At 75.4% G+C, this 57,671-nt stretch carries 42 protein-coding genes (2 of these 42 cut by a window edge); 20 read left to right on the top strand and 22 right to left on the bottom strand.

The annotated features are described in order from the left end of the window. Window positions 1-324, bottom strand: the start of a protein-coding gene (locus ABD901_RS39830; protein WP_345135500.1) for an ROK family transcriptional regulator. Its footprint begins 876 nt before the window's first position; only the first 324 of its 1,200 coding nucleotides appear in the window; its start codon is at window positions 322-324; the stop codon falls past the left edge of the window. Between the two features lie 94 nt (window positions 325-418). On the opposite strand from ABD901_RS39830, the gene ABD901_RS39825 reads away from it, so the two are divergent. The 5 genes from ABD901_RS39825 (at window position 419) to ABD901_RS39805 (ending at window position 10,107) form a co-directional block, all read left to right on the top strand. Next, entirely contained in the window at window positions 419-1,495 is a 1,077-nt protein-coding gene (locus tag ABD901_RS39825) for a sugar ABC transporter substrate-binding protein (protein WP_345135498.1), read from the top strand. After that, window positions 1,495-2,226 (top strand): ATP-binding cassette domain-containing protein, encoded by a 732-nt coding sequence (locus ABD901_RS39820; protein WP_345135495.1) that lies wholly within the window; start codon window positions 1,495-1,497, stop codon window positions 2,224-2,226. Before ABD901_RS39825 ends, ABD901_RS39820 begins: the two co-directional genes overlap by 1 nt. After that, window positions 2,223-3,410, top strand: a complete 1,188-nt coding sequence (locus ABD901_RS39815; RefSeq protein WP_345135493.1) for a sugar ABC transporter permease — start codon at window positions 2,223-2,225, stop codon at window positions 3,408-3,410. The genes ABD901_RS39820 and ABD901_RS39815 overlap by 4 nt, the downstream gene beginning before the upstream one ends. Beyond that, window positions 3,407-4,318 carry an ROK family protein gene (locus ABD901_RS39810; RefSeq protein WP_345135492.1) on the top strand — a complete coding sequence of 304 codons (912 nt, stop codon included), beginning with the start codon at window positions 3,407-3,409 and terminating at the stop codon, window positions 4,316-4,318. Before ABD901_RS39815 ends, ABD901_RS39810 begins: the two co-directional genes overlap by 4 nt. Window positions 4,319-4,416: 98 nt before the next feature. Continuing rightward, window positions 4,417-10,107 carry a hypothetical protein gene (locus tag ABD901_RS39805; protein ID WP_345135489.1) on the top strand — a complete coding sequence of 1,897 codons (5,691 nt, stop codon included), beginning with the start codon at window positions 4,417-4,419 and terminating at the stop codon, window positions 10,105-10,107. Here the strand turns inward: ABD901_RS39805 and ABD901_RS39800 are convergent. From ABD901_RS39800 to ABD901_RS39760, 9 genes are read right to left on the bottom strand one after another with little or no spacing between them, the layout of a single operon-like run. Then, on the bottom strand, window positions 10,061-11,746 hold the full coding sequence (locus tag ABD901_RS39800; RefSeq protein WP_345135487.1) for a vWA domain-containing protein: 1,686 nt from the start codon (window positions 11,744-11,746) through the stop codon (window positions 10,061-10,063). The two genes, ABD901_RS39805 and ABD901_RS39800, sit on opposite strands and share 47 nt — an antisense overlap. Then, window positions 11,743-12,729, bottom strand: coding sequence for a coiled-coil domain-containing protein (locus ABD901_RS39795; protein ID WP_345135483.1), 987 nt, complete (start codon window positions 12,727-12,729; stop codon window positions 11,743-11,745). The genes ABD901_RS39800 and ABD901_RS39795 overlap by 4 nt, the downstream gene beginning before the upstream one ends. Beyond that, window positions 12,726-14,162, bottom strand: a complete 1,437-nt coding sequence (locus ABD901_RS39790; RefSeq protein ID WP_345135481.1) for a hypothetical protein — start codon at window positions 14,160-14,162, stop codon at window positions 12,726-12,728. Before ABD901_RS39790 ends, ABD901_RS39795 begins: the two co-directional genes overlap by 4 nt. Continuing rightward, window positions 14,159-16,666 carry a hypothetical protein gene (locus ABD901_RS39785; RefSeq protein WP_345135478.1) on the bottom strand — a complete coding sequence of 836 codons (2,508 nt, stop codon included), beginning with the start codon at window positions 16,664-16,666 and terminating at the stop codon, window positions 14,159-14,161. The genes ABD901_RS39790 and ABD901_RS39785 overlap by 4 nt, the downstream gene beginning before the upstream one ends. Continuing rightward, window positions 16,663-17,739: a hypothetical protein gene (locus tag ABD901_RS39780; protein ID WP_345135476.1), complete on the bottom strand. Its 1,077-nt coding sequence runs from the start codon at window positions 17,737-17,739 to the stop codon at window positions 16,663-16,665. Before ABD901_RS39780 ends, ABD901_RS39785 begins: the two co-directional genes overlap by 4 nt. Beyond that, on the bottom strand, window positions 17,736-19,637 hold the full coding sequence (locus ABD901_RS39775; RefSeq protein WP_345135474.1) for a hypothetical protein: 1,902 nt from the start codon (window positions 19,635-19,637) through the stop codon (window positions 17,736-17,738). Before ABD901_RS39775 ends, ABD901_RS39780 begins: the two co-directional genes overlap by 4 nt. Beyond that, window positions 19,634-21,340 (bottom strand): AAA family ATPase, encoded by a 1,707-nt coding sequence (locus ABD901_RS39770; protein ID WP_345135471.1) that lies wholly within the window; start codon window positions 21,338-21,340, stop codon window positions 19,634-19,636. Before ABD901_RS39770 ends, ABD901_RS39775 begins: the two co-directional genes overlap by 4 nt. After that, window positions 21,337-22,662 (bottom strand): coiled-coil domain-containing protein, encoded by a 1,326-nt coding sequence (locus ABD901_RS39765; RefSeq protein ID WP_345135469.1) that lies wholly within the window; start codon window positions 22,660-22,662, stop codon window positions 21,337-21,339. The genes ABD901_RS39770 and ABD901_RS39765 overlap by 4 nt, the downstream gene beginning before the upstream one ends. Beyond that, a complete protein-coding gene (locus ABD901_RS39760; RefSeq protein ID WP_345135467.1) occupies window positions 22,659-23,255 on the bottom strand; it encodes a 4Fe-4S single cluster domain-containing protein in 597 nt (198 codons plus the stop codon). Before ABD901_RS39760 ends, ABD901_RS39765 begins: the two co-directional genes overlap by 4 nt. Window positions 23,256-23,594: 339 nt before the next feature. Here ABD901_RS39760 and ABD901_RS39755 point away from each other — a divergent pair, with 339 nt between their 5' ends. The 6 genes from ABD901_RS39755 to trpD all read left to right on the top strand — a co-directional run bounded on the left by ABD901_RS39755 (window position 23,595) and on the right by trpD (window position 27,887). Beyond that, window positions 23,595-23,891, top strand: a complete 297-nt coding sequence (locus ABD901_RS39755) for an ArsR/SmtB family transcription factor (protein WP_345135537.1) — start codon at window positions 23,595-23,597, stop codon at window positions 23,889-23,891. Then, on the top strand, window positions 23,888-24,274 hold the full coding sequence (locus tag ABD901_RS39750) for a VOC family protein (protein WP_345135465.1): 387 nt from the start codon (window positions 23,888-23,890) through the stop codon (window positions 24,272-24,274). Before ABD901_RS39755 ends, ABD901_RS39750 begins: the two co-directional genes overlap by 4 nt. 80 nt (window positions 24,275-24,354) lie before the next feature. Beyond that, the gene (locus ABD901_RS39745) at window positions 24,355-24,939 is read left to right on the top strand and encodes a hypothetical protein (protein WP_345135463.1); all 585 of its coding nucleotides are present in this window, start codon (window positions 24,355-24,357) and stop codon (window positions 24,937-24,939) included. Window positions 24,940-24,943: 4 nt separating this feature from the next. Continuing rightward, a complete protein-coding gene (locus tag ABD901_RS39740; RefSeq protein WP_345135461.1) occupies window positions 24,944-26,026 on the top strand; it encodes a sensor histidine kinase in 1,083 nt (360 codons plus the stop codon). Beyond that, window positions 26,023-26,706 carry a response regulator gene (locus tag ABD901_RS39735; RefSeq protein ID WP_345135458.1) on the top strand — a complete coding sequence of 228 codons (684 nt, stop codon included), beginning with the start codon at window positions 26,023-26,025 and terminating at the stop codon, window positions 26,704-26,706. Before ABD901_RS39740 ends, ABD901_RS39735 begins: the two co-directional genes overlap by 4 nt. Window positions 26,707-26,819: 113 nt before the next feature. Beyond that, entirely contained in the window at window positions 26,820-27,887 is a 1,068-nt protein-coding gene (gene trpD, locus ABD901_RS39730) for an anthranilate phosphoribosyltransferase (protein WP_345135456.1), read from the top strand. Here trpD and ABD901_RS39725 read toward each other — a convergent pair. Genes ABD901_RS39725 through ABD901_RS39715 form a run of 3 tightly spaced genes read right to left on the bottom strand, consistent with a single transcriptional unit; the run spans window position 27,884 to window position 32,001 of the window. Beyond that, the gene (locus ABD901_RS39725; protein WP_345135454.1) at window positions 27,884-29,764 is read right to left on the bottom strand and encodes a caspase family protein; all 1,881 of its coding nucleotides are present in this window, start codon (window positions 29,762-29,764) and stop codon (window positions 27,884-27,886) included. The two genes, trpD and ABD901_RS39725, sit on opposite strands and share 4 nt — an antisense overlap. A 5-nt stretch (window positions 29,765-29,769) precedes the next feature. Continuing rightward, window positions 29,770-31,386: a sugar ABC transporter permease gene (locus ABD901_RS39720; RefSeq protein ID WP_345135452.1), complete on the bottom strand. Its 1,617-nt coding sequence runs from the start codon at window positions 31,384-31,386 to the stop codon at window positions 29,770-29,772. Between the two features lie 24 nt (window positions 31,387-31,410). Next, window positions 31,411-32,001 (bottom strand): HIT family protein, encoded by a 591-nt coding sequence (locus ABD901_RS39715; RefSeq protein ID WP_345135450.1) that lies wholly within the window; start codon window positions 31,999-32,001, stop codon window positions 31,411-31,413. 84 nt (window positions 32,002-32,085) lie between these two features. Between ABD901_RS39715 and ABD901_RS39710 the strand changes: the two genes are divergently transcribed. Then, entirely contained in the window at window positions 32,086-33,417 is a 1,332-nt protein-coding gene (locus tag ABD901_RS39710) for an MFS transporter (RefSeq protein WP_345135447.1), read from the top strand. A gap of 57 nt (window positions 33,418-33,474) precedes the next feature. Here the strand turns inward: ABD901_RS39710 and ABD901_RS39705 are convergent, their stop codons facing one another. The 6 genes from ABD901_RS39705 to ABD901_RS39680 all read right to left on the bottom strand — a co-directional run bounded on the left by ABD901_RS39705 (window position 33,475) and on the right by ABD901_RS39680 (window position 42,979). Beyond that, entirely contained in the window at window positions 33,475-34,824 is a 1,350-nt protein-coding gene (locus ABD901_RS39705) for an FAD-binding oxidoreductase (RefSeq protein WP_345135445.1), read from the bottom strand. A 49-nt stretch (window positions 34,825-34,873) separates the two neighbouring features. Further along, window positions 34,874-38,257: an ATP-binding protein gene (locus ABD901_RS39700; protein ID WP_345135444.1), complete on the bottom strand. Its 3,384-nt coding sequence runs from the start codon at window positions 38,255-38,257 to the stop codon at window positions 34,874-34,876. Window positions 38,258-38,334: 77 nt separating this feature from the next. Continuing rightward, complete coding sequence (locus tag ABD901_RS39695; RefSeq protein ID WP_345135442.1) at window positions 38,335-40,815, bottom strand: hypothetical protein; 2,481 nt, start codon at window positions 40,813-40,815, stop codon at window positions 38,335-38,337. 49 nt (window positions 40,816-40,864) lie between these two features. Continuing rightward, a complete protein-coding gene (locus ABD901_RS39690) occupies window positions 40,865-41,302 on the bottom strand; it encodes a VOC family protein (protein WP_345135440.1) in 438 nt (145 codons plus the stop codon). A 24-nt stretch (window positions 41,303-41,326) separates the two neighbouring features. Then, a complete protein-coding gene (locus tag ABD901_RS39685) occupies window positions 41,327-42,541 on the bottom strand; it encodes an epoxide hydrolase family protein (protein WP_345135437.1) in 1,215 nt (404 codons plus the stop codon). Window positions 42,542-42,550: 9 nt separating this feature from the next. Beyond that, window positions 42,551-42,979, bottom strand: a complete 429-nt coding sequence (locus ABD901_RS39680; RefSeq protein WP_345135434.1) for a MarR family winged helix-turn-helix transcriptional regulator — start codon at window positions 42,977-42,979, stop codon at window positions 42,551-42,553. 159 nt (window positions 42,980-43,138) lie between these two features. On the opposite strand from ABD901_RS39680, the gene ABD901_RS39675 reads away from it, so the two are divergent. From ABD901_RS39675 to ABD901_RS39665, 3 genes are all read left to right on the top strand, one after another. Beyond that, window positions 43,139-44,089 (top strand): sugar phosphate isomerase/epimerase family protein, encoded by a 951-nt coding sequence (locus ABD901_RS39675; RefSeq protein ID WP_345135432.1) that lies wholly within the window; start codon window positions 43,139-43,141, stop codon window positions 44,087-44,089. Window positions 44,090-44,541: 452 nt separating this feature from the next. Beyond that, window positions 44,542-45,054 carry a hypothetical protein gene (locus ABD901_RS39670; protein WP_345135430.1) on the top strand — a complete coding sequence of 171 codons (513 nt, stop codon included), beginning with the start codon at window positions 44,542-44,544 and terminating at the stop codon, window positions 45,052-45,054. A gap of 59 nt (window positions 45,055-45,113) precedes the next feature. Beyond that, the gene (locus ABD901_RS39665; RefSeq protein WP_345135428.1) at window positions 45,114-49,403 is read left to right on the top strand and encodes an HAD-IC family P-type ATPase; all 4,290 of its coding nucleotides are present in this window, start codon (window positions 45,114-45,116) and stop codon (window positions 49,401-49,403) included. Between the two features lie 35 nt (window positions 49,404-49,438). Here the strand turns inward: ABD901_RS39665 and ABD901_RS39660 are convergent, their stop codons facing one another. Beyond that, a complete protein-coding gene (locus ABD901_RS39660; RefSeq protein WP_345135535.1) occupies window positions 49,439-50,242 on the bottom strand; it encodes an alpha/beta fold hydrolase in 804 nt (267 codons plus the stop codon). Between the two features lie 79 nt (window positions 50,243-50,321). On the opposite strand from ABD901_RS39660, the gene ABD901_RS39655 reads away from it, so the two are divergent. Then, window positions 50,322-51,107, top strand: coding sequence for an arylamine N-acetyltransferase family protein (locus tag ABD901_RS39655; RefSeq protein WP_345135425.1), 786 nt, complete (start codon window positions 50,322-50,324; stop codon window positions 51,105-51,107). Here ABD901_RS39655 and ABD901_RS39650 read toward each other — a convergent pair. Both ABD901_RS39650 and ABD901_RS39645 read right to left on the bottom strand, forming a co-directional pair. Beyond that, entirely contained in the window at window positions 51,064-51,765 is a 702-nt protein-coding gene (locus ABD901_RS39650) for a response regulator (protein ID WP_345135423.1), read from the bottom strand. The genes ABD901_RS39655 and ABD901_RS39650 overlap by 44 nt on opposite strands. Then, window positions 51,762-53,105, bottom strand: coding sequence for a sensor histidine kinase (locus ABD901_RS39645; RefSeq protein WP_345135420.1), 1,344 nt, complete (start codon window positions 53,103-53,105; stop codon window positions 51,762-51,764). The genes ABD901_RS39650 and ABD901_RS39645 overlap by 4 nt, the downstream gene beginning before the upstream one ends. A gap of 153 nt (window positions 53,106-53,258) precedes the next feature. On the opposite strand from ABD901_RS39645, the gene ABD901_RS39640 reads away from it, so the two are divergent. The 4 genes from ABD901_RS39640 to ABD901_RS39625 form a co-directional block, all read left to right on the top strand. Beyond that, window positions 53,259-53,948, top strand: a complete 690-nt coding sequence (locus tag ABD901_RS39640; RefSeq protein ID WP_345135417.1) for an ABC transporter ATP-binding protein — start codon at window positions 53,259-53,261, stop codon at window positions 53,946-53,948. Further along, window positions 53,945-56,332 (top strand): FtsX-like permease family protein, encoded by a 2,388-nt coding sequence (locus ABD901_RS39635; protein ID WP_345135415.1) that lies wholly within the window; start codon window positions 53,945-53,947, stop codon window positions 56,330-56,332. The genes ABD901_RS39640 and ABD901_RS39635 overlap by 4 nt, the downstream gene beginning before the upstream one ends. 79 nt (window positions 56,333-56,411) lie before the next feature. Next, window positions 56,412-57,341 carry an NAD-dependent epimerase/dehydratase family protein gene (locus tag ABD901_RS39630; protein WP_345135413.1) on the top strand — a complete coding sequence of 310 codons (930 nt, stop codon included), beginning with the start codon at window positions 56,412-56,414 and terminating at the stop codon, window positions 57,339-57,341. Window positions 57,342-57,345: 4 nt separating this feature from the next. Next, window positions 57,346-57,671, top strand: the 5' end (the start) of a protein-coding gene (locus tag ABD901_RS39625) for an RNA polymerase sigma-70 factor (RefSeq protein WP_345135411.1). 601 nt of this gene lie beyond the right edge of the window; only the first 326 of its 927 coding nucleotides appear in the window; it begins with the start codon at window positions 57,346-57,348; its stop codon lies off the right edge, out of view.

The following is a 57,671-nucleotide window of genomic DNA, read 5'->3' as shown; positions in this document are numbered from 1 at the left end:
GGCGATCCGCCCGACGAGGTCGGCCAGCGCCACACGCACGTAGGAGCGCCCGACGTCGACCGCGAACACCCAGCCGGCCTCGGGGCGCACCTCGTAGAGCACCGCCGAGCGACCCGCAGCGCCGGCGCGCAGGCCGACCTGGCGCAGCAGGCCGGCGCGCTCGAGGTTGGCCAGGGCGCCGGCCACGGTCGGCTTGGACAGGCCCGTGTGCTGGGCGAGCTCGGGGCGCGACACGGCGCCGCGGCGGAACGTCTCCGCGAACACGGCGCGCTCGTTCATCACCCGCAGCATGCTGGTCGTGCTCGCGATGGCGGTGGTCTGCACGAGATACAGCCTGCCACACGCCTTCAGAAAGGTCCTTTATCAATTTCGTAAAGGTCCTTGCCAAGGAGGCGAGCGAAGGCCGACGATCCCTGCCATGAGAGCTAGATGGTTCGTCGCAGTGCTGACCGCCGCGGCGGTCCTGGCCGGCGGGTGTGGCAACAACGCCGGCGACAAGCCGGCCGGGTCGGACGCGCCGACGATCGCGCTGTTCCTGCCGGAGTCCAAGACGACCCGCTACGAGGCGTTCGACCGGCCGCTGTTCGAGGCCAAGGTCAAGGCCCTCTGTGCGGCCTGCAAGGTGTTGTACGCCAACGCCGACCAGGACGCCGCCAAGCAACAGCAGCAGGTCGAGGCCGCGCTCGCACAGGGCGCGGACGTGCTGGTGCTCGACGCTGTCGACGCCGGCGCGGTCGCGTCGCTGGTCAACCAGGCCAAGCAGAAGAAGGTGCCGGTCGTCGCCTACGACCGGCTCATCTCCGGCATCACCTACGAGTACTACGTCTCCTTCGACAACGTCCGCGTCGGCGAGATGCAGGGCCAGGCGCTGCTCGACGCGCTGAACAAGACCGGCAAGGCCGGCTCCGGGCAGATCGTCATGATCAACGGCTCGCCGACCGATCCCAGCTCCGCCGACTACAAGAAGGGCGCGCACAAGATCCTCGACGGCAAGGTGCAGATCGGCCGCGAGTACGACACGCCCGACTGGAGCCCCGACAAGGCCCAGCAGGAGATGGAGCAGGCCATCACGGCGCTCGGCCGCGACAATGTCGTCGGGGTGCTGTCGGCCAACGACGGCATGGCCGGCGGCGCGATCGCGGCGATGAAGCGCGCCGGGTACACCACCCTGCCGCCCATCACCGGGCAGGACGCCGAGCTCGCCGCGGTGCAGCGGATCCTCACCGGCGAGCAGTACATGACGATCTACCTCGACATCCGTCAGGAGGCCGAGAAGTCCGCCGAGCTGGCGGTGGCGCTCGGGCGCGGCGAGAAGCCGGCGGCGCCGACCAAGGTGAACAACGGCACCGGCGACATCCCGACGTTCCTGCTGGACCCGACGGCCGTCACCGCCGACAAGATCAAGGACACCATCATCAAGGACGGCTTCTACAAGGCGTCGGAGGTCTGCACCGGCGCGGTCGCCGCGGCCTGCGCCAAGGTGGGTATCCAGTAGTGCTTGCCGCCACCGATGTCAGCAAGCGCTACGGCGCGGTCCAGGCTCTCGACTCCGTGAGCCTGGACCTGCCGGCCGGGCAGGTCGTCGCGCTCGTCGGCGACAACGGCGCCGGCAAGTCGACGCTCGTCAAGGTCCTGTCCGGGGTGGTGACCCCGGACGGGGGCTCGATCGGCCTCGACGGCGACCCCGTGCGCATCGCCAACCCGCACGACGCCCAGCGCCTCGGCGTGTCGACCGTCCACCAGGACCTCGCCCTGTGCGAGAACCTCGACGTCGTCGGCAACCTGTTCCTCGGCGCCGAGCGGCACCGCTTCAGCCTGCTGCGCCACATCCGCATGGAACGCGCGGCCCGCGACCTGCTGGCCTCGCTCGACGTGCGCATCCGCGACATCCGGGTGCCGGTCGCCATGCTCTCCGGCGGCCAGCGCCAGTCCGTGGCGATCGCCCGGGCGCTCATCGGCGAGCCGCGCGTGGTGATCCTCGACGAGCCCACCGCCGCGCTCGGCGTCGAGCAGACCGCACAGGTGCTCGCCCTCATCCGCCGGCTGCGCGAGCGCGGCCTGGCTGTCCTCGTCATCTCGCACAACCTCGCCGACGTCCGCGCGGTCAGCGACCGCATCGTGGTCCTGCGGCTCGGCCGCAACGCCGGCGACTTCGACACCGCCTCGACCACGCCCGAGGCCATCGTCTCCGCCATCACCGGCGGCACCGCGCGGGAGGCCGCATGAGCACCATCGTGAAGCGGCCGAGCGCGGACCGCCGCATGAAAACCATCCTGGAGCGACCGCGCGGCGACCTGGGCGCCTGGCCCGTCGCCGGCGGGCTGGCCGTCATCGCCATCGTGTTCGGCACGCTCAACGAGCACTTCCTGTCCGCCGAGAACCTCACCAACCTCGCTCTGCAGATGGCCGCCACCGGCACCATCTCGCTGGGCGTCATCATGGTGATCCTGCTGGGCGAGATCGACCTGTCGGCGGGCTCCGTCAGCGGCCTGTGCGCGGTCGTCATGACGATCCTGTCGGTGCGCCACGGCTGGAACCCGGTCGCCGCGATCGGCCTCGCGCTCGGCGTGGCCGCCCTGATCGGGCTGGTGCACGGGTGGATGTTCACGCGCCTTCGGATGCCGAGCTTCGTCGTCACCCTCGCCGGGCTGATCGGGTGGCAGGGGCTCATGTTGTACCTCCTGGGCCGCGGCGGCACCATCAACCTGCCCTTCGACGGGTTCATCGCCTCGCTCAGCGACACCTGGCTGCCCCCGTGGGCGGGGTGGCTGCTCGCCGCCCTCATCGTCGGCGGATGGACGGCCGGCTCGCTCGTGCAGCGCCGCCTGCGCCGCCGCGAGGACCTGCCCGTCGGCTCCCCGGTCTGGCTGGCGCTGCGCCTGGGCGGGCTCGCCGTCGCGCTCGCCGCGGCGGTGCTGGTGCTGTCGGCCGACCGCGGGGTACCGCTGCTGCTGGTCATCTTCGGCACGCTCGTCGTCGCCCTCGACCTGATGCTGCGCCACACCGTCTTCGGCCGGCACATGTACGCCGTCGGCGGCAACGCCGAGGCCGCCCGCCGCGCCGGCATCGGCATCGTGCGCATCCGGGTCATCGCGTTCATGGCCTCGGCGGCGCTCGCCGCGTTCGGCGGCATCCTCGCCGCCAGCCGCCTCGCCGCCGTCAACCAGAGCTCCGGCGGCAGCGACACGCTGCTCATGGCGATCGCCGCCGCGGTTATCGGCGGCACGTCGCTCTTCGGCGGCCGCGGCCGCGCCTACGCGGCGCTGCTGGGCATCCTCGTCATCCAGTCGATCACCAACGGCATGCTGCTGCTCAGCGTCGACTCCTCGGTGCGCTACATGGTGACCGCCGCGGTCCTCGCCGTCGCCGTGGCGATCGACTCGCTCGCCCGGCCGGGCCGGCCCCGGTGACGCGGCAGGTCCTGGCGATCGACTTCGGCGGTACCAAGGTCGCGCTCGGCACGGCGGCCGCCGGCGCGACCGGCGACCGGCCGCACGCCACGGTGCGCCTGGACACCCGCGGCGCCGAGGGCGCGGACCAGGTCGTCGAGCGCACCCTGGCCGCGGCCCGGGAGCTCGTCGCCGAGCCCGTCGCGGTCGGCGTGTCGACGTTCGGCGTCGTGCGCGACGGCGTGGTCCGCCTGGCCCCGAACGTGCCCGGCTGGGACGGGCTGCCGCTGCCGCGGCTGCTCGCCGGCGCGTTCGGCGACACGCCGCTGTCACTCGACAACGACGTCAACGCGGGCGCCGCCGCCGAGTTGCGCTGGGGTGCGCTGCGCGGTGCGGACACGGCGCTGTACGTCAACGTCGGCACCGGCCTGTCCGCCGCGCTCGTGGTGGGCGGGCAGGTGCTGCCCGGCGCGAACGGCGCCGCCGGCGAGATCGCCTACCTGCGCGACACCGCCGGCGCGCCCGCCTTCGCCGAGCACCGCGCACCGCTGGAGGAGGCGGTCTCCGGCAGCGCGCTGGCCCGCCGCGGCTCGGCCCTGCTCGGCCGGCCGGTCACCGCCGAGGAGCTCTTCGGCCTGTACCCCGACCCGGCCGTCGCCGTCCTGCTGGACGAGGCCCTGGAGGTCCTCGCGCGCACCGTGGCCAACCTCAGCGTCGTGCTCGACCCGCAGTGCGTCGTGCTCGGCGGCGGCCTCATGGGCGCCGCCGAGCACATCATGCCGCGGGTGGCGGAGGCGCTGCAGCGGGCTGTGCCGTTCCCGCCCCGCCTGGCCGCCGCCCGCTTCGTCGACGACGCGCCGTTGCTCGGCGCCCTCTCGGCGGCGCTGTCCCTGGCGGAGCCGGAACGCACCGTCCGGACGCCGCCCTAGAGCATCCTTCGGGTGGATCTAGCGCGTTGCGCGGCGGCGGTATCGTTCGGGCGCAGGCCGTCGCCGTCGCGAGGGGGACTGGTGCGCGTGTTGCTCGAGTGTTGCTCGCCCGCGCCGGCGGCACGGTGACCGCGCCCGCCGAGGCCGCCCTCGTCGGGCGGGCCGTCGCCGCGGTCGGCCGCCTCGGCCACCGCGACCCCGCGGTCATCGTCCTGCACGCTCAGGTCTCGCGCGCCCAGCCGGACCCGTCGGCCGGGCGGCCGCGCCACGACGAGCGCGAGCCCGGCTGGTGGCAGCGGCAGCTGGAGGCGTGGCGACGCCGCGATCCGGCCGCCGTGGAGGCCCTGCGCGAGTTCCTGGAGCGAGCGGAGGCCCGGGAACGGCAGGGCAACGCCCTCAGGGCTCGGGTCGAGCCATCGCCACCGCCGGCCCCGGTTCCCCGGCAAAGTGCACCGGCGCCCGCGACCGGGCCGATCATCAACCAGCGCGCGCACGGCGACCACATCAACATGACCGGGACCGGGGACGTCTTCTCCTACTACATCCGGGAGTTCAACGTCACCTCCTCCGGCGAGCTGTGGAACGGCTCGTCGCTCGCCCCCATCGGCGCCCTGCCCGAGGTGCGCGGCCGCGACGAGCTGCTGCGGGAGCTGCTCGTCGAGGTGCGCGCGCCGAGCGGGCACCCGTGGGTGCTGCACGGCCTCGGCGGCGCCGGCAAGAGCACGGTGGCGATGGAGCTGGCCCGGCAGGCGCAGGCCGAGGGCATCGACGTGTACTGGGTCGAGGCCCTCGACATCGACCGTGGCATGGCCGACGTCGCCCGCCGCCTCGGCGTCGACCCGACCGCACTGCTGCTGGGCCGGGCCACCGGCCTCAGCCTGCCCGAGGCGATCTGGGGCCGGCTCGCCGCGGCCGAGCGGCCGTGGCTGCTCGTGTTCGACAACGCCGACGACCCCAACGACCCCAAGGGCCTCGGCTCGCCCGCGTCGGGCACCGGCTGGTTCCGCGCCAGCGAGCGCGGCATGGTCCTCGCCACCACCCGGCGCGCCGACCCGGCGGCCTGGGGCCCGGCCAGCGTGCTGCGGCCGGTGCCGATCCTGCCGGCGCAGGACGGCGGGCGGATCCTGCTCGACCACGCGCCCGAGGGCGGCTCCGAGGAGCAGGCGCGCGCCCTCGCCGACCGCCTCGGCGGGCTACCCCTTGCCCTGCTGCTCGCCGGGCGGTACCTCAACGACCCGCGCCGGCGCTTCCGCGACTTCGACGCCTACCGCGAGGCCCTCGACACCCAGCTCAGCGACCTTATCGACCACGCCGCCGACCTCGGCCGGCCAGAGGACGAGCGTATCGCCCGGCGGCGGGTCACCGAGACGTGGTACCTGTCGACCCGGCTGCTGGAGCACTCCGGCTTCCCCGAGGCCCGCCGGGTCCTGGAGGTGCTCGCCGCCTTCGGCGCGCCGCACCCGATCCCGCAGGCGCTGGTCGACCTGACCCGCTTCGACCGGGTGCTCGATCCGCCAGGCCAGCCCCTGACGCAGGCCCGCATCGACCGGCTCATAGGCGAGCTGAGCCTGAGCGGCCTGGTGACCCCGATCGAGCGCGTCCCGGCCGAGCTGCCCGAGGACGGCCAGGCGGGCCAGGCGCCGCCGGCGATCGCGGTGCACATGCTGGTGGCGCAGGTGATCGCGGAGCAGACCCCGCCCGGGCGGGCCGAGCCGGCCTGGGGCGTGGCCGTCGACGCCGTCGACGACTACACCAACGGCGACCCCGAGGACCCGGCCGAGTGGCCGCAGTGGCGGCCCGTGCCGCCCATCCACGACGCGCTGCTCGCGCGGTGGAACGCCGGCGGGTACGCGGTCGACGAGCGGCTGAGCACCCTCATGGGCGTCGGCGCCGCCACGGCCCGGTTCCTCGGCGAGTCCGGCAACGGCCAGGCGGCGATCGCGCTGCTCGGCCGGGCCGACGAGCTGCTCGAGGAGCGCGGCGAGCAGACCGACGACCTGCAGGCCGGGCTGCGGATCGCGTGGGCGCTCATCGTGCTCGACGGCGGCGCCACCGCGGACGAGGTGCGCGCCTGCCGCGAGCTGCTCGACGGCGTGACCGAGGTGCTCGGCGACACGGACCTCACCCTGCAGCTGCGGGTCAAGGTCGCCCAGGCGTCCGCGCTCAACGGCATGGACGCCGAGGCCGAGGCCGACTGGCGGACGCTGGTGCGCCTGGCCGAGATGTCCCCGTCGGCCGAGGCCGAGGTCGGGCTCACCGCCCGGCTCGGGCTCGCCACGGCGCTGACCGTCGGCGACGACCCGCAGCGCGGCATCGACGCCCTTGAAGCACTGCTCACGGAGCAGATCGACCGCAAGGGCGCGGATTCCGGCGCCGTGCGGGCGGTGCGGTACACCCTCGGCCTGCTCCTGTGCGACACCGGCCAGGGCGAACGGGGCCTGGAGCTGCTGCACGCCGTCCTCGACGACGAGCGGCGGCTGCTCGGCCCCGACCACCCGGACGCGCTGACGACCGAGGTCGCCATCGAGACCGCCAGCGCCCGGCTGCACGGCGCCGACGCCGACCGGCTGCGCCCGCTGCTCAACCGCATCGAACGCACCCTCGGCAGCGAGCACCAGCACACCAACCTGGTCCGGCTGCAGCTCGTCGGCGCCCTCAACGAACGCGGCGACATGGCCGCCGCCGCGGCAGAGCTGCCGGCGCTGCAGCGCTCGCTCAGCGGCGTGCTGCCCGGCAACCCCCTCGGGGTGCTCGGCGCCATGGCGTCGCTGAGCTCGCCCGACGGGCCCTTCACCGAGCACGCCGAGCGCCTCGGCGCCGCGATCGACCGGGCCGGCTGGGAGGCCAACCCCGACCACCCGATGCGCGCCATGCTCGACATCGTGATGGCCGGGTTCGGCGCCGTCGAGGAGGCCGAGGCCGTCGAGCGGCGCCTGCGCGAGCTGCTGGAGAAGGAGCGTCGCCTCGTCGGGCCGCGCGCGCCGCTGGTGATGCAGGCGTGGTCGGCCCTCATCTCGCTGCTGTCCGCCCGCCGCGACCCGTCCGCCCGCGACGAGTGCCGGCGCTTCCTCGACACGTTCGGCGCCGACCACGGCCTCGAGCACCCGGTGCTGCGCGCGATCCGGTACCAGTACGCCCTCGTTCTGGCCCAGAACGGGCGCGCGGCGCAGGCGGTCGGGCACGCCCTGGCGGTGTTCGCGTGGGAGGCCGAGCACCTCGGCCCGGCCGCCAACGACACGCTCGTCACCCGCCGCGCGCTCGTGCAGCAGTTCGTCGACGCCCGCGACTACCCGGCGGCGCTGGGGCACAACCGCCAGCTCATCGCCGCGCTGCGCGACAGCGGCCGGGACGACCCCGCCGACGTGCTCAAACTGCGCGCGCACGCCACGGAGCTGCGCCGCTTCACCGGCGAGCGCGACGCCACCGGCACCGGCGCCGACCTGCGGGCCCTGGCCGGCGAGGCGGCCGCCGCGCTCGGCGCCGGGCACGAGGTCACGCTCGACATCCGCTCCCAGGCCGCGCACCTGCGCGAGATCGCCGGCGAGCCGGGCGCCGAGGCCGAGCTGCACGGGGTCCTGCTCGACCAGGTCGCAGCCCTCGGCCCGGAGTCGGCGGAGGCGGACACGACCCGGCTGCGGCTGGCCCGGATGCGGCTGCGCGCCGGCGACCACGACGGCGCCGCGCAGGTCGCCGGCGAGCTGTTCGCCGGCCTCGCCGCCCGGCACGGCGTCGACTCGGCCGAGGCCGCCGACAGCGGCACGATCCGCATGCTGGCCCTGCACGGCGCCGCGCGGCTCGGCGAGCTGACCCGGGCCTACCGCGACGGCGACGGCGAGCTGACCGCCGCCGGGATCCGGGCCCTGAGCACCCACGTGACCTGGCTGTACCGCCTCGACCGGCTCACCGCTGCCCGCGCCGCCGGCGAGGTCGCCGAGGCCGAGGCGGCCGCCGCCGTCGCCACGGCCGGTCCCGGCGGGCCGCCGGACCTGCCGGGCGTGCTGGGCGCGCTGCGCTGGCAGCTGGCGATTGTGCTGCAGCGCCTCGGCGACCTCGTGGGCGCCGAGCGCTTCTGCCGCGGCTTCCTGACCGCCGGGAACGGCGCCGCGCCGGCGTGGGCCCGCCACGCCCTCGGCGCGGTGCTCGTGGACCAGGGCCGCGGCGACGAGGCCCGCGCCGCGCTGGAGGCGCTCGAGCGCGACCTCATGGCCTCGGCCGACCCGGCCGACGCCGGCATGCTGCCCGCGACCCGCGACCTCATGGCCCACGCCGCACAGGCCGCCGGCAACTTCGCCGGTGCCCGCGCGGCGTACTCGGCCATGCTCGCGGCGAGCCTGGAGCGGCCCGGCGCGGGCGACGAGGACGCGACGCCCGGCGACTACGGCCCGGCCGGCCTGCGCTTCCGGCTGGGGCAGGTGCACCGCACCGCCTTCGACCTCGACCCGGCCCGCCGCGAGCTCGAGACGGTCCTCGCCGAGCAGCTGCGCCAGTTCGGGCCCCGCCACCCGGCGAGCCTCGGCACCCGGGCCGCCCTGGCCGAGCTGCTGCTGGCCGAGCTGCGCGACCCCGAGGCGGCCGCGGAGCTCGCCGGCATCCTCGCCGACTGGAGCATCAACGGCACCGTCTTCGGCTTCGGGCTGTGGCACGCGCTGGTCCTGCGGGCCGCCGCCGAGGCCCGGGCCGGCGACCTCGACGCCGCCCGGCGCACGCTCGACGAGGTGCGCGCGGCGGCGCTGCCGGAGATCGGCGACATGCACCCGCTGATGCTGCAGCTGGATCGGCAGCGGGCCTACGTGACCGCCATGGCCGGCTCGCCCCGCGATGCCGAGGCGTTGCTGCTGGAGGTCGTCGGGCGGGCCCGCGCGACGGGCGGCGGTTCGAGCGCAGGCGCCGTCGAGACCGCCATGCACCTGGCCGCGGTGCGCCTGGACGGCGGCGATGCCGCGCCGGCCCGGCGCGAGGCCGAGGAGGCCCGCGAGTGGCTGCGCATCCGGTTCGGCGCCGGGCACCCGCTCACGCTCTTCGCCGCGGTCACCGCCGCCGCGGCGGCCCGCCGGCTCGGCGACCTCGACGCCGCCGAGCGGGAGCTGCGCGACGTCCTCATGCACCTGTCGGGCGGCCGTCCGACCCGCACGGACCTCGGCGCGGCCGCCCGGCTGAACCTCGCCCTGGTGCGCCGCGCCCGCGGCGTCCCCGGCGCGCAGGCCGAGGTCGACGCCGCGCTGGCCGAGAAGCGGGCGCGCTGGGGCACCGATCACCCGGAGACGCGGCTCGCCGAGCGTCAGGCCGCCTTGAACCCGGACGAGTCACGTGTTGCCGAAGCGAATGAACCGAACGGAGCGAGCATGTTCGAAGGGGTCGACATCGCCGGGGTGGCCACCTCCGCCGCCACCTCCGCGATCACGGCGATGGCGCTGGACACCTGGGGCTGGGCCAAGCAGCAGCTGGCCCGGCTGCTCGGCGGCGGCGACCCCGAGGCGGAGCGCCGCACCGAGGACGCCCTCGAGCGGTCCCGCGCCCGGATCCTCGACGCCGCGCCGGGCCGGGAGCTCGACCTCGAAAGCGGCAAGCTCGCCGGCAACTTCGAGGCGCGCCTGGAGGACCGGCCGGCGCTCGTGGCGGCGCTGCGCGAGCTCGTCGCCGACCTCGACCGGCGCAACGCCGCCGGGACGGCGGTCACCGTCGTCAACCAGCACGTCGTGAACTCCGGTGACGGCGTCCTGAACAACACCGGCACCGGGAACATCACCTCGACCGTGACCAACTGGGCCGATCGGCCGCCGCGGGGGTAGCCGGGCCGGGAACGGCGGCGGCGCGCGGCGACTCGTCGACGGCGCCGTCGGGCCGGCCCTGCGGGAAGTGGCGCACGCCGACGCCGACCCGGATCAGGCGGTGCTCGGTCGGCGTGTTGGGCACGGCCCCCGTCGTGCCGCTGCGCTCCGGGTCCGGCAGGTCGCCGCCGGCCCGGCGGTTCACCGTGACGTGCAGCGCGCCCCCGGGCGCCGGGCGGACCACCAGGGTGCCCGGGACGCCGACGAGGTCCGCCAGCCGGCGGCGGCGCCGCCAGCCCCACAGCCGCGTGTACCGCCCGGCACCCTCCTCGCCGACGAGCTTCACGTACAGGACGCCGCGCATCGGGGGGTACCGCCGCAGCAGCAGCCAGGCGATGACCGCGAGCGCGACGAGGACGGGCAGCACCACCATCGCCCAGCGCAGCGGGTCGGCGGCCTGCGCGTAGCGGCCGTGCACCGCCGCCGGGGTGCTCCGGATCGCGCCGAGGGCGAAGTCGGCGTACCCCAGGCGCTGGCGCACCACCTCCGTCCACGGCGACGACACGGTGCCGGTGACGCGCAGCTCGCCGGGGACGTCCACGGTGCCGGCGGTGAAGCCGCGGGTGTGCCGCTGCGGCCAGGCCAGCCGGCCCGTGACGGTGACGGGCTGTCCGGGGCGCAGGTGCGTCTCGGCGGGCAGGCCGGTGACGGTGGCCGGCAGGCCGGAGACCTCGACGGCGAGGTTCGTGACGGCGACGTCGGTGACGTGCCGGGCGGTGCTGCGCAGCGTCACGGTGACCGGCACCTCGCCCGCGGCGGCGAGGTCGAGCGGCGCGTCGCCGGCGGTGGCGGTCGCCTCGACGACGGCGCCGGCGTCCTCGCGCAGCAGCGCGGTCGCCTTCGCCGCGCGGGTCGAGCTCTTGGCCTGGTCGAGCACCGCGGACAGGGCGTTCGTGCCGGGGGACTGCATCTCGACCCGCTCGGGCGGGAACACCGCGTGCAGCACCTTCTCCACGCCGACGGCGGGCTTGCCCTGGTCCGCCTGCGCGGTGCCGCAGCGGGTGTGGTTCTGCCGTCCGGCGTGCAGGTCAAGGCCGTAGCCGGTGACCGTCATCGACTTCTCCAGGGCCGAGACGCGATCGCGCAGGGCGGCCCAGCCGGGTTGGTCGAGGTCGCAGTACCGCTTGTCGTCGGGCGCGTCGAGGTCGCCGTCGGAGAGCAGCACGATGCCGCCGACCTTCAGGTCGTCGGCGTGCTCGAGCTGCTCGACGGCCTTCTCCAGGGCCACGCCGAAGTCGGTGTTGTCGCCGTCGGCGGCCGGCAGCGAGATGCTCTGCGGCGGCTTGCCGAGCGGCACGAGGACGCTGGCGCTCGTGTCGAAGGTGACGACGGCGATGCGGTCCTGCGGGGCGAGGGCGCGCACGAAGCGGGGCAGGGCCGAGCGCACCTGCGCGTAGGCGTCGCCGGACTCCATGGAGCTGGAGGTGTCCACGACGACGACATAGGCGGCGCCGACGGACGAGTCGACGCCCAGCGCACGGTACATCTCGTCGACGGTCGGCGCCGGGTCGGCGAACGCCGCCGTCCCGGGCAGCGCGGCCGCCGCCGCGGCGAGGCAGGCGGCGCCGAGGCCGCGCACCAGCTTGCGTAACGGGATCATGCCGCCCCCTCGCCGAGCCGCCGTACCTGGTGGTCGCCTTCGCGTTGCGCGTCGAGCGCGTCGAGCATGGTCTTCAGCGCCGCATCGACGCGGCCGAGCTTCTCCGCGACGTCGTCGAGCAGCTCCTCGGCGATGCGCCGCGCGTCCTCCAGGCCCGGTTCGGCCTCACCGGACGGCGCGGTGTCGAGCGCGCCGAGCAGGTCGCGGTCGGCCTTGGCGTAGGCGCGCAGCGCGGCCGCTCGGTCGGCGACGGCCTGGCGCAGCGCCGCGCGGCGCTCGTCGGCCTCGCGGATCGCGTGCTCGACCCGGTTGTGCTCCTCCTGCTCGCGCTCCACGGCGGCGATCGCGGCCTTCCACTCGCCCATGGCGAGGGCCGTGCCGTCGGCGACGGAGCGCGCCTGCGCCAGCAGCAACCGGGCCCGCTCGCCCAGCAGCCGGGCCGGTTCGGGCTCGAACTCGGCGATCGCGTGCGCGGCCGCGGCGAGGAGCGTCTCCTCGTCGACGACGCCCTGCCGGTAGCCGCCGACCCGCTGCTCCAGCGCCGCCCGCTGCGCCTTGAGCTGCGGCAGGTGCTCGGCGAGGCGCTCGAGGCGCTGGAACTCCGCCAGCCGGCCCCGCTCGCGTTCCTCCTCGGCCTGCAGCTCGAGCAGCGCCGAGTGCCGGGCCTGGAACTGCACGTAGGCGTCGCGCAGCCCGGCGATGCTGCCCTCGGCGTCGGCGATCTGCGCGGCGACCAGCATGGTGCGCTGGGTGAGCGCGGCGCCGCCGCCGGCCCGGTGCAGGACCGGCTCCAGCGCCGTCACGAACGGCCGCCCGTCGGCCTGGAGCCGGTCGCTGAGCAGCGCGACGAGGTGCAGGGCCTCGTCACGGGAGGCATTGGCGTTGTCCGCGAGGAGCCGGGCCGCGCCGGACAGGGCCGCCCCGAGCGCATTGAGCTGCGGCGGCACGTCCTCGGCGCCCGGCGGCGCGGTGCTCGTCGTCATGGGCTGCCCTCCTCGGCAACGGGGTCGGTGAGCAGGTAGGCCCGGACGGTGCCGGCGGCCTCGTCGCGCATCGTGACGACGCCGCGCCCGCTGGGGTCGACGTGGGCGCCGATCCGGTACGTGCCGGCCGGCGGCTGCCCGGCGGGGACGGTGGCGACCGCCCGCCCGGCGCCCTCGCCCAGGTCCCGCACGAGCAGGGGCAGCGGCCCGCCGTCGTCGCCGAACACGGTGACGATCGCGGTGCCGGCCGTGTCGCGCGCGGCCTCGGCCGTCCACGGCCGCCCGGCCGGCAGCAGCTCGACCACCTCGTCGGCGAGCAGCCCGCCGGCGACGCGGTGCGCGTGGACGGCGACGGCATGCGGATAGCGGGGGACCGGGTCGACGACGCCGGCCGCGGCGAGCGCCGCACCGGTCGCCGCGAGCGCCCACCGGCCGGCGCCGTCGACCCGCACCACCGGCTCGACGGCGGCGCGCACGGCGGCCACGAACTGCGGCACCCCGGCGAACCCGCCGAGCACGACGGCCCGGTCGCCGGGCGCGAGCGGCACGTGGTCCGGCTGGCGCGCGGCGAGCTCGGCCAGGGCGGCGCCGATGCGCCCGGCCGTCGGCTCGGCCCAGGCCAGCATGGCGCCGGCGGCCAGCGGCCCGTCGGCGAGCTCGGCGACCGGGGTGTCCGACCACAGCTCCGGGTCGGCGGCGGCGCGCGTCAGCACGTCCTGCAGCACGCGGTCGCTCGGCGCCGTCCGCTCGAACGCCGCGGCCGCGCCCTCGCCCGCCCCGGCCGTCCCGAGCAGGTCGGCCAGCATCCCCGGCCCCGCCGGCTCGACGAGGGCCTCGTCGACGACGAGGATCCGTCCGCCGTCGCGGGAGCACAGGGTGAAGGCGAAGCGGCCGGCGCCGAGGTCGCAGACGAGCACCCGGCGCGCGTCGGTGGCGTCCGGGTCGGTGTGCAGCAGCGCAGCGGTCACGGCGGCCGCCGGGTGCAGCGGCGCGTCGTAGGCCGGTGCGCCGCCGGGCAGCAGCCCGCGCGCCAGCGCACCGCCGTCCGGCGCGGACGGCGCGAGCAGGGCGGGGCGCCGGCCGGCCGGGCCGGCGGCGTGGGGGAGCAGGGCCAGGAAGTCCCGGGCGACGACGGCGGCGGTGCGCCCGTCCCACTCCGCCCGCCGCACGTCGGCCCGCCCGGCCGCCAGGTGCTCCACGAACCCGGCGCAGCGCAGCCGGCCAGGGCCGGGCGGGGCGGGAGCGGCCGCGATGCCGGGCGCGGCGCGGCGGGCCGCCTCGGGCGCGGGCAGCGCGGGCCGCCCGGCCGGGTCGTAGTCGACGGCGGTGGGGACCACGGCGGCCTGGACCTGCCCGTCCTCGCCGGCCCGGACGACCTTCGTGTAGGCGGCGCCGAGGTCGACGCCGACCCCGCTCACGCCGACCCCGCTCACGCCGATCCCTTCTCGTCGAGTATGCGCAGCTCGTGGTCATCGAGCTCGATCGCCGTCCGCAGCGCGACCACCTGGGCCTCGAGCTGCCGCAGTTCGAGCTCGTGCCCGCGACGGCGCTCGGCCACCTGCTCGGCCCGGTGCCGGCGGTATCGCTGGCCGGCCTTGTCCCACACCCCGTTGGTGATGTGCCGCAGCATCGTGCGCAGCTCGTCCCGCACGTCCACCTCGGCCCGGCCGGACCGGCTCAGGTGCGCCCGGTAGTAGCCGAGAAACGCGTCGATGTCGGCGTGGTCGAGCTTGGCCACCGGCGCGACGGCCTGCAGCACGTTGTAGGCCGGGACGCTTGCGACGGCCTCGACGCACCGCTGGGCCAGCGCGTCCAGGTCAGCAGGGCTTGCGTGCTTGCCCTTGACGAGCGTGAACGCGTCCTGTGTGAGGCGACGCAGCATCAGCCCGCGCGGATCGGCCCGGTACGCGGCGAGCAGCCGGTTCCACAGCTCTGGGCTGAGCTGGCTCATGCCGGGGTGATGCTTGACGGGATCGATCAGCAGCCGGGCGAGGCGGTCGAGCTCGGGGCCGGCCGCGTACCCCTCGAGCCGCCGCACGAACTCGTCGGGGAGCCGCTCCGGCCAGTTCCCCAGCAGCGCGCCGACCACCGCGGTCAGCAGTGCGTCGGGTCCGGGCCCGGCCGGATCGAGGCGCGCGCGGATGATCTCGAAACCCTCGAGGTACGGCGCCACGTCCTGATCGCCGGTCGGCTCCGCCGGAGCCGGCGCGTCGACCACGGCCAGGTCCAGCAGCACCCGGGCCGCGTCGGCCCGGCCGCGGTTCCAGGGCTTGGCGGCGGCTCCGAGCGGCCGGCGCAGCTCGTCGCGCAGCAGCGCCCACAGCGCGGCGCCCGGCTGGTGCTGGCCGATCGCCGCGGACACGACGTAACCGATGCCGTCGGACAGCGCCACCTCCGGCCCGGTGACCCGGGCGATCGCCCAGAGCAGCCCGGCGTTGTTCAGCTCGAGCGGGCCGGGATCGGTGCCGTGCACCCAGGCCTGCAGCCACGGCAGCTTCAGCTTGCCCTTGGCCAGCTGGGTGTGAATGCGTCCGAGCCGGCCCGGCCGCGGCCCGGTGTCGAGGCGGAGTTCCTCCAACAGGAAGGCGCGCAGCACCGGCTCGTGCTCCTCCAGCACGGACCGTAGCCGGCCCAGGTTCCGGGCGTCGGCGATCTTGTGTAGCCAGGCGAGCACGCCACCGAACTGCCCCGGCAGGTTGGCGGACGCGAGCACCTCGCCGGCGACGCGCTCGCCGGTCGCGCCGCTGAGCCGGTCGGCGACCTGCCACAGGAGGTAGGCGGGCATCGTGTTGCCGGAGCGCACCAGCGCGACGACCTGCTGCGCGTAGCGGCCGCCGAAGTCATCGGCGGCGTCCGGGCGGTGGACGAGGAGCTTGCCCCACCACAACCCGGCCACCTCCGGGCGTTCGGCAGGGTCGGACAGCCCGGCGTCGACGGTGTCGCGGAGGTCGGCCGGCCAGCGCGGCAGGGGGTAGCGTTCCACCGCCGCGGTGGTCCGGTCGAGGTCGTCGGCGGCGTCGACGGCGGCCTCGAGGCCGCGTAGCTCCTCGAGCGCGCCGACCAGCACGCCGGCCTCGTCGACCAGTGCCCAGTCCGGCGGCGTGGTCAGCGCGGCGAGGTCGGCGGCGACGGCGTCGGTGCCGCGGCGGAGCATGAGGGCGGCGAGCAGGTCGCTGTAGTCGCGGCCGGTCGACTCGCCGCGGTCGATCTTGATGTTGAGCGGGATCTGGGTCGGCTGCGGGCCGGCGCCCTCGCCGAACACCAGGCGCAGCGCGTGCTGGCTGCTGGTGCTCCAGGTGCCGGCGGACAGGTAGGCCCGCGCCCACGCCGGCAGCAGCGCGGCAACCGTGTCGAGCATCGCGAGGCGGACCTTCAGGCTCGCCGCGTCCGGAACGGACACGATCGCCACCGGGCCGTCGACGACGGCGCCGGCGACCTGCAGGAACCACTCGAAGAGCTTCGGCTGGCGCTTCTCGGTGCGCGAGAGCGGCTCCGGGGTGGCCTGCAGCGACAGGGAGGCGCGCTCGCCGGGCGACGGCGCGGCGGTGGGCGCGTCGAGGGCCTCCCGCATCGCGGTGAACGGGCGGTCGGTGGCGAGCCAGGTCTTCAGCGGGATGTCGGTGTAGCGCACCGCGGCGGTGCCGCGGCCGTAGCCGTCGGTGGCGCCGATGTCCTCGACGATGGCGACGGCAAAGCGGGCCCGGTCGTCGTCGGGCGCGCCGGCGCCGGAGTCGACGGGGACGAAATGCAGCCACGGCCGGGCGCCCGGGCCGCCGCCGACCGACCACGAGCCGCCCAGCGGCAGCGCCCGGATCGCCGCCTCGATGCCGGCCGGGGCGGTGCCGCCCGGCTCGCTGTGCTCGAGGATGCCGTGCTCGTCCACGGAGCCGGGGCGCTTGCCCCACCTCGCCCAGCGGGCCGCCGTCGTGGCGCTCATCGGGCCACCGCGGCGCCGTGGACGCGACCGTGCGCGGCGATCTGCGTGATGAGGGTCTGCAGCGGCTCGAAGACGTTGATCGGCTGTGCCGACTCCTGCACCCAGAACAGCTTCTCGCGGGGCACGCGGTTGGGGAACGTGCGCATGCCCAGCGGGTCGGCCTCGCCGGTGCTGTCCGGTCCGTAGCTGAACCCGAGCGCGGAGGTGGCGAAGTAGCTCGTGCGGGCCGGGTCGAAGGCGCCCTGGATGTCGTTCCAGATCTCGGGCGCGTTGCCGTACCGCTGATCCGTGCACAACCGCCGGAAGAACTCCTTCGCCAGCTCGTTGGGCACCCACGGCGAGCCGTTGGCGTCGCTGTCGATGAGGCCGAGCCGGTTCGCCGCCGCGAACACCCGCCGATCGTCGAGCTTGGTGACGCAGACGGCCAGGAAGTGCGGCAGCCGCACGCCGGCGTGCCCGGCCTCGGCCACCCGGGCCTGCAGCAGCTGCAGTGTGCTGGTGAACGACCCGGCCGCCCGCGGGCGCCCGTTGCCGCCGGCGCCGCCGGCCGGGTCGGGGTCGGGCAGCTCGCCGGTCGGGTCGAACAGGTAGATCAGCCCGTCGGCGGCGGCGAGGTACTGCAGCGTCGCCTCGGGGCTTGCGTCGTTGGACTCCCGGTAGTCGCCGCCGGGCGCGTCGCGCAGCCGCAGCGTCACCTGGACGTCGTCGCCGCTGCTCAACGGCCCGCGGACCGTCCACGACAGGTTGCTGGCGGTCTCGGTGGCCAGCGGGAGCGGTGTCTCGCCGCGCAGCCCGGCGGCGGCGTTGTTGCTGTAGGAGCGCGAGTCCTTGTCCAGCCCGTGCATCGACCACCTGCCGACGTGCTCGGTGAACCCGATGGCGCGGCGCAGGGCGCCGATGAAGACGCTCTTGCCGCTGCCGACGCCGCCCCACAGCGCGATGCTGATCGGATCGCGCCCGTCGGCCGCGTCCGGCTCCGCCCAGCGGGAGTCGTCGGCGGCCTCGGCGGGGGCCGCCGCGGTCGCCGAGGCGATGTCGTCGAAGAGGCCTGCTTCGTGGTCCGGTTCGCTCATCGGTCGCCTCCGGGTTGTTCGGTGCCCTCGTGCGAGCCGACGAGGGCGAGCGGCAGCGGACGGCCGGGCGCGGCGTCGGCGAGGCCGGCGGCGGCGAGCAGCTCGGCGGCCGAGGAGGCGTCCGGGTCGGTGAGATGGTCGCCGTCGCCGAGCAGCGACCAGGCGTGCTCGGCCCACCGCCGCAGCGCCGCCGGTGCGTCGGCGAGGTCCTCGCGCCACTGCCGCCGCTCGACGGCTGCGGCGAAGCGGATGCCCGCGGCCCGGGCGCCGGCGACCTCGTCGGCCCACACGAACTGGTCGGTGCAGCCGTAGAGGTCGGCATTGCGGTCGTGGGTGTGCGGGTGGGGCGGACGCCGGCCGAACACGAGCGCGACCTTCCTGGGTGCCGACCAGTCCAGGGTGGACAGTCGCGCCACGGCGTCCTCGACGGGCGCGGCGGCGCCGTAGCGCTCGCCGGCCGCGCCCCACAGGCCCGTGCTGAGCGCGGCGACGGCGGCGGCCGGCGCGCCGAGGGGCTGGACCGGGAACGGGCCGTCGACGCGGTGGATGCGGCCGTAGTCGTGGTCGCCGTAGCCGACGACGGCGACGCGCACGCCCGGCGCGACGTCGTCGCGGGCGGCGAGCAGGTCCAGCACGGCGCCGACCCGGGCGACGCGGTCGGCGTGTGCCCGCGCGGTCCCGCCGAGCTCGACCAGGCAGGCGACGTCGATGCGCTGCGGCAAGGGCACGCGGGGCGGTACCGCCGCGGCCAGCTGCGCCCAGGTGCGCTCCTCGTCGTCGGCGCCGGCCGGCGCCTCGAAGCCGACCGCGCCGCTCGGGTCGAGCCGGACCCGCACCTGGCTCGACGCGCCGGGCGTGACCGCGATCCGGCCGATGCGCAGCACCGTCCACTCCGGACGGCCGGGCTCGCCGACGCAGACGGGCAGCGCGAGCTGCTTGGCCGCCGAGCGGTGCGCCGCGACGTTCACCGTGACGGTACGCGCGCCGTCGTCGTCGGCCGGCATGTCGCGGTGGAACAGCGTCCGCGCGGCCGGGCGCACGACCCCCGAGTCGCGGTCCACGGTCACGCCGCGAAGGCCGATGTCGTACCGCAAGGGCGCGCGCCGCACCGCATCGGCCACGATCTCGGGCAGCGGCCGCCGGTCCGCGACCGCGACGAGCGAGGCGACGGTCCCGCCGGCGCGCCGGGCCGCGGCCACGGCGGCGTCCACCGCCGGCAGGCCGGCGGTCCGCGCGACCACGACCAGGCCGTGCCCGTCGGGCCGCCACGGCGGCGCGGCGAGGGTGGCGGCGAGGTCCGCGGCCGCCTCGACGAGCCGGTCGGGCTCGCCGCCCAGGGTGCCGGTGCCGCCCGCGAGCAGGAACCGGCACTCGTCGGCGTCGGCCGGCAGCGCGACGAGCAGCCGGTGCCAGGGCTGGCGGCGCTCGGGCCCGGCGAGCCGCGGCAGCCCGGCCGGCCCCACGTCGACCGTGACGGCGGCGGCGCCCTCGGCGTCCAGCTGCACGAACACCAGGCCCGCCAGCCGGGAGTCGGCGAGATCCCGCAGCGCGTCCGGCATCCCCTCGGCCGAGTCCGGGCGTGCCTGCCCGGCGCCGGGCACCGCGTCGATCTGCGGCCAGGGGCTCGCCTGCGGTGCGCCCGGCCCGCTGCGCAGCAGGCGCTCGAGGCGCCTGGCCACGACCGGGTCGAAGCGGCCCTCGGCGGAGGCGGCGAGCGCCGCGGCGCGCCGGTCGGCGGTGCGCTGCGCGGCGGCGAGGCGGCGCTCGAAGGCGGCCCGGCGCTCGGGCGTGACCGGGCCCAGGACGAGGCCGCTGAGCAGCTGCCAGTCGCACACCGCGCAGGCCGGGGCCGTCGGCGGCGCCGGCCACGAGCACACCGGGCAGCGCGGGGCGCTCATGCCAGGTACTTCCGGTAGAGCTCCGGGATGTCCTCGGCCGTGAAGGGCGCGTCGATGTCGCCGCGGACCCGCACCGCGCGCTGCAGGACCATCGCGTCGAGCAGGTTGCGCATCTCGCCCGCGTTGCCGAACGTCGGCCCGGCGTCGCGGTGGAGGCCCTCCACGATGCGGCGCAGCTGCGGCAGCAGGCCCGCGCCCCACTCGGTCTCCTCGCTGGCGCGCATGAGCTCGAGGATCAGCATGAGCTCGTCGGGGCTGTAGTTGACGAATGTGATCCGGTTGCTCTCCGGCAGCCGGCGGGGCAGGCCGTCGTTGCGCTTGAGGAAGTCCTCCATCGGCTTCGGGTAGCCGGCCAGGATGACGGCGAACCGGCCGAGGTTCTCCTCCATGCGCTGCACGAGCCGGTCGACGACCGCCTGGCCGAAGCGGTCGTTGGCGCCGCTGAACAGCTGGTAGGCCTCGTCGATGAACAGCACGCCGCCCATGGCCCGCTCGACGGCGACGTCGGTGTTGTGCGTCGCGTCGCCGACGTGGGTGCCGAGCAGCTCGCGCGGCTCGTGCACGTGGCCCTTGTCCAGCACGCCGGCCTCGCGGTAGAGCTCGCCGACCAGCCCGGCGACGGTGGTCTTGCCGGTGCCGGGGTTGCCCAGGAAGAGCATGTGCAGGTTGACCGGCCGCACGTCCTGGCCGCGCTCGCGCCGCAGGCGCTGCTGTTCGGCGAGCGCCACGACGCGGCGGACCTTCTCCTTGACCTCGGCGAGGCCGATGAGCTCGCGGAGGCGGTCCTCGGCGCGCCGGCCGCCGGCCAGCACCTCGACGCGCTGCTCGTCGCGCAGCTGGGCGACGCCGAGCGGCACCCGGCCGGCCATGTCCCGCAGCAGATCCCACCAGTAGGAAATGCTGCTGCGCCGCTCGGCGGCCATGGTGCGCACCACGGCGGGCTGTTCGCACCAGTCGGCCAGGCGCAGGCCGTGCCGCACCCGCACGACCTGCACGAGTCGCTCGAGCTCCGCGTCGTCGGGCTGGCCGATGCGGCGCATCCGGCCACGCTCGCCGAGGTCGGCCTGCGCGCGCAGGAACGCGATCAGCGGCCGGTGGCCGTCGGGGCCGCCGGCCAGGTCGATGATCTCGGCGCCGGTGTCGGTGCCGAAGGCCAGCACGCACAGGTTGCCCTGCGCCCGGCCGGAGGTCCAGTCGGCGAAGGCGTCGGCGAACTCGCGCTGGGCCTTGAAGTGCCGCAGGAAGTTCTCCGCCTTGGTGATGACCAGCGCGGTGCGGTGCGACCGGTCGCGCATGAGCTGGGCGAGCAGCTTCGCCGCCATCGCGTCGGACATGGGCCGCGGCGAGCGCGGCCGGGACGGGCGCCGGCCCGAGCGGCCGTTCGGGCCGAACAGCAGGTCGGCGGCCGGCCCGTCGGCGGGGGCCTCGGCGTCGGGGTCGTCCTCCTCGGTGAGCCGCCGCGACTCCTCGTCGAGGAAGTGGACCTGCTGGTTGGTGTCGCTGAACACGATCCGCTCGAAGCCGGCGCGGTGCAGCTCGGCCCAGACCGCCTCCTCGAACGGGCGGACCAGGTAGTCCACGCCGACGAAGTGGTCGGAGACGCCCGGGCCGTGCACGACGGCGACCGAGCCGGGGTCGCGCAACGGCAGCGCCGCGGCGAGCCGCGGCGTGACCGGTCCGGACGGGTGCGTGGGTGTGCTCATCCGGCGTCCCTGTCCCGGTCGGTACCGGGCTTGCGCAGCCGGTCGAAGTCGAGCACGCGGCGGTCGGGCTCCTCGGCGGTGAACTGCCCGGCGTGGACGTCGTTGCCCTCGGCCCGCAGCTCGTCGACGATCTCGCGCATCCGCTCGTCGCGGGTCTCGGAGCTGGTGGTGTCGACGTCGAAGGAGTGGATCGTCATGTGGATGCCGGGCGCGGCCAGGGGCGAGGGGGCCGGGGTCGGCGCGACCTCGACCACGATGGTGCTGCCGTCGGGGTGGCGCAGCTTGACGAACAGGGCGTTGCGCTGGTCGTCGCCTTCGTAGGTCATCTCGCGCGGCCGGCCGTAGCCGTTGCGCTGCAGGGTCCCGACGATGTTGCGGGCGAGGTCGGCGCGGGCCTGGGTGGCCAGGTGGGCCACGTTGGCGGCCCGGACCGCGTCGGTGATCGCGGCCTCGATCGCGTCGGCCTCGGCGGTGACGGCGCGCAGCCGCTCCACGGATGTGCCGAGGTTCTCGACCTCGGCCAGGCGGGCCTCGATGCGCTTCTCGGCGGCGGTGACGGCGCCGTCGGTGAGCGCGTTGACGTCGATGGTGACGTCCGGCAGCTCCCGGTCGTCGTCGGTGATGCCGGGGCGGGTCCGGTTGCGCTCGGCGAGGGCGCGCACGGTCAGCAGCCGCTCGCGCGCGTCGGCTTGGACCTGGCGCCACTGGTGCTCCAGCAGCTCGACCCGGCCGCGGATCTCGGTGAGGCGGTGGAAGCCGCCCTGTGCGAGGCCGAGCGCGGGGCCGGCGAAGCCGCTCGCGAGGTTAGTGCGGGCGGTCTGCAGCTCGGCATCGACCGCCGACACCTCGCCGGGCGCGAACCGCTCGTGCGGCAGGTGCGTGCGGATCGCGCCGTGGAGGGCGTCGGCGTCGGCGAGCCACGCCTGCGCAGCCTCTTGCTCGCGCTGGGCGGTGTCCTTGATCGCGTCGACCTCGCTCTGCAGGGCGGCGACCTGGCGGGCCCGGATCTCGCGCTCCTGGGTGATGGCCGCCTCGAGGTAGGCCTTGTCGGCGTTCATCTGGGCCTGCTGCGCGGCGAGGCGCGCGGTGGTGTCGCGCTCGAACGCCGCGGCCCGCTCGCTCAGCCCGGCCAGGGACCGCGCGAAGTCCTGCTGGCGCTGGTTGACGGTGCGCATCTCCTGGTCGAGCATCGAGCGGCACTGCTGCTGCACGCCCTCGAAGAGCCGGGGCAGATCGGCAACCAGGCTGCTGTGCCCCGCCGCGATGCGGTTCAGGTACTCGTAGCGGTCCTCGCTGATGGTCCGGGTCTTTCGGCCGCTCATCGCTGATGCCCCTCCGTGACGGTCGGGCCGCCGACGGGGACGATGGCGCGTTCGACCGCGGCCACCAGCCCCTGCGGAGGCACCCCGACGATGAAAAGGTCCGGCCCGGCCAGCCGCACGTAGGCGGTGCGGGCGCGGTGCTCGAAGTCGTAGCCGGTGCCGGCCAGCCGGCCGGTGAGGTGGTGCACGCGCTGGTTGTCGCTGCCGCGCAGCCCGCGCCCGTCGTCGCGCGCGGCGACGTAGAGCCCGTCGATGAGCACGTCGGCCTGCGCCAGCAGGCGTGCCGCGCCGGGCGGGGCGGACGGCCCGCGCAGCCGTTCCAGGCGGTAGCCGGTGAAGCAGACGAGGGTCAGGTCGCGTCGCTGCCGGCACTGCTCGGCGAGGTCGGCGAGGCCGTCGGCCTGGGCCATCGGCTCGCCGCCGGAGAACGTGAGCCCGCTTACCGTCTCGTCGGCCAGGATCTCCTCGGCCAGTTCGCCGGGCGGCACCAGGCGCGCGGCCCGGTCCGGGATCCATTCCGGCGATACGCAGCCGGCGCACGTGAAGGGGCATCCCTGCACCCAGACGACGGCCCTGCGACCGGGTCCCAGCACGTCCTGCGCGGTCGCGTGCTGGGCGATGTTGAGACGGTGAAGGTGTTGTTCTGCCGGGGTTTCGCCTTCGGGGGGTACGGCCAGGTTCATCGTGCATGCCCTCCGCGCAGCATGCTACGCACGGGGGTCAACGACACGCACTCGCGCCGATGACGCGGCGTTTCCGGTGCGATCCCGCGCCTACCTCGCCGAATCCCCCCGCGGCGCACTGCTTCGGGGCCGAACAACCCTCCGGTCAGGCGCGCGGGAATGGCGGTTCCGGGCCGCGAAAGAGCCCGATCGGACGAGCCTTTCCGGTAACCCGGAGGCGCCGCTTGATAGGCAAGTGGTTACTTGCGTATGCTCGGTGGCGTGGCGGACGGTGACGTGTTCCGGGCGATCGCCGACCCGACCCGGCGCACGATCCTCGACGAGCTGACCGAGCGCGACGGGCAGACCCTGTTCGAGCTGTGCGGCCGGCTGACCATGAAGCACGCGATCACCTCGTCTCGGCAGGCGATCTCCCAGCACCTCGAGGTCCTCGAGGCGGCGGGGCTGGTCCGGACCCGGCGCGAGGGGCGGTACAAGTTCCACTACATCGACGCCGGCCCGCTCGAGGCGCTCGTCGAGCGATGGCGGCCGAAGGAGACGAGATGAAGATCAACCTTGCCAGCGTGTTCGTCGACGACCAGGCCAAGGCGCTGCGGTTCTACACCGAGGTGCTCGGCTTCGCCAAGAAGACCGACATCCCGCTCGGCGACGGGGTCAGCTGGCTCACCGTCGTGTCGCCCGAGCAGCCCGACGGCGTCGAGCTGGTCCTCGAGCCGGCCGGGCACCCGGCGGTGAAGCCGTTCCGCGACGCGCTCGTGGGCGACGGCATCCCGTGGACGTCGTTCGCGGTCGACGACGTGCAGCAGGAGTACGAGCGGCTCGTCGCCGCCGGGGTCGTGTTCACCCAGCCGCCGACCGACATGGGCCCGGTCACCACCGCCGTCTTCGACGACACGTGCGGCAACCTCATCCAGATCGCCGCCCAGTAACGGCACGTGCCGGACGGACGGGACAACGTGGCCGGGCGGCACTGCCGGGCGAGGGGTCACCGGCCATAGCGTCCGCAGGCATGTGGTTGCAACGATTCGGCGCCGCCAGCGGCGTCATCCTCGGCCTGTCCATCGGCGTGCCCGGCGCCATCGAGGCGTTCACCGGCGAGACCGCCGCGACCAGCCTCGTCCTGGGCCTCGGCGTCGCGTTCGCCGCGCCCGCCGTCAACGCGCTCTACCTGCACCACCGCGAGCGGGCGGGGCGCTTCGCCGCGCTTGCCTACGCGGTGAACCTGCTCGGCCTGGGCCTGTTCACCGGGGTCGCGTTCGCGCTCAACGTGGTGCTGTTCTACCTCGACGACGACGGCGCCGTCGCCGCGCTCAAGGCCGGGCCGACCGGGCCGGCGCTGCTCGGCTGCGCGGGCGTCTTCGTCGCGGGCACGCTGCTGTTCAGCGCCTCCATGCTGCGGGCGGGGGTGTTCCCGAAGGTGCCCGCCGCCGGCTACGGCGTGGCGCTGACGCTCCTGGCCGCGCTCGCCCCGCTGCAGGACACCCCGTGGACCAGCCTCATCCACGTCGCCGCCGCGGCGTCGATCGTGTGGCTCTCGTTGGCCACGACTTCGCGACCGGCAGAGATCCCCGCGCTGGCACGGGCAGTAGCCTGACGGCATGCCCGCGCCGGCCCGCCCCGTCCGCTGGGTGCCGTTCGCGCTGTGCGGTGCGGTCCTCGTCGCCGGCCTGTTCGCGCGGCCCCTCGGCTGGCCCTCGGCCGCCTTCGCCGCGGGCGTGCTCGGGCTGGCCGGCGTCGAGGCGCTCGACCTGCGCCCCGCCTCCCGCCGGCGCGGCGCCGCGCTGCTGGCCGCCCGCCTCGCCCTGCTGCTCGTCGTGGCCCGGTTCGACGCCGGCGGGCTGACCGGGGCCCTCGTCATCGTCGTGCCCTTCGCCGCGTACTTCACCTTCGGCCGCCGCGTCGCCGTCGCCCTCGGCCTGGCCGGCGCCGCGGCGCTGGCCGCCTACTACGCCGCGGCCGGCGGCGGGCACGTGCCGGACCTGCTGATGTACCTCGTCGGCCTCGCCCTCGCCCTGGCCATCGCGGCCGTCGCGGTCGGCGAGATGGACGCCCGCGCCGAGCTCGAACGGGCGCTGCTCGACGTCGCCGCGCTGTCGGCCGCGCAGGAGCGCAACCGGCTCGCCCGCGACATCCACGACAGCCTCGGGCACCACCTCACCGCCATCGCCGTGCAGCTGGAGAAGGCCGAGGCGTTCCGCGACCGCGACGAGGACGCCGCGCGCCGGGCGATCGCCGACGCCCGCTGGTCGGCCCGGCGGGCCCTGGAGGAGGTCCGCCAGTCGGTGCGGGCGCTGCGCGACGCCCCGCTGAGCCTCGCCGACCTGGCCCGCCACGCCGGCGACGAGCGGATGCGGGTCAGCGTCGAGGTCGACGGCGACGAGGAGGCCCTCGACCCGCCGGTGCGCATGGCGGTCTACCGCGCCGCGCAGGAGGCGCTCACCAACGCCCGCCGGCACGGCGCCGCCGCCACCGTGTCCATCGTGGCCGACTTCCGCGGCGGCGGCGCGAGCCTCGTCGTCGCCGACGACGGCGTCGGCCTGCCGCAGCCCCAGCGCGACGGCTTCGGCCTGCAGGGCATGCGGGAACGGGTCCGGCTGCTCGGCGGTACCGTCGACATCGCCGGCAACGACCCGGGCGTCACGGTGACGGTCCGGATCCCCGCGCCCCGGACGGCGGCATGACCGAGCCAGTCGTGCGCGTCCTCGTCGTCGACGACCAGCAGCTGGTCCGCGACGGCATCGCCTCGCTGCTGGGCATCCAGCCCGGCATCGAGGTCGTCGGAACGGCCGCCGACGGGCACGAGGCCCTCGAGCGGGCCGCCGAGCTCGACCCCGACGTGGTGCTGATGGACGTGCGGATGCCCGGGCTGGACGGCGTCGAGGCCACCCGGGCGCTGCGCCAGGCCCGCCCCGGCTGCCGGGTCGTCATGCTCACCACGTTCGACGACGACCAGTACGTGACCCTGGCGCTGCGGGCCGGCGCGGAGGGGTACCTGCTCAAGGACCTCGGCGCCGCCGAGCTCGCCGACGCCGTGCGCCTCGCGCACCGCGGCGTCGCGCCGCTGGACGCCGGCGTCGCCCGCCGGCTCGCCGCGGCGCTGCCCGCCGACGCCCCGGCCGAGCTCACCGCGCGGGAGCTGGAGATCCTGCGCCTCGTCGCGACCGGCGCCACGAACCGGGAGATCGCGGCGAGGGTGTACCTCAGCGAGGGCACGGTGAAGAACCACGTCTCGCGGATCCTGGGCCGGCTCGGGCTGCGCGACCGCACCCAGGCCGCCGTCTACGCGCGCGACCGCGGCCTGTGTAGCCGGTATAGTGTCGCCGTGACCACGCGCATGACCGGCTGGTGGCGCGCCCCGTAGGGCGGCCCACCCTCGTCATGCACCATCCACGGCCGCCTCGCCCGGGCGGCCGTTTCCGTGTCCACGGTGCCGGCCCGCCCGCGACGGCCCCGCACCGGAGGGACACCCCGCACATGCACGACACGCTGACCGACGCCGCGCCCGTCACCTGGGCGTCGCTGCTGCACCGGCTGCTCGCCGGGCACGACCTGAGCGCCGAAGCGGCCGCCTGGGCCATGGGCCAGGTGGTGCGCGGCGATGCGTCGCCCGCGCGGCTCGCCGCCCTGCTCGTGGCGCTGCGCGCCAAGGGCGAGACTGCGGCCGAGATCGGCGGATTCGCGACCGCCCTGCTCGACGCCGCCGCGGCCGTGCCCGTCCCCGGCCCGGTGCTGGACATCGCCGGCACCGGCGGCGACGGCACGAACGCCGTGAACATCTCGACGATGGCCGCGATCGTCGCCGCGGCCGCGGGCGCCCGCGTGGTCAAGCACGGCGGCCGGGCCGCGTCGGCGACGAGCGCCGGGTCCGCGGACCTGGTCGAGCAATTGGGGGTACCGCTGGATCTGCCGCCGGCCGGGCACGCCGCGGTGGCGACGGAGGCGGGCATCACGTTCCTCTTCGCAGCGCAGGTGCACCCCGGGATGCGCCACGCCTCACCGGTGCGCCGGGAGCTGGGCGTGCCCACCGTCTTCAACGCCCTCGGCCCGCTCATCAACCCGGCACGGCCCGCCCACCGCCTCGTCGGCGTCGCCGACGCGCGGCTGCTGCCCCTGCTCGCCGAGGTGCTGCGCGCCCGCGGCGCCCGGGCCCTGGTCGTGCGCGGCGACGACGGCCTGGACAAGCTCAGCACCGCGACCACCTCGCAGGTGTACACCGTCCGCGGCGGCACGACCCGCCGGGAGACCTTCGACCCGGCGGCGCTGGGCATTCCGCGGCCGGCGCCGGGCGCCCTGCGCGGCGGCGACGCCGGCGCCAACGCCCGCGTCGTGCACGCCCTGCTCGCCGGCGAGCCCGGCCCGGTCCGCGACGCCGTGCTGCTCAACGCCGCCGCGGCCCTCACCGTGGCCGGCGACGGCGACGCCCCGCTGGCCGAGCGGCTGCGCCCGCACCTGGACCGCTGCGCCGCGGCCGTCGACTCGGGCGCCGCGGCCGCGACGCTGGAGCGCTGGGTCGCGGCTGCCCGGTCGCGCCGGAACGCCTAGGTCGGGTCGGGGCGGTCGAGGAAGACCGCCCACGGCTCGGCCGGCAGCAGGAACGCGCGCTCGTCCGGGTCGGTCCTCGCGGCCAGCGCGTGGCGCATGGCCCCGTCCGCCGGCGGCGCGCCGAGGGCCTCGGCGAACGCCGCGCGCACCGGGGACGGGCCCGGGCCGGTGCGGGCGGCGCGCAGCACCTGGGCGGCGGCCCGGCGGCGGCCGGCGGCGTACAGGCGCTGGGCCCGGTCCAGGGGGAGCGTCGCCCGCTCCTCGGCCAGGTCGGCGAGGTCGTAGAACGCCGCCGACAGCGGGGCCTGCCGGGCGGTCAGCACCGCGATCGCGCCGGGTGCGAGCGGGACGCGCAGCGTGTGGCCGGCGAGCGACACCGTCACCCAGTCCGGCGGGTCCTGCAGCGTGCGCGCGTACTGGTCGTCGCCGAGATACGGCAGGTCGGGCACGAGGCCGCCCGGTTCGGTCACGACGCAGACGACCGCCTGGCGGCGGGGGTCGGCATCGCGGTGGCGCAGGGCGTGCCGGACCGCGGTGAGCTCCGGTCCGGGCAGCCGCACCGCCACCGTCGCCTCGTTGGACGCCAGGACCTCGACGGGCTGCAGGTGCTCGCGGGCGGCGTCGTCGAACGCGGCCGCGGTGTACTGCCCGGCGGGCACGATCGCCGCCAGGTCGCCGACCGCGGACGCGACCGTGCGGCCCGACAGCGTCCGCAGCTCCATCGGGGCGAAGGGGTCGTCGGCGACGACGCGCAGCGCGCCCTCGGCCGGGCCGCCCTTGACCATCAGCTCGGGGGTGAACTGGCGCAGCGACGCCGGGCCGGGGCCGTCGACGGTCAGCCGGACGGTCGTGTCGGCGTACACGTCGACGGCGCGGCGGTCCCAGCGCTCGCCGAGCGAGGCGATGACGCGGTGGCGCCGCTGCGGGACGTTCAGCCGCACCGGCGCCGGCCCTGCGCCGGTGACCTGCTGCTCCGCGGGCCGGCGCGGGTCGTCGTAGGCGACCCGGACCTGCAGCAGCGGGTCGGTGCGCGCGGTGTCGGGGTCGACCTCGACGGTGAGCGCGACCGTGCCGAACGCGTCGTCGGGGAAGGCGACGAGGACCGGGTTGCCGTCGCCGCGCGGGCGGGAGCCCTGGTCGGGGACGGCGGCCTCGACGTAGCGGGTGAGTCCGGCCCAGTCCACGACGTACGGGCGGGCGGCGGTCTCGTCGAAGTGTTTCGCGGCGCCGACGCCGTTGAGCGCGTCGACGACGGCGAGGGTGAGGTCGCCGCGGACGACGCCGTCGACGGCGTGGCCGCGGGCGGTGCTGCCGGGCTCGGTCGCCTGCAGCAGGTAGATCCGGGCCGTCGTGCCGGCCGCGGCGGGGCCGTCGAAGCCGAGGCCGCCGAGGCGGAACGGCTCCGGGAACGGGAAGTTGCGGCAGGCGTCGAGGACGACCACGACCTCGCCGAAGGCGGTCAGCTCCAGGCGGCTCAGCAGGTCCTGCACGCCGACGGCGCCGGGCTGCGGCACCTCGCGGTCGAAGTCGTGCAGCAGCAGCGCGTCGTGCGCGACGACGGGGTTGAACGGGTCGGTGCGCAGGCCGTGCCCGGCGAAGTACACGAACAGCCGGTCTCCCGGCCCGGCCGCGACCCGGGACAGGCGCGCGACGGCCTTGCCGAACTGCACGACGGACGCGGCGCCGGCAGCCACGCCGTCGGGCGGCTGCAGCCCGCCGCCGCTCGGCGACAGCAGGCAGGTCACGTTCGCCTCCGGGACCCCGCCCGGGCCGAGCAGCCACTCGCGCACCGCGAGCGCGTCGGCGACGGCGCCGCGCAGGTCGGCGCCGGGCGAGTTCGGGTAGGCGTCGCAGCCGACGACCAGCGCATGGTCCATCGCGGCTAGTCCTCCCGGCGACCGGCGCGCAGTGCCACGCGGTCGAGGTAGGCCAGCTGGGCGGCGACGGCGACGAGGACGAGCAGGACCAGCGCCCACAGCGGCAGCACCGAGCGGAACGGCAGGCCTCCGCCGGCGCGGTACAGGGCCTCGCGCATCGCCTGGACCAGGTAGGTCTGGGCGTCGGAGTGCTCGCCGTACCCGGTCAGCAGCCCCCACACGAGGTCCTGGGCCGACACGAACCACGTCACGACGTACGCCAGGACGAGCATCGGCACCGCGGGCAGGATGGTGCGAACCCACGGCACCGCCCGACCTTCGCGCACCGAAGTCTCGCGGCGCAGCACCTGCCCGCGCACCAGCAGCGCGAGGACGAACAGGGCCGGGATCGCGACCCGGCTGGGCGGGATGAGCCCGACGAACGAGTTGAGCCGCCCGGCGGTCTGCCCGGCCGCGAACGCGCGCACCGCGAGCGGGGTCACGCCGACGAACAGGAACAGCCCGAACGGCATCAGCAGCCACTCGCTGTGCCGGCCGAGGGGGCGCAGGCCGCTGATGCCGACGGCGGCGAGGGCGGCGACGGTGACGCCGACGGCGGCGGAGACGACCGGCGGCAGCCAGGTGTTGATGCCGACATTGGCGAGGTCGCGGGGCGGCTCGCCGCCGTCGGTGATGCGGGTGAGCCAGTCGCCGAGCCCGAGCCAGCTCACGGCGAGCACGATCAGCGCGAGCACGCCGGCGACGGCGAGGAAGACGGGGGCGGCGCTCGGGCGGGGCGCGCCGGCCGGCGGGCCTTCGTCGTCGTACTCGAGGCGCGTGCGCGTCAGGACCAGCAGCAGCGTGGCGGCGACGCCGAACACCATGAGCACGAGCAGCAGCACGGTGGACACGGCGGCGGCGGTGCCGAACTTCGCGTAGACGAACGCCTCCTGGTACATCTGCATCGCCGGGGTCAGCTCGTCGCGCTGCTCGCCGACGACATAGGGCGCGGTGAACGCCTGCAGCGCGACCGCAACGACCGCCAGGGCACCGATGCCGGCGGCGACGAGCAGCCCGGGCAGCGGGCTGTGCTGCGGCGTGCGGCGGCGCAGCGCCGCGAGGTAGAGCGTGACGCCGAGGGCCGCGGCCAGGCCGAAGCCGCCGAGCCAGTACACGGCGAACGCCGACGGCGCCCCGGAGTGGTCCTCCCACGCCGCGGCCATCGGCCCGGCGGCCGCGGCGGTCGGCGCGTAGGCGGCCAGCGGCAGGGCGAGCAGCCCGCGCGCGGCCCAGCGCCCGGCGGTGCCGCCGCGGTGCGCCAGCCACGCCAGCAACGGCGCGAGCAGCAGCACCACGAGCAGCGGCACGACCGCGAACAGCAGCGCCCGGCCGATGCCGGTGCCGAGGCCCTTGTCGAACACGGCGCTGTAGTTGTCGAAGCCGACGGACTCGCCGCCGGTCGAGCGGATCAGGCTCAGCTTCTGAAAGCTGGAACGGACGGTCCAGATCAGCGGCTCGACGTAGGAGGTCAGCAGCAGCACCAACGCCGGCAGGGCGAGCACGAGCCCGAGGACCACCCGCCAGGCCGGCCTCGGCGGCGCGGCCGGCGGGGGGACGGGCTGGAGCGCGACGGGATCAGCCATCCCGCCACCCTAGACGTACCGGGGTCAATGCGCGGTGCCGCCGTCGGCGGCGAGGGCCGCGGCCACCTCGGCCAGGGCCGCGCGCCACTGCGCCTCGTCCTGCTTGGGCAGGATGTCGTCCCACAGCGCCAGGCAGCTGCCGCGCAGCTGGCCGAGGCCGGCGGGGCGGGCCATGAACCACAGGTGCAGGTGTGCGGCGCCGTCGCCGACCTTCATCATGTGCACCCGGGCTACGCCGCCCAGGGCCGTCATGGCCCGCTCGATGCGCTGCGCGAGAGGGAACAGCTCGGCGGCCCGTTCCGGCGGCAGGTCGGAGGAGTCGTAGTGCCCGGCGGGCCACAGCAGCAGCGTCATCGGTACCGCGGAGGGCCCGCCGAGGTGCCGCAGCCGCCAGTGCTCGTCGCTCCACACCACGTTGCGCATCGGGTCCCGGCAGGTCGAGCACGACTCGGGGCCGTCCTCGCCGTCGCGGGCCGGCTCGGGCAGCACCGGCTCCTCGAGCGGCTTCACGTGCAGGTCGCCGGTGAACGGGAAGATCTCCCAGCCGGGGATGCCGCCTTCGAACGGCACGGACGGCCCGCCGATCGGCAGGTGGGTCAGAAAACGATCAACCATGCCGAACACCCTACAAAGGACTCGCCCGTCGCCGGCCGCAATCCCGGTGGACATCAACCCGGGTTCAGGTCATACGGTCGGACGATGAACATTCGCGGCGATCGGGCGGCGTTCTTCCACCTGCTCGTGAATACCCTGCTGGTGTCCGTCACCAACTTCACGGTCTGGTTCGCGATCACGTTCTACGTGTTCCTGCAGACCCGTTCGGTGTTCGCCACCGGCGTCGTGTCCGGCATCTTCCTGGTGCTCACCGCGCTGACCGGGATCTGGTTCGGCAGCCTCGTGGACCACCACGGCAAGAAGGCGATGATGCAGGCCTCGGCCGGGGTGTCGCTGCTGCTGTACGCCGCCGCGCTCGCCCTCTACGCCACCGCGCCCGAGGGCGCGTTCCAGGACCCGGCGGCCGTGCGGCTGTGGGTGCTCATCGTGCTGCTCATGCTCGGCGTCATCGCCGGCAACATCCGCACCATCGCCCTGCCGACGCTCGTCACCGCCCTCATCGCCGAGGACGGCCGCGACCGCGCCAACGGCCTGGTCGGCACCGCCTCCGGGGTGTCGTTCCTGGTCACGTCGGTGATCAGCGGCGTGCTCGTGGCCGCCGGCGGCATGACCTGGGTCCTCGTCGTCGCCCTGGCCGTGCTGGTCGCGGCCCTGGCGCACCTCGCCGCGGTGCGCTTCGACGAGCGGGCACCCTCCACCGTGGACGGCGCGGCGGACACGGCGCAGCCCGGGCGGGGCCGCGTCGACCTGCGCGGCACGCTGCGGGTCGTGTCGCAGGTGCCCGGCCTCGGCGCGCTCATCGTCTTCTCCGCCTTCAACAACCTGCTCGGCGGGGTGTTCATGGCTCTCATGGACGCCTACGGGTTGTCGCTGGTCTCCGTGCGGGCGTGGGGCCTGCTGTGGGGCGTGCTGAGCACCGGCTTCATCGTCGGCGGCCTGCTCGTCGCCCGCACCGGCCTGGGGCGCAACCCGGTGTGGCTGCTGCTGGCGGTCAACCTGGTGCTGTGGGCGGTGACGCTGCTGTTCCCGCTGCGCTCCTCGATCGTGCTGCTCGCCGCCGGGATGTACGTCTACATGCTCCTGGTGCCCTACGCCGAGGCGGCGGAGCAGACGATCCTGCAGAAGGTCGTGCCGTACGAGCGGCAGGGCCGGGTGTTCGGCTTCGCGCAGAGCGTCGAGCAGTCCGCGTCGCCGCTGACCGCGTTCCTCATCTCGCCGGTCGCGCAGTTCGTGTTCATCCCGTTCATGACCGACGGGCTCGGCGCCCGCGCGATCGGCGGCTGGTTCGGCACCGGCGCCGACCGCGGCATCGCCCTCGTCTTCGTGCTCACCGGCGTGGTCGGCGTGTTCGCCACGGCCCTGGCGCTGCGCTCCCGGCCGTACCGGCGCCTGAGCCGCCGCTACGCCGCCGAATAGGTCCCGCAAGAATGTGACCGGCCAGGCTGTGCCGGTCACATTCCCGCCCGGGTGAAGCTATCCGACCAGCGCCTGGCCGCCGGAGAAGACGTTCGTCGGGTCGTAGGAGTGCTTGATGCGCAGCAGCCGGTCCCGGTCGGCCGGCGCCCAGTTGGCCAGCAGCGCCTCCGGCCCGGCGTGGCCGGAGAAGTTGATCAGGCCGCCCGGCATCGTCTCGACGGCGAGCACCCGGTCGGTGACCGCGTCCACGACCGGCGTCAGCTCGGGCAGGCCGGGCCCGATGACGAACAGCGAGTACTGCGCGCCGCGCCCGCTGACGGCGTTGGGGACGGCCGGCGGCCGGGCGAACGCACCGCCGAGATGGCGGACCTCCACCATGATCAGCGGTACGTCCACCTGCGGGCCGGCGACCTCCAGCACGTGCTCGACGGTCCGCGCGGTCAGCTCGCCCAGCAGCACGCCGCGGTCCCGCGACGGCATCGGGTCGACCGGGTCCCGGTGCACGGCGTCCACGGCGGAGTACGGCAGCCACGACACGTCGTCGATGAGCGCGGGCGCGGCGGCGCGCATCGGCGCGAGCAGCTTGTCGCCGTCCTCGGGGGTGCCCAGATATGCCACCCGCAGGTGCGCGACGTACGCACCGCGCAGCGGCTCGGGCAGCTGCGGCAGGGGCGGCAGCCGCAGCAGGGCCACCGACGAGCTCATCTCCTCCGGCAGCCCGGCGCTCCACGCCCGGTAGGCGTGCAGGACCTCCGCGGCGTGGGTGCCGGGGAAGTAGATGCCCCCGCCGAAGAACCCGGGTACCTCGAACAGGCCGAACTCGATCTCGGTCACGACGCCGAAGTTGCCCTTGCCGCCACGGACGGCCCAGAACAGGTCGGCCTCGTGGTCGGCGTCGACGGTGCGCAGCGCCCCGTCCGCCGTGACGATCTCGACGCAGCGGACGTGGTCGGCGGCGAAGCCGTACCGGCGCCCCAGCGGGCCGGCGCCGCCCCCGAGCGTGTAGCCGACCACCCCGACGTGGCTGGAAGAGCCGTTCAGCGGGGCCAGGCCGTGGACCGCGGCGGCCTCGACGACCTGCGACCAGCGCGCGCCCGCGCCCACGCGGGCCGTGCGCGCCGCGGGGTCAACGGAGACGGTACTCATCCGGCGGGTGCTGATCAGCAGGCCGCCGGTCACCGGGCGCACCGCGCCGTGCCCGGTCGCCTGGACCGCGACCGGCAGGCCGTGTGCGCCGGCCCAGCGCACCGCCGCCGCGACGTCCTGGGCGCTGGTGGCGCCGACGACGGCGAGCGGCTCGTGCCGATGGGCGACGTTCCAGGACGCGACCTCGGCCGCGTAGCCCTCGTCGCCCGGAACAAAGACGGGCCCGGCCGTGGCCGGGAGATCAATTCGTGCGATGGTCATGCCGACACGGTGCCGGGACCCGGTTGTACGGCAGTTGGTCGGCGCTTGGTCAGTGCTTGGGCGCCGCTAGGGCCGCCAGCTGCGCGTCGCTCGCCGCGATCAGGTGCGCCGCGCCGAGCCGCTCGTGCACGGCGCGGGCCGAGCGTGCGTGGCGCAGCGCCGCGTCGCGCTCGCCCAGCCGGGCGGCCAGTTCGGCGAGGACGAAGTGCAGCGAGCCCCAGGTCGCGGACGAGGAGCCGACGGTGCAGCAGCGCTCTGCGAAGGGCTCGATCTCGTCGTAGAGCTCGCGCGGGTCCGGGGCGCCCAGGCGTGCGGCGATCAGCCCCCACTGGAACGCCACGAACTCCCAGCCCCACAACTGCTCCCGCGCGGCGCCCCAGCGCTCGACCAGCGCCCGGGCCAGGTTCTCGTCGCCGGACTCGCAGCAGGCCAGCACGGCGGTCGGGCGCAGCAGCTCCAGCAGCGGCTCGTCGGCGCGGCGCACCAGCTCGTCGCGAAGGTCGCCCGGGCGGCCTTGGAAACGACGGCTGGTGTACAGCAACGCCAGCCGGATCCAGTGTGCGCCCCACAGGCTGGTGTGTTCCTGGAGCGCGAACGCCTCGCCGACCAGCCGTTCGCCCTCCGCCCAACGGCCGGCCAGCATCGCACGCCCGGCCTGCGCGTAGCGCACCTGGGCCGGAAGGACCGGCGTGCGGATGTCCTCGACCAGGCGCACGCAGCGGGCGAGGTCGGCGTCGAACGCGGCGATGTCGCCCGCGTTCACCTCGGTCATCATCCGGTGCAGCCGTGCGGTCACATCGACGGTGCGCGGCAGCGGCGCGATCGCGAGCAGCTCGTCGACCATGGCGCGGCGCTCCGGCTCCCGGTGCGGCACCCACGCGACGTTCCAGTGGTTGTTCAGCGTCCGGGCCAGCAGCTCGGGGTCGCCCAGCCCGCGCGCCAGGCGCACCGCCTCCGCGGCGTGCGCCTCGCCGAGCTCGCGTTCGGGGCTGTGGTACAGCTCGACGGCGAGCGTGCCGAGCAGCACCGCGCGACGGTAGCCGTCGTCCGGGTCCAGCCGGTCCAGCTGGTCCCGCAGGATGCCCACCATGCGCTCGTCCACAGTCAGATACGGCCGCCACGCCCACAGGGTCACCCCGCCGAACAGCGTCGCCGCGTCCGTTGCCAGCTCGTCGTCGCCGAGCTGCCGGGCCAGGGTCAACGCCTCGTCGAGCACCGTGCGGGTGCCGGCCACGTCGCCCACGGCGCGCCGGGCGACGCCGAGCTTCACCAGCAGGCGGCACCGCTGCTCGGCGGCGCCCCGCCCGGTCGGGTCCAGCGCGCCGAGAGCGGACTCGAGGTACCGGGCGGCCTCCTCGAAGGCCAGCTGCGCCATCGACAGCTCGGCCGCGCGGGTTGCGTAGCGCACCGCACGCTCCGCGACGCCCAGCCGCGCGGCCATCGTGAAGTGATGCACCAGGCCCCCGAGCAGGTCGGGGTCGTCGGGGCGGTCGAAGGCTTCCAGCGCCTCGCCGACCTTGCGGTGCAGCCGGGCCCGCTGCAGGCGGCTCAGGCCGCTGTAGACGGTGTCCCGCACGAGGGCGTGAGAAAACCGATAATCCCAGCCCTGCGGTACCTCGAGCAGCACACCCGCCGCGACCGCCGGCTCGAGGTCCGCCATGACCTGCTCGACCTGCTCCTCGGTGGCCGCCTGCAGCAGGTGGAGGTCGACGTCGCGCCCGATGACCGCGGCGGTCTGCAGCAGTGCGCCGGTGCGTTCGGGCAGCCGCGACAGGCGCCGCATGATGACGTCCCGCACGCTCTCCGGCACCTCGGACCCGGCCACCGCCTGCGCGCTGCCCCAGCCGTCCGGGTGCTCGCTGTCCAGCAGCCGCAACAGCTCCTTGAGGTAGAAGGGGTTGCCACCGGTGCGCTCCAGCAGCGCGGCCGCGACCGCGCCGCCGTGGCCGCCCCGGTAGCCCGGCGCGTGGCCGGTGTACTCGGCGATGTCGTCGGTGGTCAGCGCGCTCAGCCGCAGCCGTTCGGCGCCGCGCTCCTTGGCCAGCAGCGCCAGCGTCCCGCGCAGCGCCGGGTTGGCGTCGGCCGCCTCGGGGCGCAGTGTGGCGAGCACCAGGATCGGCAGGCGGTGCAGCGCGGGCGCGAGGTGCGCCAGCAGCTGCAGGGACGAGGCGTCGGCGACGTGCAGGTCGTCGATGACGAGGAACAGCGGCCGGGCCTCGGCGTGTGCGCGCAGGGTGCCCGCCACCGCCTCGTGCAGATGGAACAGGGCGGTATCCGGGTCCTCGGCGCGCCAGCGGTTCTCGTCCCGCCCGGTGAGCACGTCGAGCAGGTCCTGCCCGGCGCCGGGCTCCGGCAGGGCGCGCAGCACCTGCGCCCATGGCCAGAAGGCGGGCGTGGCGCTCGCCTCGGCGCATCGGCTCCAGGCCACGACGAGGCCGTGCTCGGCGGCGACCTGGGTCGCCCGCTCGGCCAGGCGGGACTTGCCGAGGCCGGCCTCGCCCGCGACGAGCAGTACGCCGCCGGCCCCGCCCCGTGTCAGTGCGATGCGCTCGGCGATGCGCCGCACGTCGCCGCCGCGGCCGACGAGCGGCTCGGCGGCATCCGGCGCCGCCGGTGCGGCGGTCCCGGCGACGCTGCGCGCCTCCCGCGCCGCCGGTGCCGCCAGGGAAGGTTCGTGGCGCAGAATCGCCCCCTCGAGCGCGCGCAGCTCCGGCCCGGGCGGCAGCCCCAGCTCCCCGGCCAGCAGCGTGCGGGCACGGCGAAATGCGGCCAGGGCGTCCGCCTGCCGGCCCTCGCGGTACAGCGCGAGCATCAGCTGGCCCCACGACCGCTCGCGGAAGGGCTGGCGATCCAGCATCGCCTGCGCCTGCGCGATCGCCGCGCCGTTGCGCCCGGTGCCGAGCCAGACCTCGACCAGGTCCTCCAGCGCGGCGTTGCGCACCTCGTCGAGCTGAACCACGGCCGCGGCCGCGAACGCCTCTTCGGCGAGGTCGGCCAGCGCCTCGCCGCGCCACTCGGCCAGCGCCTCGCCCAGCAACCGCTCGGCGGCGGTCAGGTCGCTGCGGTCGAGGCCCCGGCGGGCCGCCTCGACACGGGCGGCGAAGCGCACGGCGTCGACCTGCTCGCCCTCGACCGCGAGCAGGTACCCCGGATCCCGGGTGAGCAGCACCGCCGGCGGCGTGCGCGGCGGCCGGTCGGGCTCCAGGGCGCGGCGCAGCTGCGAGACGTACGCCTGCAGGGTCCCGGTCGCGCTCGACGGCGCCTCGCCGGCCCACAGGCCGTCGACGATACGGTCGACCGAGACCACGCGACCGGGCTCGAGCAGGAGCATCGCCAGCACCGCCCGCTGCTTGCGGGCGCCGAGGTCGATCGCCTCGCCGGTTGGCGTCCGCGCCTCGATCGGGCCGAGGATCCGAAAGTCGAGCCGCGCCACCGGGCCACGATAGCTTTCCCGGCGACCGGGCAGATCAGCCGAGCGATCTTCGAACCGTCCCCGGACGGACGACCCTGCTAGGTCGTGCGGCGCTTGCGGGCGGCCTCGTCGAGGCGGACCAGGTCGGGCAGGCCCTGCCGCTTCGGGCCGGCCTGCAGCGCCGGCAGCGCGGCGGCTGTCACCTCGGCCACCGCGCGATGGGCGCCGCCGCGCATCGCCTCGGTCAGCGGCGCGACCACCCGCCGCAGCACGGTCCGCCCCGAGGTCACGAGCGCGGCGATCTGCTCGCCGGTCGCGGTGCCGTCGAATCCGGGGCGGGCGGCCAGGGCCAGCAGCGCGTCCGCCGCGGCGAGGCGCACGTCGGTGCGGTGGTTCGCCAGGGTGTACGCCAGGACGAGCGCCGTCGCCGGCCCGTGCGGCCCGCCGGCGGCGGTCAGCCCGGCCAGCACGGCGGTGCCGAGGTTGCCCGAGTCGGTGCGGTCCGCGACCTGCGGGGTCAGGTGCGCGGCGGCGATCTCGCGGTGCGACGGCGTGATCATCGGCCACAGGACGATGTCGTGGGCCGGCCGCCCGTAGATGACCCGCTCTCGCGCCGCGCGCGTGTCGGCGATCTCCTCGGGCAGCGTGCCCACCTCGAGGCAGGCGAGGCGCACCGCGGGTCCAACGCCGCGCAGCGGCGCGTCCTCGATCCACACCGCCGGGTCCGAGGGCTCGCGCCCGACCCACTCGGCGAACGTCCGGCCCGCGGCCGAGCGCAGCCGCGCCGCGCTCTTGCCGACGGCGGGGTCGATCTCGCGGGGGAGCCGCAGCAGCGCCTGCGTGAGGTCGGCGTGGCCGGGCGCCCACCCGTCGCGCTCGGCCGCGGCGAGCAGTGACAGCACGCGGCCGGGGTCGACGTGACCGGCGGTCGTGGCCGGGAACGCCAGCAGGGCGGCGGGCGGGTCGCAGTCCAGGCGCCGGGCGAGCTCGGCGGTGCGCGAGTTGACGAACAGCGTCAGCGGCTGCCATCCGCGGGCCGACAACTGCCGGGGATCGACGACGGGCTGCCCGGCCGCGGCCCCGACCACCGAGGGCAGCAGGCCCTGCCACGCCGGCTGCACGCTCGCCAGGGCGCGGGCCGTCGCCTCCCGGTCGCCGCGGGCGGCCCGGACGAGGCCGTCGAGGACCAGTTCGTGCCGCAGCGGGTCAACGTGGTCGGCGAGCCAGGCGGGCAGCTCCATGACGAGGTCGTCGAGGTCCAGCGGCGGCGGCATCGCGCCGGGCAGGTCGGCGACGAGGGCGGGGCCGGCCTCGGGCGCGGCGGGCGCGACGCCGAGCAGGGCGGCGAGGCGTTCGCCGATCTCGCCCTCCATCGCCGGTACCTCGGCCAGCATCCGCTCCCGCGTGCCCGCCGGTAGCCTGGACAGGCGGGGCTCGACGAGGTCGAGGACGAGCCCGGCGAGGTCGGGCGCGGGGTGCTGGACGCCGTCGGCGAGGGCCTCGGCGAGGTCGGGCAGCAGGTCGTCGAGCGGCAGCCGGCGCAGCCAGGCCACGTGGGCGCGGACGAGCTTCTTCTCCGGGCGGATCAGCATGGCCGCGGTGACGTCGGCGAGCTCCAGGGGCTCGAGCGGCCGGACCCCGTGCACGGCGATGAGCCCGGTGTGTGCGAACCCGGCGACCGTCGAGCCGGGCGCGGCGAGCAGGCCGACCAGCTGCCCGCGGTGCGCGGCCAGCTCGTCGGCGGTGGGCGCGAGGTCGCCGAGCAGCGACAGGAACGGCGCCAGCAGGCCCGGCCGGCCGCCGGTGGCGAGGCGGCGCAGGCACCCGGCGATGAGGGTCTCGCGCGGCAGGCGTTCGGTCGCGGTCAGTTCGAGCAGCGCCGGGCGCCAGGCGGGCCCGGCGTACACGTCGCCGAACGCCTCGGCGACGCGGTCGTCGTCGAAGATGTACGGCAGCGCCCTGGGAAACCACGGGTCCTCGGCGAGGATGTCGGCGAGCGGCTGGCCGCGCCACAGCCGCACGTACTCGGCGACGGCCGCGGGCTCGTCCGGCAGGTCCTCGCCGCCGGCGCGCAGCAGCGCCTCGGTGAGCGCCCACGGCGCCGAGCCGGAGCGCGCCCGTTTCGCCAGGCCGCGCCCGACGGTGGCGCACCAGGCGGCGCCGCGGATGCGCAGCAGCGGGCCGGCGGCCTCGGCGCTCAGCGGCAGCGGCTCGGCCGGCCAGCGCCGGTTGGCGGCCTTGACGACGTCGCCGGCCCGCGCCAGGCCGGCGGCGATTGCCATCGCCTTGGCCGCGCGCCGGGTCTGGTTGATCCGGTGGGCCTGCTGCTGGGCGGCGTGCGTGAGCTGCCACCGTTCCCGGCCGCTGCCGGGGTCCCACAGGTGGGAGTCGGGGTTGCCGAGGTACGCCCGCATGGCCTCGATGCCTTCCGGGACGGTGTCGGTGGGCGGCTCGTATGCCTCGAGCACCGCGACGAGGGCCGCGCGCCCGACGGGCGTGGCCGCGGCGAGGACGTCGGCGAGCCCGTCCAGGTCGCCGCCGTCGATCCGCTCCCGCGCCGGGCCCCACAGCTCGTCCATGACGAGGCATGATGCCAGCGCCACGGCGCCGGGCGCTGCCCCGGCCGGTTCACACGACGCAGAGCTCGTTGCCCTCCGGATCGGTGAGCACGACGTGGTCGGGCCGGCCGTCGAGGTCGACCTCGGCCTGCACGGTGGCGCCGGCCGTGACGAGCGCGGCGACCTTGGCCTGCACGCGCGGCCAGCGGGTCTCCCACGGCACCGCCCGCCCGCCGCCGGCCTGCACGTCGAGGTGGACCCGGTTCTTGGCGGTCTTCGGCTCGGGCACCCGCAGGAACGAGATCCGCGGCCCGAGGCCGGACGGGTCCTCGATCGCGGTGCCGTCGTCCCACTCGTCCTCGGGCACCGCGAAGTGCCGCAGCCACTGCTCCCAGCTGTCGAACCCGGCCGGCGGCGACGCCGCGACGTAGCCGAGGGCCTCGCACCAGAACGCGGCCAGCCGGGCCGGGGACGCGCAGTCGAACGTCAGGGTGAACGGCGTCGTCATGCCGGCCAGTCTGTCGCGCGCGGCTCAGACCTGCCAGGCGAGCCGGAACGTCCGTCGCAGGTCGTCCACCCACTCGGTCGGCGTCTCCCACGGGATGAAGTGGCCGCCGCGGTCGTGTGCGGTGAGGTTCACGTGGTTGTACCAGGGCGCGCGGTCGGTGCCCAGGAAGTACTCGACCCGGCCCGACGTCGCAACGCCCGGCGGGTTCTCGTAGGCGACGAAGGTGATGCCCGTCGGGGCCTCGACCGCTGGGGTGCGCTCGTGCGACGGGGTCCACGGGTAGCGGTTGTTGTTGGCGTACGTGCGTATGGACGTGCCGATCGTGCCCGTCACCCAGTAGATGGTGGCGTGCGTGAGCAGGTCGTCCTTCGAGAAGACCGTCTCGATGTCGCCGCCGTTGTCGCTCCAGGCCGCCCAGCGCTCCAGGATCCACGACAGCATGCCGGCGGGGGAGTCGTGCAGGCCGTAGGCGAGGGTGTGCGGTGCGAGGACGTGCGCGGCCAGGTGGACCGCGAAGCGCTTCTCGAAGGCGAGGAGCTCGGCGTGTACCGGCGCGGGCAGGCCGGCGGGGATCGGCCGTCCGCCGCTGAGGTCCCAGCCGCGGTCGCCGTTGAACATGGTGAGCTTCTGACCCGAGCCGATGTGGATGCCGTACAGCTCCTGCGCGTACTTGTGGCCGAGCTGCCCGGTGACGAGCGCGCCCACGTCGCAGCCGGCGGCGGCGTACCGCGGGAAGCCCAGCACCCCGGTCATCAGCTCGTGCCACAGGTCGGCCATGGCGGAGAAGTTCATGCCGGGCCGGGTGCCGGAGAAGCCGAAGCCGGGCAGCGACGGGACGATGACGTCGAAGGCGTCGGCCGGGTCGCCGCCGTGCGCGGCCGGGTCGGCGAGGGGGTCGACGACCCGCGACCAGTGCCAGAACGTCCACGGCCAGCCGTGGCTGAGGATCAGCGGGCGCGGGTCGGGGCCGGCGCCGGGGCGGCGCATGAAGTGGATCGGCACGCCGGACACCTCGACGCGGTAGTGCTCGTAGGCGTTGATGGCCCGCTCGGCGCGGCGCCAGTCGAACGCGTCGCGCCAGTACTCGACGAGCTCCCGCAGCCGCGCGCGGGGCACGCCGTAGTGCGGGTCGTCGTAGCCGGGGCCGTCGGGCCAGCGGGTCAGCTCGAGGCGGCGGCGCAGGTCGTCGAGGACGTCGTCGTCCACGTGGATCGGGGCCGGCGTGAGGGGGAACGACATCCGGGGCCTCTATTCGTGCAGTTGCGTGATGTGGGCGAGGGCCGGCAGCGCGTGCGCGATCGCCGCACGCTCCTGCGCGCTGAGGCCGGCCACGAGCCTGCGCAGGTGCCCGATGCGGTCGTCGCGGCGGCCGTCGACGATCGCGGCGCCGGCCGGCGTGATGCGCACGAGCACGGCTCGGCCGTCGCTGGGGTCGGGGCGGCGCTCGACGAGCCCGTCGCGCTCGAGCTTGGTCACGATCTGCGTCACCGCCGACTGGGTGACCTGCTCGCTCGCGGTGAGCTCGGTCAGCCGCATGGGCCCGAGCCGGGCGAGGGTGTGCAGCACGGACAGCGTCGTGAAGCTCAGCCGCTGGATCGACGGCAGCCGGATGAACATCCGCACGAAGCTCTCCAGCACGCCGGTCAGCTCGGCGACGTCGAGGTCGTCATCGGGCACGGCCAAACTGTAACAGAAACTAATGCATTTTCTGATGTACTTCCGGTGGCCGGACTTTTGACTTTCGCGACAAAAGTTCCGTCCTATTGAGCGATTCGGTAACGTCGGGCGAGTCATTGAGGCATTCGAATGTCACAAAGTCTGGGAGGCGATGCCGCCATGCAGGACCCCGCCACCACACCGCTGACCCGCCGCCGGATCCTCGGCGCCACCGCCGGGGCCGCCGCCCTGGCCGCCGGCGCGTCGCTCGGCGCCGCACCCGCCGCCGCGTCCGACGCCGCCGCGTCCGACGCGCAGCACGGCCGACCGCAGCGGGTGCCGCGCGAGCAGATCAGCGTGCAGCTGTACACCTTGCGCGACCAGCTCAATGTCGACCTCGACGGCAGCCTGGCCGAGCTGCGCCGCATCGGCTACACCCGCATCGAGCACGCCGGCTTCGTCGGCCGCAGCGCCGCGCAGTTCCGCGCCGCGCTGGACGCCGCCGGCATCCGCGCCACGTCGGGCCACGTCGGCATCCCGCAGCCGTTCGACGCCTCCGCCTGGGAGCGGGCGCTCGAGGACGCCAACGTCGTCGGCAACCGCTACATCGTGCACCCGTTCTTCGGCATCGACGCGAGCACCGGGCAGCCGATCCGCAACTCGGCGCTGTACCACGCGATGGCCCGCGACCTCAACCGCGCCGGCGCCCTGGCCCGGCGGGCGGGCATCGACTTCGGCTACCACAACCACAACCTGGAGTTCACCCGCCAGGACGGTGGCCAGCGCACCGGTTACGACATCCTGACCGCGGAGACGGACCCGTCGCTGGTCCACCTGGAGGTCGACCTGTTCTGGGCGTGGGTCGGCGCCGCGGACCCGGTCGACCTGATCGCGAAGCACCGCGGCCGCATCCGCCAGGTCCACGTGAAGGACCTGAACACGGCGCGCAGCTTCGAGGACGCGGGCTCCGGCCTGATCGACTTCGGCCGGATCTTCGCACACGCCCGCGAGGCCGGCATCGCCGAGTACATCATCGAGCGCGACGACGCCGGAACCCCGCCCCGCGTCCCCGCCGACGCCCTGACCACGGCCCGCAACGGCTTCCAGTACCTCGACGCCCTGCGCTACTGACCGAAGGGTGTCGAGCACCCCGGGTCAGCTGGTCAGCGCAGGTGCGCGAAGGCCTGGCTCGGGGTGCTCACGGTCCCGCATGTCCAGCAATCACCATGCCGTCAGGCATATCGGCAACACGGCTGATCAGCGATTGTGCCGGGCTCGGACCGCTGTATTGCCCGCCAGTTTGTCCGGCATTAACCTGACGCTCCTAGATTCCGGCGAGCACCGAATGAGAAGGAGCCCCAACAATGTCCGCTCTGCTCTCCGCCATCGCGGTCGAGGTGGTCAGCGCCCTGCTGATCTCGCTCATCGTCGCCGGGGTCCGTCGCCTCTTCAGCGACAAGGCCGTCCGCACCGCCTGAACCGGCGGGGCCGGCGCCCGAAACGGGTCATCCGGCCCCTGCTCACGATCCGTGGTTGATCGCGCCCGGCCAGGGTAGGCGCCTCCCTTCGGGAGGTACTGACCCATGACCACAACCACGCAGACAGGAAAGCGCACCCGACCGCAGGCGCTAGCCGCCAGCTCGGCGGCGCAGACCGCAACGCGGCGCCGCGGCATGGCGCAAAAGGCGGCCGGGCCGGGCCGCACGGAGCCGACGACGACCGCGTCGGCCCGCTCGGCGTCGAAGCCGGATCAGCGGGCGGGGCGGACGGCCGGACGGGCGAAGGCGCTACCGGCCCACGCCGAGGCCGCGCCCGAGACCGAGCTCGTGACGTGGCAGGACGTGCGAATGCCGAACCTCAAGGTGCCGGTGTTCCACGTACCGCAGAACGTACAGTCCAGAATCGCGAACGTCAGGTGGACGGGCCGCACCGTCACGTCCGCCATTCCGATGCCGCAGCCCAAGCAGTTGCTGTACTACGGAGGCGTCGGCGCGCTAGCCGCGCTCGGCGTACTGGAATGGCCGGTTGCCGTGGCGGCAGCGGCCGGGGTGTGGGTGGCGACGCACTCGCGTCGCACCGCAGCCACCGCCGGGTAGTGACACGAACCGGGAGCCGACCGTCCCGCGGCCGGCGCAAAGCGTGGGCGCGGGACGGCTTGGCACACATCGAGGTCCGTGGCGCCCGGCATCTGATCACCGCCGAGCAGGGCAGGCTGCTCGAGCACGCTGTCGAGAAGCTGCACGGCGTGGACTGGGCGGCGTGGAACGCGATGCTGGGCCGGCTGCTCGTCAGCTTCGACGAGGATGGGCTCGACCTGGACAGCCTCATCGAGACGGTCGCGGAGGCCGAGTCCGAACACCTCCCCGCCGACGTGGCCGGCGGGCGGGGAACCGTGGACGCGAAGACCCGTCATCAGATCACGCTGACCGCCGACGTTGTGGCCGCCGCCGGATCGTTCGCGGCGCGGCGCCTGCGGCTGCCCAAGGCGCCGCTCGAGCTGGCCGCCATCGTCGCGATGGTCGACCACCTGCCGGGTGTGCGCACCCGCCTGCGCCAGGCGCTCGGCCATCACAACGCCGATCTGCTGGTATCCGCGGTTGCGGCGACCATCAACGCCGCGAGCCAGGCCGAGCTGTCCTCGATCGCGGACGCCGCCCTGCGCGTGGTGCTGCTGCAGGAGGAGTCGGAACAGCGCAAGACCTGGCGGCGCAGGGCGGCCGACCTGGCGGGCAACGCCGCCGCAGGCCGTGCCGAAAGCCAGGACGACGACCGGCCGGGCGCGCTGCCGGACGGCCCGGTCGAGCGGTACGCGCAGCGGATCAGCATGGTGACGATGCTCGTCGCCGCCGCGGTCACGGCGATGCCGGCGGGCGTGCGCCGCGCGGCCCGGGTGCTGGCGGCCGGTTCGCCGGTCCCCGCGCTCGCGGGGCGTGAGGCGTTCGCGGGCGGGCTCGGCCGGCTGCTCGCGCGCCGCAACGTGCTCGTCCGCGACCGTGCCGCGCTGCGCCGGCTGGACCGGGTCGACACGGTGGTCATCGACGCCGCCGTGCTGACCGGCGGCCGGCAGGTCATCACCCACGTCGTGCCCGTGCACGGGACGGTCGAGGCCGCCTGGGAGGCCGCGACGCGGCTCGTCGGCGGCCCCGGCGGCACGCTGCCGGCCGGCGCCGACGGCTGGGCGCTCACCGACCTGCGCAGCCTGGACACCCAGATCCCCGACGCCGTCCTGGCCGACGCGCGCGCCCACGACGGTGTGCGGGCGAAGCTGTACGCGCTGACCCGGGACGGCGGCGCCGCGGCCGTGGTGCTCGTGGAGCCGGCGCTGGATCCGCTGACCGCGGCGCTGATCGCGGCCGGCCGCCAGGCCGGTTCCGTCCTGCTGGCCGGCGCCCCGGCCGGGATCCGCGCCAGGGTGCCGGCGGACGGCACCGTCGCCGGGGGCTCGCGCCTCGCCGCGTCGATCCGGGCGCTGCAGGCCGACGGGCACGTCGTGCTGCTCATCGGGGAGCGCAACGACGCCGCGCTCGCCGCGGCGGACTGCAGCTTCGGCGTGCTGCGTGAGGACCGGCGGCCACCGTGGGGCGCCCACCTGATGGGCGGACCCGGCCTGGAGACGGCCTGGCTGCTGCTCGAAGCGGTGACGGTGGCGCGGGCCGTGAGCCGGCGCAGCACCCATGTGGCGATGCAGGGTTCGGCGGTCGGCGCGCTGCTGGGGGTGGCGGAGACCGAGCGGCGCGGCGCCCGCCGTGCGGCGACCGCCACGGCCGTCGCGCAGGCGGCCGGCATCGTCAGCGCGATGTGGTCGGCGCGCGGCCTGTCCCGCCGGACCCCGCCAGCGCCGGCCGTCGACGTAGCCTGGCACGCGCTGCCCGTCGAGGCGGTCATGCGGGCCCTGGACACGTCGCAGCACGGGATCGAGGAGGCGGACGCGGACCGGCGCCGGCGGGCCCTGGTCACGGCGGAGGCGCCCGCGGCCGCCGGGCGGGGGTTGCTCGGCACCATCCTCGGTGAGCTCGACACTCCGCTGACCCTGCCGCTGGCCGCCGGTGCCATCCTCTCCGCCGTGACCGGGTCGACGAGCGACGCGGCGCTGGTCGTCGCCGTCATCCTGGCCAACGCGGTGCTGTCCGGCGTCCAGGACGTGGCGGCCCGGCGCGCGCTGCGCCGGCTGGTGAGCGAGGCAACGCCGCGGGTCCGGCTGCGCCGCGACGGCGTCGACCGGGTCGCCAGCCTCGACGAGCTGGTGCCGGGCGACGTCATCCTCCTGGACCCGGGCGACGCGGTGCCGGCGGACTGCCGGCTGCTCGAGACCGCCGGCCTGGAGATGGACGAGTCCCCGCTGACCGGCGAGTCCGTGCCGGTCGCCAAGGGCGCCGCCGCCACCCGCGCGGCCGCGATCGCCGAGCGCGCCAGCATGGTGTACGCCGGCACCACCGTCGCCGCGGGATCGGCCACGTGCATCGTGGTGGCGACCGGTCCGGACACGGAGGCCGGCCGCAATGCCCTCATGGCGCTGCAGGAACCGCCGAAGAGCGGAGTCCAGCAGCGGCTGCGCGAGCTGACCAAGGCATCGCTGCCGGTGGCGGGGGCCGCCACGGCCGCGCTGTTCGGCACCGGCCTGCTCCGGGGCCGGCTGGCCGAGTCGATCAACAGCTCGGTTGCGCTCGGGGTCGCCGCGATTCCCGAGGGGCTGCCCTTCATCGCAACCGCGGCCGAGCTCAGCGCCAGCCGCCGGCTGTCCCGGCGCAACATCCTCGTCCGCGATCCCCGCGCGATGGAGGCGCTCGGCCGGGTCGACGTGATCTGTTTCGACAAGACCGGCACCCTGACCGAGGGACGCATCGCGCTACGCGCCGTCTCCGACGGCCGTGCGCGCGTGCCGATGGACGGGCTCACCCCGCGGCACCGGGACATCCTCGCCGCCGCGCTCCGTGCGAGCCCGGCCCCCAACGGGCAGGAGGCCCTGCCCCATCCGACCGACCAGGCGGTCGTGGTCGGTGCCGCGGCGGCCGGCGTCACCACCGGCGAGGCCGCCGACGGGTGGCGTGCCGTCCGCGAGCTGCCGTTCGAGCCGGCACGCGGGTTCCACGCCGTCCTCGGTGCGGCGAACGCCGGCCAGGTGATCAGCGTCAAGGGCGCGCCGGAGATCACGCTGCCGCGCTGCGTGAGCTGGCGCGTGAACGGCGAGTCGCGGCCGCTGACGCAGGCCGACCGGCGAGAGATCGAGGCGGAGGTCGACCGGATGGCCCGGCAGGGGCTGCGGGTGCTCGCGATCGCGGAGCGGGCGGCGTCGGCCCGGCGCCGCCTCGACGACGAGCGCGTCGACGAGATGCAGTTCCTCGGCCTGCTGGGGCTGGCCGACCCGACCCGCCCGAGCGCCGCCGAGGCGGTCGACCGGCTGCGCCGCGCCGGCATCAAGGTGGTCATGCTCACCGGCGACCATCCCAGCACCGCGGCGGCGATCGCCGCCGAGCTCGACCTGCTCGACGGCGGCGCCGTGGTGACCGGGCCGGAGCTGGACAGCGCCGAGGCCGACGACGCGATCGTCGACGCGCTGGTGTCCAAGGCATCAGTCTTCGCGCGGGTGAGCCCCGCGCACAAGGTCGCGGTGGTCCGCGCGCTGCACCGGGCCGGGCGCAGCGTCGCGGTCACCGGCGACGGCGCCAACGACGCGCCGGCCATCCGGCTCGCCGACGTCGGCATCGCGCTCGGCGAGCAGGCCACGGCCGCGGCCCGCCATGCGGCGGACCTGATCGTGCTGGACGGACGGATCGAGACGATCGTCGACGGGGTGGTCGAGGGGCGCGCCATGTGGGCGTCGGTCCGTGAGTCGCTGGCGCTGCTGCTCGGCGGGAACCTCGGCGAGATCCTCTTCACCGTCGGCGGATCCCTCGTCTCGGCGACGCCACCGCTCAACGCGCGGCAGATCCTGTTCGTCAATCTCATGACGGACCTGCTGCCCGCGATCACGGTCGCCGCCCGGCCGCCGACGCACGTCAGCCCCGACCAGCTGGTCCGCGAGGGGCCGGAGGCGTCGCTGGGCACGGCGCTGACCGGCAACGTGGTCCGCCGCGCGGTGGCGACCTCGGCAGCCACGGCGGGCGCGTGGCTGACCGCGAAGGCGACCGGTACCGCCGGGCGCGCCAGCACTGTGGCGCTGGCGTCCCTGGTCGGCGCGCAGCTGGGCCAGACCGCGCTGCTGTCCGGCGGGGACCCGGTGGTCCTCGGCGCCGCCGGCGCCTCCGCCGCGGCGCTGGTCGGTGTCGTACAGACCCCGGGCCTGAGCCAGTTCTTCGGCTGCCGGCCGATCGGGCCGGTGGCCTGGGGAATCGTCCTGGCCGCGACGGCGGCCGGCACGACCCTCGGGGCGCTGCGGATACCGGTACCGCTGCCGGGTCTTCGGGCCGAACCGTCCGAACCTGGCGAACCTGGCGAACCGGCCTGAACGTCACCGTGCGCCGTCGATGCGTCGGCACGCCTTCACGATGACAGATACGAGGCGAGCAGTGCCTGCCAGGCGGCGGGGGCGTCGAGATGGGCGTCGTGGCCCGCACCGGCGATGACGGTGTGGTGAACCTCTGGTCGCTCTGCGCGCATGCGGGCGTCCTCGTCGGCGGGCACCGTGCCGCGCTCGCCGCGCACCAGCAGCGTCGGCGCGGCGATCGAGGACCATTCGGCCCAGCGGGCCTCGGCGGCGACCGGGGCGATCGCCGCCTCCATCACGTCGGCGTCGAAGCGGGGGCGCAGGCCGTCGGGGGTCTCGTCCAGGTCGGCGGCGAGCGCGCGGGCGGTCGGGGTCCCGCCGAGGTGCGCCGCCGCCGACTCCCGGTCGGCGAACGGCACCGGCCAGGAGGCGAACCAGCGGCCGAGCCGGGCCGGGTAGTCCTCGTCGCCGGGTGCGGTCCCGCCGACGCCGGCCTCGAGCATGACGAGGCGGCTCACGAGGCGGGGGTACCACGCCGCCACCAGCATCGCCGTGTGCCCGCCCATCGACTGGCCGACCAGCGCCGCCGGGCGGCCGCCGCACAGGTGCTCGACGACGGCGGCCGCATCGGCGGCGTACGCGCGGCGGGAGACGTCGGCCGGGCGGCGGGTGCTGCGGCCGTGGCCGCGCTGGTCGGGCACGACGACGCGGTGCCGCGGCGCGAGGGCCTCGGCGGTCGGGCGCAGCTCCTCAGCGGCGCCGGCCAGGCCGTGCAGCAGCACCACGGGCGGAGCGCCGGCGGCGCCGCCGGCCAGGCAGGACAGGGTCACGCCGCCGCGGCGCACCTCGACGCGGCGCAGCTCATCGAAGGGTTGCACACGTTGATCATCGCAAAGAGCCGTGGCATCGGTACCGCATGATGCAGGCTAGGGTTCGGGCGTGGACGACTACCTCGCCCGGATCGGCGCCGACCGCCCGCAGCGGCCCGACCTCGGCGCCCTGCGTGTCCTGCATCGCGCCCACCTGGGCACCGTGCCGTTCGAGAACCTCGGCATCCACCTCGGCGAGACCGTCCGGCTCGACGACGAGGGGCTGCTCGACAAGATCGTGCGGCGGCGCCGCGGCGGCTTCTGCTACGAGCTCAACGGGGCGTTCGCGCTGCTGCTGCGCCACCTCGGGTACACCGTGACCATGCACGCGGCCCGCACCTGGGGCGGCGACGGCTACGGCATCCCGTTCGACCACCTGGCCCTGCAGGTCCACCTCGACGGCGTGCCGTGGCTCGTCGACGTCGGCTTCGGCCGGTTCATCCACCACCCGATCCGCCTCGACACCACCGAGCCGCAGCCCGACCCGGGCGGCGTCTTCCTCGTCACGCCGCACGACAACCCGGCCGGCGCGCCCGACCTCGACATCACCCGCACCGGCGGCGAGCACGAGTACCGCCTCGACGCCCGCCCCTACGAGCTGCCCGACTTCGCCCCGACCTGCTGGTACCAGCAGACCTCGCCGCAGTCGCACTTCACCCGCTCGCTGACGTGCTCGCGCCTCACCGACGACGACGGCCGGGTCACGCTGTCCGGCAACCGGCTCATCCGCACCACCGCCGCCGGCCGCGACGAGCGGACCCTCACCGACGCCGGGGCCCTCGAGGCGTACCGCGCCGAGTTCGGCATCGAGCTCAGCCGCCTGCCGGTGGTGGCACACCCGGCGACCCCGGCGTGACCAGGCCCGTCTCGTAGGCGACGACGATCGCCTGCGCCCGGTCGCGCAGCCGCAGCTTCGACAGGATCCGCGCCACGTGCGTCTTCACCGTCGCGTCGCTCAGGTGCAGGCTCCCGGCCAGCTCGGCGTTGGACAGGCCGCGGGCCAGCAGCGCCAGCACCTCCACCTCGCGCGGCGTCAGCGTCGACAGGTCGCGGTGCAGGGTGGCGGTGCGCGCGTCGCGGGCCGCGTAGCGCTCGATGAGCCGCCGGGTGATCGCCGGCGCCAGCAGCGCGTCGCCGGCCCGCACCAGCCGCACCGCCGCCACCAGCTGCTCGGGGCTCACGTCCTTGAGCAGGAAGCCGCTGGCACCCGCCGACAGCGCCGCGTACACGTACCGGTCCAGGTCGAAGGTGGTGAGGATGACGACCCGGGGCGCGCCGGCCGCGTCGCCGGACAGGATGCGGCGGGTCGCCTCGAGGCCGTCCATCTCCGGCATCCGCACGTCCATGAGCACCACGTCCGGCACCGTGCGCCGGACCGCCTCGACGGCCTCGACGCCGTTGGCGGCCTCCGCGACGACGTCGATCCCGTCGGCGGTGAGGATCATCCGGAAGCCGGTGCGCACCAGCGCCTGGTCATCGGCGATCACAACCCGTAGCGACCCGGTGTCGTTCAAGCGCCCTCCCCGGTGAGCGGGATCTCGGCCAGCACGCGGTAGCCGCCGGTCGGTCGCGGGCCCGCGGTGAGCGTCCCGCCGTAGACGGCCAGCCGCTCGCGCAGCCCGATCAGTCCGCGGCCGCTGCCGTGCGCGCCGGCCGCCGGTGCGCCGCCGTCGTCGAGGACCTCGACCCGCAGTACCGTATCCGAAGCCGACACCGTCACGTGGACGCTCGCGCCCGCGGCGTGCTTGACCGCGTTGGTCAGCGCCTCCTGCACCACCCGGTAGGCGGTCAGCCCCAGGCCGGGCGGCACGTCGGGCGTCTGCAGCGACACCTCGACCGGCACGCCGGTCTCCCGCACGCGGGCGGCCAGGTCGGCGATCTCCGGCAGGCTCGGCTGCGGGGCGAGGTCGTTGCCGTCGTTGTCGACGGTCAGCAGCCCGATCACCTGGCGCAGCTCCGTCATCGCCGCCCGCCCGCCGGCCTCGACGGCCAGCAGCGCCTCCTTCGCCAGGTCCGGCGCGGTGTCCATCACCTTGCGCGCCGCGCCGGCCTGCACCACCATGACGCTCACGTTGTGCGTGACGACGTCGTGCAGCTCGCGGGCCAGCCGCGCCCGCTCCCGGTCGACGGCCAGCTGCGTGGCCGTCTCATGCTCGTGTTCGAGCGTCTTGGCCCGCTGCCGCCAGCTGTGGATCGCATTCGCGGCCAGCCCAACCGACGACAGCAGCAGGAACGTCGCCAGCCCCGACGGCAGGCTCGGCAGGATGTCGCGGTTGTCGCCGACCACCAGCGCGGCGGCGAGCACGACGCTGGTCACCGCCAGGTTGCGATACCGGCTGTACATCGGGGCGCTGTAGGCGGCGATGACGGACGCGACGACCGTCCACGTCGGGTCAGCGTCCATGCGGTACACCCGGAACGCACACACCGCGATGACGAGGAACGAGGCGAGGGGGTACCGGCGGCGGGTGGCGAGGGGCAGCGCGGTCAGCGCGGCGACGACGAGCAGCCAGCCGGCCTGGTTGCCGTCTTCTGCCGGCACCCAGACCCCGTCCGGGAACGGTTGCTCCGGCGCGAGCGGCGCCTTCGGCTCCAGCCGGTTGCGCAGGTCGGGCGTCTCCCGCGGGTCGATGGGAGCGGCCTGGCGCGGTTCGAACACGAAGCGCGGCACGTCGGCGTCGCGCTGGTTCGGCTCGGTGGCCCCGTTGACCGCGCCCACGCACAGCACGAAGGCCAGGATGACGTCCGCGGCGATCGCCCAGCCGCTCAGCCGGGGCGGCTGGCCGGGCGTGGAGACCCGCAGCCACGCCACCGCCGTCTGCCAGCCCCGCCTGATCCGTTCCCGCCACCTCACCCGCACAGTCTGGCCGACACCCCGGCGGCGGCGCGTCCCGACCGGTGTGTACATCGCAATGATGACGCCGGCGGGCATCCGCATCACGGGCGAGGCGAAACCGCCACCGCGGCCGACGTGCCCGGCCCGTCCGCGCCAATAGCGTCCGCAACCATGACCGAAGCAGGCGTACTCATCGAGTTCGACGACGTGACCAAGCAGTACGACGGCGGGACGGCGGCACTGTCCGGGCTCACCCTGCGGGTGCGCACCGGCGAGGCGCTCGCCGTTCTCGGCCCGTCCGGCAGCGGCAAGTCCACGCTGCTCAACCTCATCGCCGGCCTGGACAAGCCGACCAGCGGCACCGTGACCGTCGACGGGGTCCGCGTCGACCGGCTCGGCGAGGCCGCGTCCGCGCAGTACCGGCGCCGCCGCATCGGCATGGTCTTTCAGTTCTTCAACCTGCTCGACGACCTGACGGTGCTCGACAACGTGCTGCTGCCGGCCCAGCTGTCCGGGGTACCGCGGCAGAAAGCCCTGCAACGCGCCGACGAGCTGCTGACGTACCTGGGCGTCGCCCGCCACGCCAAGGCGTTCCCCGGCCGGCTGTCCGGCGGCGAGCGGCAGCGGGTCGCCGTCGCCCGGGCGCTCATGAACCGCCCGCCGCTGCTGCTCGCCGACGAGCCGACCGGCGCCCTGGACACCGCGTCCGGCCAGGAGGTCCGCCAGCTGCTCACCGAGCTCAACCGCGACGGCCAGACGCTGCTGCTCGTCACGCACGACCTGGCCCTGGCCGAGGCGTGCGCGACCCGCACCATCTCCCTCGTCGACGGCCACCTCGCCGCCACCGGGGTGCCGGCGTGAGCGCGGGCCTCGGCCGGGTCGTCCGCGCCGGCGGGCGCCGCCGGGTCCAGACGGTCGTCATGACCCTCACGACGCTGCTGGCCGTCACCGCCTCCGTCCTCGCGGTCGGGCTGCTCGTCGCCGCCTCCGAACCGTTCGCGCGGGCCTTCGCCCGCCAGCACGGCGCGCACCTCACCGCCCAGTTCGACGCCGCCAAGGCCACCGCCGAGCAGCTGTCCGCCACCGCGCACGCCGCGGGGGTGACCGCCGCCGCCGGGCCGTTCCCGACCGTGGACCTGCAGCCGCGCACCGTCACCGAGCGGCAGTTCGGCCCGCCGCCCGGCATCGACCTTCCGTCGATGACGATCGTCGGGCGGCCCGACCCCGGCACCGACCTCGACGTCCTCGAGCTCACCGACGGCAAGTGGCCCACCGGGCCCGGCGAGATCGTCTTCTCCGCCCGAGACGGGGGAGGGGGCACGTTCGCAGTCGGCGACGAGGTCATGTTCCCGGCCGCGCCCGGCTCGCCGAAGGTCAAGGTCGTCGGCCTGGCCCGCTCGGTCGGCAGGACCGCGCAGGCGTGGGCGCTGCCCGCCACCGTCACCTCGCTCACCGGATCGAACCCGGCCGGGTTCCAGATGCTCTACCGCTTCTCCAAGGCCGCCACCGACGCCGACATGACCGCCGACCGGGACGTCATCTCCGCCGCGGTACCGCAGGACGCGCTGCAGGGCAGCGCCTCCTACCTGCAGGTCAAGACCGACGCGGAGAAGGTGGCGGCCACGTTCGCGCCCTTCGTCATCGCCTTCGGCGTCCTGGGCCTGGCCATGTCGGTGCTCATCATCGGCATCGTCGTCAGCGGCGCCGTCAGCTCCGCCACCCGGCGCATCGGCATCCTCAAGGCCCTCGGCTACACCCCGGCGCAGGTCGCCCGCGCCTACGTCGGCCAGGCCCTGATCCCCGCCACCATCGGCGCGCTGCTCGGCATCCCGCTGGGCAACCTCGCCGCGATCCCGATCCTGTCGGAGGAGGGCGACGCGTTCGGCACCGGCGCCGCCACCCTCGACTGGTGGGTCTCCGTCGTGGTACCCGTCGCCGCGCTCGCCGCCGTCGTCGCCACCGCGTTCGTCCCGGCGCTGCGGGCCGGCCGGCTGCGCACCGTCGACGCCCTCGCCGTCGGGCGCACCCCGTCGCTCGGCCGCGGCCGCGCCGCCCGGCACCTGCTCGGCCGGCTGCCGCTGCCCCGCCCGATGAGCCTCGGCCTCGCCAACCCGTTCACCCGGCCCGGCCGCTCGGCGACGATCGCCGCCGCGGTCGCCCTCGGCGCCCTCGGCGTCACCTTCGGCGTCGGCCTGGCCCTGTCCGTCGGCGGGGTGCAGACCGCGCTCAACCGGCGCGACTCCGGCGACGTGATGGTGTACATGGCGGGACCGCAGGAGGCGCGCATGACCCGGCCCGGCGCGCCCACGATGCCGGACCCGGACCCGGCGGCGGTCCAGGCGGCGATCAAGGCCCAGCCGGGCACGGTGCGGTACTTCGGCAGCAACATCGGCGAGCTCACCGTCGCCGGGATCACCGGCGCCACCCAGGTCGTCATGTTCGACGGCGACGCCACCTGGGGGACGTACGAGATGGTCGCGGGCCGCTGGTTCGACGGCCCCGGCGAAGCGGTCGTCCCCAGCGCCTTCCTCGACTCCGCCGGCGTGAAGATCGGCGACACGCTCACCCTGAGCAACGCCGGGCACACCGCCACCGTCCGCATCGTCGGCGAGGTCCTCGACCTGAGCTCCGACGGCCACCGGATCATCACCGACGTCCGCTCGGTGTCCGGCCTCGACCTCAAGCAGAACTTCGGCGGCGAGACGTTCCACGTCGACGTCGCCGACGGCACCGACATGAAGAGCTACCTGGCCGCGATCAACCAGCAGGTCGAGGACAAGGGCGGCCACGCCGAGCTCAACGTCGGCGAGATCAGCCAGACCGTCGTGGCGATGGACACCCTCGCCGGCACGCTCACCCTGCTGCTCGTCGCCGTCGCCGGCCTCGGCGTGCTCAACACCGTCGTGCTGGACACCCGCGAGCGCGTCCACGAGCTCGGCGTGTTCAAGGCCCTCGGCATGGCGCCGCGGCAGACGGTCGCGATGGTGCTCACGTCGGTCGCCGGCATCGGCCTGCTCGCCGGCCTCGTCGGCGTGCCGGCGGGGATCGCCGTGCACGACTGGATCCTGCCGCGGATGGGGCACGCGGCCGGCACCCGGTTCCCGCCGCACATCCTGGACGTGTACGGGCCGCTGCTGCTCGCCGGGCTGTTCCTCGGCGGCCTGGTGATCGCCCTGGCCGGCGCCCTGCTGCCGGCCGGCTGGGCGGCCCGCACCAGCACCGCCCGGGCCCTGCGCACGGAGTAACGGCCCTCGGATGTCACGTTTCCACGTGGTGCCTTGTCTTCAAGGGGGTAGGCAAGGCACTACGTGGAAGGGCTTTCTCATGCGAGTCTTCGTCACCGGGGCCACCGGGGCGCTCGGCCGGCACCTGGTGCCCGGCCTGGTCGCAGCCGGCCACGAGGTCACCGCCACCACACGGTCCCCGGCCAAGGTCGCCGGCCTGCGCGCCGCGGGCGCCGACGCCGTCTTCGTCGTCGACGGGCTGGACCGCGAGGCGCTGATCGAGGCGGTGTGCCACGCCGCGCCCGAGGTCATCGTGCACCAGATGACCGCCCTCGCCGCGATGCGCAGCCTGCGCCGCGTCGACCAGGAGTTCGCCGCCACCAACGCGCTGCGCACCCGCGGCACCGACAACCTCCTCGAGGCCGCCAGGCTCGCAAACACGCCACGGGTCGTCGCGCAGGGCCACAACTTCGTGTACGAGCAGACCGGCGGCCCGGTCAAGACCGAGACCGACCCGATCGTCGAGCACCCCATCCCGGCCGCGGCCCAGACGCTGGCCGCGATCAAGTACGTCGACCGGATCGTCCCGCAGCGCGCCCCCGAGGGCATCGTCCTGCGCTACGGCACCTTCTACGGCCCCGGCGCCTCCGAGCCGATGCTCGACGGCATCCGCAAACGCCAGGTGCCGATCATCGGTGCTGGCACCGGCGTCTGGTCGTTCATCGAGGTCTCCGACGCCGCCGCCGCGACACTCGCCGCCGTCGAACGCGGCGAGCCCGGCGTCTACAACGTCGTCGACGACGACCCGGCGCCGGTCGCGCAGTGGCTGCCGTACCTCGCCGAGGTCGCCGGCGCGAAGCCGCCGCTGCACCTGCCCGCGTGGCTCGCCCGCCCCCTGGCCGGCCCGTTCGTCGTCGCCCAGATGACCACGGCGCGCGGCGCCTCGAACGAGAAGGCGCGCAAGAAGCTCGGCTGGGTGCCGCGCTACCCGAGCTGGCGGGAGGGCTTCCGTGCCTGGGTCAACGCCTGACTCCATGCCTGATTCCGCGCCTGACTCCACGGCTGGCTCCGCGGGGGCTGAGCGCTTCCGCCCGCTGCTGTTCTCCATCGCTTACGGCATGACCGGCTCGGTCGGCGACGCGGAGGACATCGTCCAGGACGCCTACCTCGGGCTGACCCGCGCCCAGCAGTCCGGCACGCGCGTCACCGACCCGAAGGCGTACCTGACCACGGCCGTGACCCGCCTCGGCATCAACCACCTCCGCTCGGCCCGCGTCCGCCGCGAGACCTACGTCGGCGACTGGCTGCCCGAGCCCGTCGTCGTCCCGCCCGGCCCCGCGGAGCACGCCGAACTCTCCGA

The organism is Dactylosporangium darangshiense, from assembly GCF_039537565.1.
GTDB classification, from domain to species: Bacteria; Actinomycetota; Actinomycetes; order Mycobacteriales; family Micromonosporaceae; genus Dactylosporangium; species Dactylosporangium darangshiense.
The sequence above is the reverse complement of the archived record's forward strand: the minus strand, read 5'-3'. Positions and strand labels throughout refer to the sequence as shown.

Coding starts and splice junctions, on each gene's coding strand:
- trpD (WP_345135456.1), top strand. CDS start 26,820: ATGCACGACACGCTGACCGACGCCGCGCCCGTCACCTGGGCGTCGCTG.
- ABD901_RS39685 (WP_345135437.1), bottom strand. CDS start 42,541: ATGTCGTTCCCCCTCACGCCGGCCCCGATCCACGTGGACGACGACGTC.
- ABD901_RS39690 (WP_345135440.1), bottom strand. CDS start 41,302: ATGACGACGCCGTTCACCCTGACGTTCGACTGCGCGTCCCCGGCCCGG.
- ABD901_RS39770 (WP_345135471.1), bottom strand. CDS start 21,340: ATGAGCACACCCACGCACCCGTCCGGACCGGTCACGCCGCGGCTCGCC.
- ABD901_RS39630 (WP_345135413.1), top strand. CDS start 56,412: ATGCGAGTCTTCGTCACCGGGGCCACCGGGGCGCTCGGCCGGCACCTG.
- ABD901_RS39640 (WP_345135417.1), top strand. CDS start 53,259: ATGACCGAAGCAGGCGTACTCATCGAGTTCGACGACGTGACCAAGCAG.
- ABD901_RS39715 (WP_345135450.1), bottom strand. CDS start 32,001: ATGGTTGATCGTTTTCTGACCCACCTGCCGATCGGCGGGCCGTCCGTG.
- ABD901_RS39755 (WP_345135537.1), top strand. CDS start 23,595: ATGCTCGGTGGCGTGGCGGACGGTGACGTGTTCCGGGCGATCGCCGAC.
- ABD901_RS39815 (WP_345135493.1), top strand. CDS start 2,223: ATGAGCACCATCGTGAAGCGGCCGAGCGCGGACCGCCGCATGAAAACC.
- ABD901_RS39825 (WP_345135498.1), top strand. CDS start 419: ATGAGAGCTAGATGGTTCGTCGCAGTGCTGACCGCCGCGGCGGTCCTG.
- ABD901_RS39725 (WP_345135454.1), bottom strand. CDS start 29,764: ATGGACCATGCGCTGGTCGTCGGCTGCGACGCCTACCCGAACTCGCCC.
- ABD901_RS39670 (WP_345135430.1), top strand. CDS start 44,542: ATGACCACAACCACGCAGACAGGAAAGCGCACCCGACCGCAGGCGCTA.
- ABD901_RS39740 (WP_345135461.1), top strand. CDS start 24,944: ATGCCCGCGCCGGCCCGCCCCGTCCGCTGGGTGCCGTTCGCGCTGTGC.
- ABD901_RS39775 (WP_345135474.1), bottom strand. CDS start 19,637: ATGAGCGCCCCGCGCTGCCCGGTGTGCTCGTGGCCGGCGCCGCCGACG.
- ABD901_RS39750 (WP_345135465.1), top strand. CDS start 23,888: ATGAAGATCAACCTTGCCAGCGTGTTCGTCGACGACCAGGCCAAGGCG.
- ABD901_RS39675 (WP_345135432.1), top strand. CDS start 43,139: ATGCAGGACCCCGCCACCACACCGCTGACCCGCCGCCGGATCCTCGGC.
- ABD901_RS39780 (WP_345135476.1), bottom strand. CDS start 17,739: ATGAGCGAACCGGACCACGAAGCAGGCCTCTTCGACGACATCGCCTCG.
- ABD901_RS39720 (WP_345135452.1), bottom strand. CDS start 31,386: ATGGCTGATCCCGTCGCGCTCCAGCCCGTCCCCCCGCCGGCCGCGCCG.
- ABD901_RS39785 (WP_345135478.1), bottom strand. CDS start 16,666: ATGAGCGCCACGACGGCGGCCCGCTGGGCGAGGTGGGGCAAGCGCCCC.
- ABD901_RS39745 (WP_345135463.1), top strand. CDS start 24,355: ATGTGGTTGCAACGATTCGGCGCCGCCAGCGGCGTCATCCTCGGCCTG.
- ABD901_RS39710 (WP_345135447.1), top strand. CDS start 32,086: ATGAACATTCGCGGCGATCGGGCGGCGTTCTTCCACCTGCTCGTGAAT.
- ABD901_RS39800 (WP_345135487.1), bottom strand. CDS start 11,746: ATGATCCCGTTACGCAAGCTGGTGCGCGGCCTCGGCGCCGCCTGCCTC.
- ABD901_RS39695 (WP_345135442.1), bottom strand. CDS start 40,815: ATGGACGAGCTGTGGGGCCCGGCGCGGGAGCGGATCGACGGCGGCGAC.
- ABD901_RS39735 (WP_345135458.1), top strand. CDS start 26,023: ATGACCGAGCCAGTCGTGCGCGTCCTCGTCGTCGACGACCAGCAGCTG.
- ABD901_RS39795 (WP_345135483.1), bottom strand. CDS start 12,729: ATGACGACGAGCACCGCGCCGCCGGGCGCCGAGGACGTGCCGCCGCAG.
- ABD901_RS39705 (WP_345135445.1), bottom strand. CDS start 34,824: ATGACCATCGCACGAATTGATCTCCCGGCCACGGCCGGGCCCGTCTTT.
- ABD901_RS39765 (WP_345135469.1), bottom strand. CDS start 22,662: ATGAGCGGCCGAAAGACCCGGACCATCAGCGAGGACCGCTACGAGTAC.